This is a genomic window from Nocardia sp. NPDC049526 (genome assembly GCF_044465765.1).
GTDB lineage: Bacteria > Actinomycetota > Actinomycetes > Mycobacteriales > Mycobacteriaceae > Nocardia.
Genome location: NZ_JBITMA010000008.1, coordinates 392159 through 449829, shown reverse-complemented (window position 1 = coordinate 449829; position 57671 = coordinate 392159). Strand labels below are relative to the sequence as shown.

Sequence of the window (57671 nt, the reverse complement as noted above, 5' to 3'; positions counted from 1 at the left end):
AGGCACTTTCGAACCGAGCCCCGGCGTGGTGTCAACACCCGATGCCGCATCCGCGTCGACATCCTCGCCGAGCGAGACGGCCACCTCCGACCCATCGGTGTTGTCGATCTCGTTGTCGCTCATAGCTTCTCGTTCCTATCTGCCGGGTGCGGGCCGGGAGAGTTCATTGCCGGTGACGCCGGGCGGCGGGCCGGAACCGTTGTCCGGCACATTCGGACGTGGCGCATTCGCCGAACCACGAATCTGCAGTGCGGGATCGGTGGTGATGCAGTAGTTGTAGAGCCGCACCCGGGTATCGACGGTCTTGTCGGTCGGCACCACGGGGATCGTGTCGTAGTCACAGGTCGGACGCGGCCACGGATCGACCATTGTGTTGAAGGCGTTGTCGTGTGCCGGAATTCCGATGGCTTCCGAACCCGCGCGCAGCGCCGGGAACAGCGCTTCGATCGCCGGTTGACGCAGTTTGGCCGCCTTGGTGATGGCGACGAAGTTGGTGATCAGATTGGTCATCGGGTCCTGCGTGTCGTGCATGATGCCGCCGAGGGTGGCCAATTGGCCGGGCCCGAGTTCGAGGAATTTACGCACTTCCTGATCGGCCGCGGTCAGCTGCTGGAACAGCGCGCTCGAGCCGGTGGTCAGCGTGGTCAGATCGGGTTGGGCGTGCATGGTGGTTTCGGCGATCACCTGCAGGTTCTCGAGCAACCGCTGGGTTTGCGGGAGCAGATCGGTCAGTCCGGACATGGCCCGGCTGATTCCGGCGACCATATTCCGCAACCGATCCGGACCACCGGCCAGCGCCTTGTCGAGTTCATCGATGATCACATTGAGCCGCGCCGGATTCATCCCGCCGATCAGCCCGCTCATATTCGTGAGCACCGACTGCACGGTCACGGGTGTGCTCGTCGCCGACCGATCGACGATCGAGCCATCGGACAGATACGGTCCGCTGTCGGAGTCGGGGCGGAAGTCCAGGTACTGCTCCCCCGCCGCCGAGAGCCTGCCCACGGCGACCGTGCCGCCCACCGGAATCCTTGCGGTGTCGTTGATTTCGGCGATGGCGGCGACGCCGTCACCGGATACCCGAACGTCGGCCACCTTGCCGACCCGGCTGCCACGGAAGGTGACGTCATTGTTCGGTGCCAGACCACCGGAACTCATCAGCTCGACCCGGACCTGGTAGGTGCTCGGCAGCGGATTGATCCGCAACACGGCCGCACCGAGATAGGACATGCCGAGAATCAGCACGACTATCAGCCCGATATTTGCCACTGCGATCCGATGCCGAACCAGCCAGTGCCACAGTGGAATATTCATCGTCCACCGCCCTGCAGCCGTCCGATGACCTTCTGGATCACCTCGGCCAGACTGCCGATGAATGCTGGTACATCACCGATTTCCGGCCAGCGGCTGCCCTTCGGATCGGTGAGCGCACCGATATCGAGATAAGAAACCGTGGCGGCGACCGCAAGCACCGGCCCGTCATAGCTGGCCATGACATTGGGATAGATGGCGTGCAGCCCCTCCAGCGTCCCCGCCAGGTTATCGCCCATCTGGGTGAATCCGGACATCAGCCGCTGGATACTGTCGAACAGGCTCAGGAACTCCTGGCCCGTGGTGTCGGTGAAATCACCGAGCGCGGACATGGTGACCGAGACCTTGGCGACGAGTTCGGCGATACTCCTGTTGTTTTCGGCGACCAGTCCGATCAACGGAGGGAATGTATCCGCAGCGGCACCCAATTCTGCCTTGCGCCTGGCCAATTCGCCGGTGAGCACGTTCAGTCCGGAGAGCACGCTGTCGACGTCGGCGGTGCGTGCGTCGAGTGCCGCGAGCACATCGGTCATTTCGGTGATCAGATGTGCGAGCTGTGGTGCGCGCCCGGCGAACATCGAATTCATCTCGGTGGTTGTCCGAGCCACCTGATTGAGCCCGCCGCCGTTGAGCAGCATGGAGATCGACATCATCAACTGTTCGACCGACGCACCGGTGCCGGTGTGGTCGGGCGCGATGGTGTCGCCGGGACGCAGCAACTCGGCGCTCTCCTGCTCGGCGGGCAGGGTCATCGCGACGAACATGTCACCGAGCGGAGTGGCCTGGCGCAGTTCGGCGGTGGTGCCGCGGGGCAGCTGAATATCCTGCCGGATCTGCATTTCCACATCGGCGAGAAAGTTCGTGGTGCTGATCTTGGAGACCATGCCGATTTCGGTGCCGCCGATCTTCACGTGTGCATTCGCGGGCAGGTTCAGCGCGTCCGTGAATACGGCGTGCAACTCATAACCCGGCCCGCCGATGCCCGGCTTGGGCAGCGGCACATTGTCGACCGTCACGGCGCACCCCGCCGAGGCGACAACAACCATCGCCGCGGCAAAGGCCGAACGCGCCACGCTCATTTGGTGATCCCGAGCAGTGCGGCGGTCAACCCGAAGTCGGGGCCGAAGTCCTGGATCTTCCCGGTGCGGCAGCCGTCGAGGCGAAGCTGGATGCGCTCACAGAACAGCGAAAGCGCCGCACCGTCCAGCACCGCTTTGTCCAGCAGACCGTGTAGGCGCAGCGCCCGGCTGTCACGGCTCACGGCATTCGAGAAGTTCTCGAAGAACAGCGGCGTCACATCGGTGATTTCGGTGAGCCCGCGCGCATTGGCCCGCATCTGCGCGGTCAATGTCGTGAATCGGGTGAGCGCACCGAGCAGTTGTTCCCGATTCTGACCGACCACGGTCGCGGTATTGGTGACGAAGTCGTTGAGCTGGGTGATCACCGCCTGCAAACCCGGCGCCTGCTGCCCCATCAGTTGCACCAGTTCGGTGAGCCGACCGCTGAAATCCCTTACCGTCTGGTCGTTCTGGGCGATGATCTCGGTGATCTCATTGAGCTTGACGATGGTATTGGAGATCTGGTCACCATTGGCGAGGGTGACCTCGAATGCCGACGACAGATCGTCCAACGTTTCGCGCAGCTTGTCGCCATTGCCGTTCAATAGCGGAAACAGCACCCGGCTCGCCATCGGTCCGGTTTCGTTGTCGCCCTTCAAGGCCGCACCGAGTTGATCGAAGGTTTCGAGAATACGGTCGAGTTCGACCGGGGCACGGGTCCGGGCGAGCGGGATGTGCTCGCCGTCGGTCAGCACCGGACCATTGCCTTCGTATGCCGGGGCGAGTTCCACATGCCGGTTGGTGATCAGCTGTGGTGAAACCAGCGCCGCCATGGCGTCGGCCGGAATGCGCACGCCCTTATCGATGGACATGGTGACTTCGACGTAACTGCCCTTGGGTGTCACGGTATCCACCCGGCCGACCGGAACACCGAGCACCGCAACGTCATTGCCCGCATATAGCCCGGCGACATTCTCGAAATCGGCACTGATCTGCAGATGCTCGCCGAGATACTGATCGGGAAGTGCGGTGAGGCTGTCCGGTAGCAGCGAACAACCGGTCGCCACCGTTGCGGCGAGGCCGAGCACTGTCGATTTCAGCAAGGGACCCATCTTCATCAATTGCACCCCTGTACGGCTTGGGCGAAGCACAGCCAGTTGTCCGGAAATACCCATGGCGCCCACACATCGCCGTACGGGCCATTGCCGAGGGCATTGTTGAACTGCCGCAATGCGACCGGCATGATCTCGTAGAGCGAATCGAGGTTGTCCCGGTTCTTCTGCAGGCCCTCGGACATGGTGTTCAGATTCTGGATGAGCGGACCGAGCTGATCCTGGTTCTCCAGGCCCATGTCCTGCAGCAGCCGCGACAGGCTCGCGACATTGTCGAGCAGTTGTTCGAGCAGGTTCTGCCGCAGTGCGACGGCATTGCCGATGGCCTCGCCGCGGGTCAGTAGCAGCAGCACGCTATTGCGGTTGTCGGAGGCCAGCTCGGCCACCTGATCCATGCTCTTCAGCAGTGTGTCCACCTCGTCGCGGCGATCATTGATCACCTTGGCCAGCGCGCCGATACTGTTCAGCGCCGCAACGGTGAGCTGCGGGGAGTCACCCATCTGCTGGCTGAGCACATCCAGTGACTGCCGCAATTTCGCCGGATCCAGGCGTTCGATGCGCTCGAAGGACGATTTGTAGTTCGGATCCCGGATGACCTTGCCGAGGTTGTATGGCACCGAGGTCTGTTTCAGCGGAATTCGGTTGTCCGGCAGTCCTTTTCCATTACCGGGCACCAACTCGACGTGCAGCTTGCCGAGGATGGTCGTCATCTTGATGGCGGCCGAGGCGTCCGGCCCGAGTCGAAGATCCTTGCGCACCTTCAGATCCACGACGACCTTCGCACCGTCGAGTCGCACGGCACTCACCGAGCCGACCTCGATGCCGGAGACATCCACCGATGCCCCCGATCGCAGACCTGCCGCTTGCGCGAATTCCGCACGAATCGTCTTATCACCGAGATGCGCCTGCGATAACGCACTCGAACCCACCAGCAGCACGACGACCGAACCGGCCGCGAGCAGTCCCAGCCACAACAAGCGATTGCGTATCCGACCCAGTAATGCCGTCATCGGCAGACCTCCGAATGGGAATTGCCGCCCACCTGCGAGAACAGCCCCGGCGGCAGCAGCACGCCCCACAGCGAGACGTCCAGCGAGCAGATGTAGGCGTTGGCGTATGCGCCGTAGCTCGTGAAGCGGGCGAGACCATTGAGAACGGTCGGTAGTTCGATCGCCGCCTGATCCAAGGACGCGCCGTTGAGAATCAGCAGCGCTACACCGCTGGTCGCATCGTTCTGTGCCCGAGCCAGATTCGGCTTCACCTGACCGATCAGCGCCGCCAGCGAATCGGTGGATTTCGCCACCGTATCGACCGACGACTTCAGCGATTCACCCTGTGCGTAAAGCGATTCCACCAGCGAACGCGCCTGCGTGATAAGGGTTTCCAATTCGCCGCTGCGATTGGCCAGGCCCGCGATCACACTGCTGAGATTGCCGATGACATCGCCGAGAATCTTGTCGCGCTGACCGAAGGTGTCCGCGAGTTGGGCAGCCTGGGTAATCAGCGCACTGAGCGAGACCTTGTTGCCTTGCAGGGCCTGAATCAAGGTCTCCGACAGCGAATTGACCTGATCCGGTTGCAGCACACTGAACAGCGGTTCGAAACCCGACAGCAGCGATGACACATCGAACGACGGTTCGGTGCGCTCGACGGGAATCGCGGATCCGGCAGTCAGCACCGCGCCCTCGTCCTTGCCCGGAACCAACGCGATATAGCGTTGGCCGATCAGATTCTGGTAGCGCACCAGGGCTTTCGTCGTCGTGGTCAGCCGCTGGTTGTTCTGGATACGGAAGTCCACGCGCGCCTTGTAGTCGCCGGCGAAATCGATGGCGTCGACCCGCCCGACCCGCACCCCAGCCATCCGGATGTCATCGCCGACGCGCAGTCCGAGCACATCGGTGAAAGTGGCCGAGTACGAATCGGTATCGCCGGTTACCGACCGTTGCAGGGTCGACCAGATCGTGTACGTCAACAGCACCGCGACCACGGCGAACAGACTGAATCCGGCCAGCGCTTTCCCTGATTTCATGTACTCACCGCCCTTCGTTCGGTGCGGTGTCGTACACGGTCACCGAGCCGCCGGCCAGTACCGGAGCCAAGAGCAGGTACTGCGCGGTGGTCGGTCGCCCGCCGATGATCGCGGCGGCGGCATCGAGTCCGCGCAGATCCGAATTCGGCTGGACGGGTTGATCCGTCACAGCAGCCGGCGCGGTAATGCCCGGAATCGTCGGCAGCCCCGGAATACTCGGCAGTCCGGGAAAGCTCGGTAGCCCCTGTGCCGGAGCAATGGGCGCAGGCCCCGCGGCTGCCAACCGCTGCGGCATCAGCTGCCGCGGAAACTCCTGCTGCGGTGCGACATCCGGCACCGTACTGCCCCCACACCGCGGACCGGCCATGGTGCCGTAGTGCGGACAGTCCTTGGCCGTGTACTGCTGGAACGGCGTGAAGCTGACATCCATCTTCCACACCATCTGTCGGCTCGGTCCGAATCCGAAGGTCGTGCGCACGCGCTGCAGCGCGGCATTGAAGTTGGCGGCGGTATCCGGGATGGCCTGCGGGTCCCTGGCCAGACCGCCGAACAGGCCGTCGAGTCCGACGACCAAGTCTTTCCCGGCGTCCGGATTGCGCGCGAACAACGAATTGACCGAGTCGACCGCGCCGCTGGCATTGGTCAGCAACGCGACGAGGTTGTCGCGCCGCTCGGTGAGCGTGCGTGCGCTGGTCACCGAATCCGACAGCACACCGACCAACTCCGGCGCCGAAACGCTCAACGCCGTCACGGCCCGGCCGAGGTTGCCGAGCAGATCGCCGATGCCGGGAGTCGCGTGCACCTGGGTGAGCCAGGTATCGAGGCGTTCGATGGTGGAACCCGGCACCCGCGCGGCGGGATCGAGTGCGTCGGCGAGGGTTGCGAGCACCCGGCCGAGCTTCTCCGGCTGGATATGGTCGAGCACATCGCGCAGCACACTGAGCGTGGTCTGCAACTGCACGGTGCCTGCGCTGGTGTCCTCGGGAATTCGGGCCCCCGCGCGCAAGGTTTCGGTCGCGTGCCCGTTGTCGACGAGTTCGATGGCGGTCACGCCGAAGATATTGTTGGGGATCACCCGCGCCGTGACATTCGCCGGAATCAGGTCCGCCACCGCCGGCGCGAGCTCCAGGGCCGCATCCTGACGTGCACCCTTGGCGACGACATCGACACCGGCCACGGTGCCGACGACCATGCCGCGGAACTTCACATCGGCATGGGTCGGCAACCCGTCACCGGTACTCGTGAGTACCGCGACAACCGGGACCTTGTCCTGGAAATAGCCGGTGTAGCGCAGGCCGAGCAGGTACAGCAGCAATGCGGCCGCCGTGGTCATGGCTATTCCAGCGAGGGTGAGCTGACGCGGGGTGGGTCCGCGCCCACTTGGATCGAGCAGCATCGCCACCTACCCCGAAATCCGGAATCCGGGGTCGATACCCCAGATCGCAAGGGTCAGAAACAGATTCACGAACACCATGACGACGATCACCATCTTGATCGCGCGACCGGCCGCGTGGCCGACGCCTTCCGGACCACCGGTGGCTATGTAGCCGTAGTAGCACTGGATGAATGTCGAAATGAGCACGAACACCACGACTTTGACGACCGAGAAGAAGACATCGATGCCGTTGAGGAACTGGAAGAAGTAGTGGTCGTAGGTCCCGGCGGAGGTGCCGCCGAGGAACAGCACGGACAGCTTCGTCATCAGATACGCAACGGCGAGGCCGACGCTGTAGAGCGGGACGATGGTCAGGGTCGCGGCGATCATCCGCGTGGTCACCAGATACGGAAGTGGCCGGATGGCAATGGATTCCAGCGCATCGATCTCCTCGGAGATCCGCATTGCACCCAACTGCGCGGTGAATCGGCAGCCCGCCTGGATGGCGAAGGCCAAAGTCGCGAGGATCGGGCCGATTTCGCGCGTCGTCGCGAAACCGGAGATCGCGCCGGTCAGCGGATTCATGGTGAGCAGATTCAGCGCGGTGTAGGACTCCATGCCGACGGTGATCCCGCCGAATCCGCACAGGATGATGACCACACCGACCGTGCCGCCGCCGACAATGAGCGAACCATTGCCCCAGCCGACATCGGCGGTCAGCCGCAGCACTTCCTTGCGATAGTGCCTGAGCACGAAAGGAATTGCGGCCACCGCTTGGCAGAAGGTTATCGCCTGGTGGCCGAGCCGTCGGTTGGCCTGGACCGGCACGCCGGCGACCGCGCCGACCGCCCGAAACGGCTTCAGCACCGGCGGGGTGTATCGGGTGCCCATCTCAGATCACCTTCGCCGGGAAGAGTGTGTTGTAGATCTGGGTGATGATGATGTTCGTCGCGAACAGCATCAGCGCCGAATTGACCACCGCCGCGTTCACCGAGTTGGCGACCCCACCTGGACCGCCCTTGGTATGCAGTCCGATATCGCAGGCGATGATTGCGGTCAGCGCGCCGAAGATGGCCGCCTTGACCAGTGCGATCACCAGATCGTTCGCCACCGCGAAGGAGGCGAAGGTGCTGATGAACGAGCCGGCCGTGCCGCCCTGGGCGTACACGTTGAACATATAGCCGGTGGCGAAGCCGACGAACACCACGAATCCGCAGAGCAGGATGCTGACCAGGATCGCGGCCAGCAGTCGCGGCGCGACCAGTCGGCGCACCGGATCGACGCCCATCACCATCATCGCGTCGATCTCCTCGCGAATGGTGCGGGAGCCGAGATCGGCGCAGATGGCCGAACCGACCGCGCCCGCGATCATCAGCGAAGTGACCAGCGGCGCACCCTGCCGAATGATGCCGAGACCGCTGACCGCGCCGATAAAGGTCGTCGCACCAACCTGATTCACCAGCGCACCGACCTGGATGGACACGACAACGGCCACCGGGATCGCGACGAATACGGTCGGTGCGGCGGAAACACTCGCCATGAACGCGCACTGCTTGATGAACTCGTGGAATGGGAAGCGGCGCACGAACATCGCGCGCAGCATCTCGATGAAGGCATCGCGCATGAGCCGAACCTGGCGCCCCAAGGTCTCCAGCGACCGCTGCGGATGCCGTTGCCACAGGCCCTTCAAATCCTCGACGGCCCGCTCTAGATCCGTTGGCTCAGTCGGCCTTTCGGTGAGTCGAGTGCTCATGCCGACTCGCCGAGTTGATGCTGCAGCAGGACGAGGAGATAGCCGACCACGGCGATACCGGCGACGGCGGTGCTGAGCACGGCGAGCCAGAGCCCGAACCGCAGCACCGGGTTGACTTTCATACGCCCCCCGAGGATCTTGACGCCGATCACCAAGATGTCGATGAGCCAAACCAAGATCATCATCAGGTCATGCACACATTCGAGAAGGTGAGCACCGGCCAGCACACGATCGAGCCGAGGAAAGATATGGCCACGTCGATGCCGTGCATGCGGTGCAGATGGCTGGTGTGGGTCAGCGTCCAGATGAGGCCGACGAGCCCGTATGGAATGGCGAGAATGATGATGGTGCCGAGGAATTCGGAGACCTTCATCTCGTAGCTGAATATTCGATCCAGCTTCTCGAGCATGCGTCTGTGTCCTTTCCCCCGCCACCCGAACGGCACGGCGGGATACGCGCCGGGGCGAGGGGTCGCTGCGGCGCGAGTGCGGCCGATCACGCTGCGATCGGTCGGGTATGGGTGCGTATGTTACGCATGATTCCTTGGATTGCGGAAGAACTTGAGACCACTTAGTTCAGCGAATCTCGTTATAGAACCCAGCACAGCCAGCTAGACTCGATTCGCAGACAGGAGAATCCTCGGTAACATAATCGACCGCTGGCCTACCTCGGGCCGATTCGACGCAGGAGCGTTCGATGGCAAGTGACGCGGATTTCCGCGGCAATCCAGCCACCACGGCGAAGGCGGCGGACCGATGGCCGATCTGCACTGCCGCGTCCGCAAGTAGAAGAACCCGGATCCGAGTGCTAGCCAGAGCAGGCGTGCCACATCTGGTCGACGATCGCTTCGATGTCGGAATACTTTGGCACCCAAGATAATTGGCCGACAGCCTTGGCCGGATCAGCGACCAGCGAACTCGGTTCCGGCACCGCTGGGCGATGGATGAGCGCCACGCGTCGTCCCGATACCTTTTCCACAGCGGCAACCACCTGACGGACACTCGTGCCCCGGCCGCCACCGATGACGTACCGCTCGGTCACGCCTTGCGATGGCAGGTATTCGAGCCCAGCCACGAACGCATTCGCGGCATCGGCCACGTGCACATAGTCACGGACCGTCGTACCGTCGCCGTTGACCTCGAACGACTCATTCCGCGCCGCAGCGCTGAGCACCCTCGGAATGAGCCGAGTGGGATCCGGATCGCGCCCGCCCGCCACATTCGACAGCCGAAGAACGACGGCGGCGGCATCGTGGGCGTCGATGGCCTTTTCAGCCGCCAGTTTGCTGCTCGCGTAGGGGTGCGGCGGGTTATCGGGCAGATCCTCGGTGATCGGCCGACCGCCCACGTCGCCGTAGATCGCACCGGTCGAGGCGAATACGAGCCGGGGCACCTCGGCGGTCGCCATGGCATCGAGCAGGGCGATGGTCCCGACGGTGTTGACCCCGAAGTACCGGAGGGGGTCGGTCATCGACTCCCGCACCCGGGTCAGCCCGGCCAGATGACACACCGCATCTACGCCGTCGACCGCACGTCGAAGTGCGACAGGGTCGAGTAAGTCAGCAATTCGAATCTCGCTGGCATGCGCAATGTTCGGTCGCTGCGCATGCACCATGGCGACAGCATCGTGCCCGGCCTCCGTCAAGGCCGAAACGACAGCTGTGCCGAGGTAACCCGCCGCTCCCGTGACAAGTACGCGCATGGCGCGACTCTATGGAAGGCCCTGGTCGGCTACCGGATCGGGTGGGGATGTCCTGCGCATTGAGGTCGCGCACATCGAATGCATACCTCGCATACGTTGCAGCTTCTGCGCGGTGGTCACTGGCTGTGCGACAGCCTTGGACTTGTGTTGGAGCGTGCTCCAACTTTTAGAGTTCGGGGCATGACCAACACACAGGCCTCTACCAGCAATGATCGTTTCGAGCGCGGACTGGAACTGCTTCGGCAGGTCGGCGGGCAGGAGCGGCCCGCGGTGCTGGACAGTCTCGCGGATATCGCACCGGACCTGGGGCGGCTGACCGTCGAATTCGGGTATGGCGACATTCTCTCGCGGCCGGGGTTGACGTTGCGGCAGCGGCAGTTGGCGACGGTGTCGGCGCTGGCCGCGATGGGAAATGCCGCGCCGCAGTTGCGATTCCACATCGATGGGGCGCTGAATGTGGGATGCACGCGGGAGGAAATCGTAGAGACGCTGATCCATGTCAGCGTGTATGCGGGGTTCCCCGCCGCGTTGAACGGACTGGGTGCGGCGCGCGAAGTGTTCGACGCCCGTATCGATCTCCCCGCACCGGCCGAACCAGCACCGGCACCGACCGGTGACCGGTTCGAGCGTGGGAGCGCCAAGCTCGCCGAGATCGACGGGCACGCAGGCGAACAGGTCATCGCGTCGCTGCGCGATATCGCACCGGATCTCGGGCGCTACATCATCGAGTACGGCTTCGGCGATATCTACTCGCGGCCCGGCCTGGACCTGAAGACCCGGGAGATGGTCACCGTCGCCATGTGCACCGCGCTGGGCACGGCGGCGCCGCAACTGGGCGTGCACATCCACGGCCTGCTGAATGTCGGCGGCAGCGAGACCGAGGTCGTCGAAATCATCACGCAGATGGCGGGTTACGCCGGATTCCCGGCCGCACTCAACGGAATCACCGTGGCACGTGCGGTTTTCGCGGAGCGCGCGGGCGACTGACGCGCATCAGTCGGAAGGTTCCGGCAGCAACCCATCGACGCCGATATCGTTTGTCCCCAAGGCCTTTCGGCCCATCCCGGTGCGGCACTTCTGCGGATGAGCGCCGCACCGGGACCCCCATCAGGGCAGCGGGTTACTTCTCGGCAGTGCGCCGGAAGCAGTGCGCGGAGGCGGCCAGATATTGGCGGCAGCGGGCGCCGTGTCCAGCATGGACGGAGAGGATGAAACGGGCCCGGTCATCACTGAGACCCACCGGCTCTTGATTGCAATCGCGGCTCTGTACGAGCCACAATTCCCGGATATCCGAATGCAAAACGTCCATTGTTCACCTCCACCGAAGAGATTGAGTGCACCCGGCACCGGCAGCGCCACCGGAACCCGCCGTCGACGCTGCGGATCGGAACAGCGTCGGGACCGTGCGTCGGGTTCCGGAGAGCTGGCACCCCCGAAAGGGTTTGGGGTACAAACCCGGTGCCGGGTACCACTTCAGCGTGCACGTTGCGATTCGGTGGATAACAGAGCCGAATGCGGTAAATGCGAGTAATTTCCGATTGAATCAGCCTGGTACGAGGGAGCGGGACCTATGGTTGAGGTCGACTGGACCGGCGAAGACGTACTCGCTCTTCGCGTGGCGATGAAACGAAGTCGCTATGAGTTCGCACGCCTGGTGGGCGTCACCCCGCGCACCGTGATCTTGTGGGAGAACGGCCGGACAACCCGGATGCATGCCGCAAGCAGGCGTTTGCTCGATCGAGTGCTATCGGAGGCCGATTCGGTCGTCGTCGGGCGATTCGAGCGCGCGATCGCGAGCCCGACGACGGCCCGCGATACCGAAGAGACGAGCCCGGCGCTCGATCGGAGAAAGCTCGGTAGGGACATCGGGCTCGACAAGGAAGTCGAGGATGACGACGTGAGAAGGCGATTGCTATTGGCCTGCATCGGCGCGGGCCTGGCCGGTCAGGCGGCGGATATGGTCGCGAGCGAACCGGAGAAGATGCTCGCCACCCTGGACGCGGGCTCGATGAGCGAACGGCGACTCGGCCTGCTCGAGCAATCCGTCGAGGCGCTGGGCGCCCGCGTCGTGCAGGTGCCGCCGCACGAGTTGCTGCAGGCCACGCTCGACCAATTCCGTGCGGTCCGCGGCTGTCTCGCGGAGCGGCAGGCGACCCATCATCAAATCCGACTGGTCCGTACGGCTGGGCGCCTGGCGAATGTCGTCGGCGAAATTCTGTTCAATGAGGGACATTTTGGTCAGGCTCGATTGTGGTACACCACCGCAATTCATGCCGCCCAGGACATCGGCGATCGGTATTCCGAGGACATCGCACTGGCTGGATTGTCGTATTTACCAACCTATAGCGATAATCCGAAGGAAGTTTTGAACCTGCTCAGCCCGCGCCTCGAAGAAAATCCGGGCAACGGTCCGGCGGCGGCGTGGTTGTGGGGAATGGCGTCCCGCGCGCACGCGAGCCTCGGTAATTTCGACGGCTTCGCCCGCTGCATCTCGAGGTCGGAGCAGGCGCTGGAAAATGTTCCCGCGGAACAACTCTCGATCGGCATCTTTTCCTTCCGCCCGGAGAAGCTCGCCTTCTATCAGGCCATCGGCTACTCCCGATTGGGCCGCACCGAGCAGACCGCCCTGGCATCCGAGCGAGCTATCGGGCTCTACGACCCGAGCGAGACCATGGAACCCGCACTGGTGCGGTTCGAACACGCGACCGCGTTACTGGCCTCGGGTGAGGTGGACGAGGCCTGCGCGGTGGCGACCCGCGCGATCACCAATGGCCACACCTACGTCGGCCTCACCGTCACCAAGCGTGCGAAACAATTCGATACCGCGCTGTCGGGTTTCCGGGGTCGCGCGGTCGCCGATTGGCGCGAGCAGGCGCAGATGATCGTCAACACTCCACGCACGCGGGCATGAGGGGTAGGGCGCACCGGCCGGCAGGGGGGATGTACGGACCGGCGCGCCCTACCTATTCAGTTGGCCTCGGGCTGCATCGCGGTAATGAGTGAATTGGGACGCATATCCAGCCAGTGGGATTCGACGTACTTCAGGCAGGAGCGACGCGCGGCCGCACCGTAGGCGATGGTCCAGCCGCCGGGGACGGCGGCGAAGATCGGCCACAGGGAGTGCTGGCCCTCGGCATTGGTCAGGACGTAGAACTGGGCGTCATCGTCGTCGAACGGGTTGGTCATCTGGTCGGCCTTCCTAGTGGGAGAGTTCAAGTCCGGTCGGCGTGCGCCAAGACATTGGTCAGGACGTGGCCGATGCGGGCGAGGGCGGATTCGGAGGTCATGCGCCAGTGCGTGGCCTGGACGGCGTGGTTGTGCACGGTGCCGTCGACGGCGTCGGACCAGCCGGCCGCGCCGGTGGCCCCGGTGGGGTCGTCGAGTGCGGCGGTGAAGTAGACGAGATTGCCCTTATAGGGCCGTGGGCGGTAGCGGGTTATGAGTTCCAGTGCGTGCGTGCCCGCGTCGAGGAGCCGGCCGAGCCGGTCGATTCCGAAGGATGCGAACGGTTCCGGAAGTTCGGCGATGCGCCGGGCGAGTCGGGTGCGATCGAGTTCGGTATCGGTGTCGTCGGCCTGTTCGCCGAGTAGCCCGCCGAGCAGATCGGCCACCGGCACCGTCGCCGTCTCGTCCACTGTGATGTGCAGGGGGCTGTCCATCATGGCCAGCAGCGCGACATGTTGGCCCTGGTCCTGTAATTGGTTCGCGACGGCGTGTGCGAGTACACCGCCGAGTGACCAGCCGAGCAGATGGTAGGGACCCTCGGGCTGTACGGCCCGGATTTCGCGGACATAGTGTCCGGCCCAGTTCTCGATGGAATCCGGTGGCGGGGCCGCCGAATTCAGCGCCGGGGACTGGATGCCGTAGATGCCGCGCTCCGGATCGATATGCACGGCCAGACCCGCGAACGACCAGGCGACGCCGCCGACCGGGTGGATGCAGAACAGCGGTTCGCGAGAACCTCCGGGGCGCAATGGCAGTAGAACATCGAAGGCGGATTGCGCGTCTACGCGGCCGCGGCCGCAGCGGTGCAGTTCCAGTTGCGTGAGCAGACCCGCGGGTGTGGGTGCGGCGAACAGCCATACCACCGGGATCTGTTCGGCGAGTGCGGTGCCCAGCTGAGTTGCCAGTCGCGTGGCGAGTAGCGAATTGCCGCCGCGTTCGAAGAAGTTGTCGTCCATGCCGATTCGCTCGACCTCCAGCGACTCGGCGAAGACGGTGCAGACCAGCAGCTCCAACTCCGTTTCCGGGGCGCGGAATTCTCGGGTGCCCAATTCGGGTTCGGGGAGTGCGGTCCGGTCGACTTTGCCGTTGGCGTTGAGCGGTAGGGCATTGAGTTGGGTCAGCACGGTCGGAACCATGTAGCTCGGCAGGGTTTCGGTCAGTGCGGATCGCAGCGCGTTCGGATCGAGCGGCTCGGTGGCGGTGAAATACCCGACCAGCAGGTCACCGCGATGGGCAACGACGACGGCCTCGGCGACGGCCGGACGCGAGCGCAGCGCGTGCTCGATTTCGGCGAGTTCGATGCGGTAGCCGCGCACCTTCACCTGGAAGTCGCGGCGCTCCACATATTCGAGATTGCCGTCCGCACCCCAGCGGACCATATCGCCGGTTCGATACATCCGGGTGCCGGGTGCGCCGAATGGGTTGGCCACGAACCGTTCCGCGCTCAGGCCGGGCTTGCCGTGATAGCCGCGGGCCAGCTGTGCGCCGCCCAGATGCAGCTCACCGGTCACGCCCGTCGGCACCGGGTGCAGCCGGTCGTCGAGTACGTAGACCTGGTTTCCGGATTCCGGTGTGCCGATGGGGACGACCGTCTGGCGGGTACCGGCGCCGGTGCGGAACCGGGTCACCGAGACCGCTGCCTCGGTGGGGCCGTACAGGTTATCGATCCTGGCGGCGGTGAGTGCGCCGATCCGGTCGACGGTCGCGGCGGGCAGTGCCTCGCCGATGACGAGCAGACGCCGCAGCGATCTCGGCAGTCGCTGATCGCCGCGGACCTCGGCCAGCATGACCAGCAGCGACGGCACCAGCGTCACCGTGGTGACCGAGGCGCGCCGGATCAGATCCAGCACGCTCGCCGGATCACGTTGTGCGCCGTGCGGTGCCAGTACGACTCGGGCCCCGGTGCGCAAGGCCCACCAGAACTCCCAGACCGAGAGATCGAAGGCCGCCGAGGTCATCAGTAGCGTGGCATCGTCGGCTGCTAGCGCGTATTCCGTTTGCAGCCAATCCAATTGGTGTGTGACCGCAGCGTGCGCGACGGCGACACCCTTCGGGGTTCCGGTCGATCCCGAGGTGAAGATGACATAGGCGATGTGTGCGGGAGTCAGCGTGGACAGCCGCTCCTCAGCACGAATCGGACTGCTGTCGAGAACACCGGCGGCCACCGAGATATCCAGCACCACATCGTGATCCGCCACCGGTTCCGGCAGCATCGACCGCTCGGCCGAAATCAGCACGAGGGCCGGGTCGGCGGCGGCGAGTACGCTCGCGGTCCGGTCGAGCGGGTGGGCCGGATCGAGCGGGACATACGCGCCGCCGGCAGTCACCACCGCGTACATCGCGACCAGCAGGTCGACACTGCGCGGAATGGCCAGGGCCACCCGCGATTCCGGGCCGATGCCGCGAGCGATGAGCGCACGGGCGAGTCTGTTCACCCGCGCGGCGAACTGGCCGTAGGTGACCGTTACGCCGTCATCGACGATTGCCACCGCTTCGGGTGTCTCGGCAACCTGGGCCTCGAAGGCGGCGATGAGGTCGGCAGGGGTGAATTCGTGTTCGGTCCGATTCCAGGACACCAGCATCCGGTCGCGCTCGGCGGTGTCCAGCAGCGCCAGGTCTCCGACCGCCAGCTGCGGTTCGGCGCAGATGGCGGCCAGCAGGCGTTGCAGTCGTCCGGCGAAACCGGCGACCGTGGCTTCGTCGAACAGTGCGGTGGCATAGGTGATCGATGCGGCCATGCCTGCCGCATTTCCATCCGGGCCGTAGCGGTCGGTGACAACCAGATGCAGGTCGAATTGCGATACCTCGGAGTCGAAATCGACTGCGGTGGCGGTCGATCCGTCCAGTGCGAATTGCGCGTCGGCCTGGTTGTGGAAGGAGAAGCCGACCTGGAACAGCGGATGCCGCGCGGTCGAGCGCTCCGGATTCAGCACCTCGACCAGCCGCTCGAACGGTACCTCGGCATTGGAGAAGGCGGCGACATCCGCGGCGCGCACCCGAGCCAGGAGTTCGGTGAAGCCGGTAGCCGCGTCCACCTGGGTGCGGAGCACGAGCGTATTGACGAACATGCCGACCACATCGTCGAGTTCGGCCGCACCACGGCCCGCGACGGGAGTACCGACTGCGATATCGGCGCTGCCGGACAGGCGGGCCAGCAATACCGCGAAGGCCGCGTGCAGGACCATGAACAGTGTCGCTCCGGTGTTCCGGCCCAAATCCGCCAATCTCGCCTGCATGTCGGCATCGATGGTGAAATCGACATGTCGGCCGCGGGTGGAGACGATCGCGGGTCGGGGGCGGTCAGTGGGGAGCGTGAGCTGTGCGGGCAGTCCGGTGAGGGTTCGGGTCCAGAACCCGAGTTGCCGGGAGATCAGCGAATCCGGATCGTCCTCGCTGCCGAGCAGGTCCCGTTGCCAGCGGCTGAAATCCGCGTATTGCACCGCCAGCGGGGTCCACTCCGGCGCAATGCCGTGCTTACGTGCGGCGTAGGCGGTCATCACGTCACGTGCTAGCGGCACCAATGACGAACCGTCGGCGGCGATGTGGTGCACGACGACTACCAGCACATGCTCGCCGAAATCGGTCGGACCAGCGACCGGACGGAACAGCCTGGCGCGCAATGGAACCGAGCCGGTGACATCGAATCCGCCGCCGACGAAGTCCGCCACGGCGGAGGTCAGATCGTCGACGGGCACCGGAATCGGGGCCAGCACCGGCGCTCCCGCATCGGCCATCGGCAAAACTATCTGTATCGGGCCGCTTTCATGCTGCGGGTATACGGTGCGCAGCACTTCGTGGCGTTCGACCACGTCGGTGATGGCCGCGTTGAGTGCCGCGATATCGAGATCGCCGGTCAGCCGCACTGCCAGTGGGATGTTGTAGGCGGTGGACTGGCGGTCGAGGCGGTTGAGGAACCACATGCGCTGCTGTGCCAGCGAAAGCGGTATCGGATCGGTGTCGGTGCGCCGGGTCAGTGCCGGATGTGCCTGCGTCGCGGTGGTGTCCAGAGCGGCGGCCAGGGCCGATACAGTCGAGTTCTCGAAGACGAGTCGCACGCTGACCGAGGTGTCCGATCGAGCGCCCAGCCGTGCGGCCAATTGTGTTGCGGTCAGGGAGTTTCCACCCACGGCGAAGAAGTCGTCATCGAGACCGACCGCTGCCAGGCCGAGCACCTCGGCGAAGACCTCGGCCACGATCCGTTCGGCGGCCGTCTCCGGTGCGCGGAAGTTCGCGGTACGGAACTCGGGTGCGGGCAGTGCCTTGCGGTCCAGCTTGCCGACCGGCGTCAGCGGGATCTCGTCGAGGACCATGATGGCGGCGGGCACCATATATGCGGCCAGCGAGCGCGCGGCGAAGGCGGTCAGCTCCGCGGTGTCGATCGCGCGGTCCGCTACCACATACGCGACCAGCGAAACCGAACCCGCGGCATCGGTGTGCCCGATGGTCACCGCGAATTCGACGCTCTCGTGGGCCGAGAGCACCGCGTCGATCTCACCGAGTTCGATGCGCAGACCGCGCACCTTCACCTGATGGTCGGCACGTCCGACGTACTGGATAGCGCCGGATGCGCTCCAGCGCACCAGATCGCCGGTCCGGTACAGCCGCCCGCCCGCTGGACCATAGGGATCCGCGACAAAACGATCCGCCGTAAGTCCCGCCCGCGCGTGATATCCGCGAGCCAGACCTGGCCCGCGCAAATAGAGTTCGCCGGTCACCCCATCCGGGACGGGTTGCAATCGAGTATCGAGCACCGCCGCGGACATGCCGTTGATGGTGGTGCCCAGATCGAATTCGCCGGGCCGCAGCGGTGCGCTGATATTGGTGATGATCGTGGTCTCGGTCGGGCCGTAGGTGTTGTGGAACGCACGCCCGGTTGCCCAGCGTCGCACCACCTCCGGGCCGTAGGATTCGCCGCCGACGGTCAGGCGGGCGAGTTCGGGCAGTTCGGTCGGATCCAGTGTTTGCAGCACGGCCGGGGTGATGAAGGCGTGGGTCACCCGTTGATCCCGGATGAGCGCGGTCAATTCCACGCCGCCGTAGACACCGGCGGGTGCGATCACCAGTGCGGCGCCGGCGGGCAGGGCCAGCAAGAGCTCGAGCATGGCGGCGTCGAAACTGGGCGATGCCACGTGTAGGACGCGCGATGTCGCGGTGACCTGGTAGCGATCGCGCTGTGCACGCGCCACTCCCGCGAGTCCGCCGTGGGTGGCGAGTACGCCCTTCGGGGTGCCGGTCGACCCCGAGGTATAGATCATCCACGCGGGATTGGCCACGCGGACCGGTCGGACCAGCTCATCGGGAGCAATGGGTGCCGCGCTCGAATGCCGCATGCGGGCCGCCGTGGCCGGTGCGTCGAGTACCAGCCATTCGGTGGCGCCGGGCAGCGCCGGGCGGCATGCGGTGAGCGTAAGGCCCACGGTGGCACCGGAATCCGACAGCATGTGTGCGATTCGATCTGCCGGATACGTCGGGTCGACGGGGACGAAGGCCGCACCGGTCTTGGCCACCGCCCAGACCGCGAGCATGGATTCGGCTGAGCGCGCGATGGCCACGGCGACGAAGTCCTCGGCGCCGATGCCGTGTCCGATCAGCATTCTGGCCAGGCGGGACGAGTGCTCGTCCAGTGTGCGGTAGGTCAGCTCACGATCGTCCGAAATCAACGCGAGGGCATCGGGATTCAACGCGACTGCCGCGGTCATCAGCTCGGCGAGGGTATTCGGCGGCACCGGTTCATCGCCCCGCCTGGCCAGCAGTTCGGTGCGTTCGGCCGGAGTGAGCACATCGACGGTGCCGATCGGCGCACTTGGATCCGCGGTGAGTGCGCCGATTACCCGACCGAAACGGCGAAGCAGTCCGGTGGCGGTTGTCTCATCGAAAAGGTCTGTCGCGTAGTCGAGTTCGATTGCCAGGTGACCTTCGGCGTCGAGTTCTGCCGCGACGGTGAACTGGAGATCGAAGCGCGCCACCGGTTCATCGAATTCGACAGCCGTCAGCTCCAGGCCCGGCAGCGTGGGTTCTTCGGCGCCGGTATTCAGATAGCTCAGCGCCACGGTGAACAGCGGATGCTTGGACTGTGAGCGCTCGATGCCGAGTTCGTCGACAACGCGCTCGAACGGCACGGTCGCGTGGGCGAACGCGGCCAGATCGTTTGTTCTGGTTTCGTCGAGTAGCTCGGTGAACGAACGGGCCGGATCCGGATATGTGCGCAGCACCAGGGTGTTCACGAACATGCCGACCAGGTCGTCCAGCGCCGCCGCGCCGCGGCCCGCGACCGGTGTTCCGATGGCTATATCGGCGGAGCCCGACAACCGGGCCAGCAAGACGGCAAGTGCGGTGTGCACCACCATGAACGGTGTCGCGTTGCGACGCACGGCAAGTTCGTGGATGCGGGCGCCGACACCACCGCCGATGCGGGCGCGCACCGTGCCGCCACGCTTGGACGCGACAGATGGACGCGGCCGATCGGTGGGCAATGCCAGTTCTTCCGGCAGATCCCGCAGCGCTTCGGTCCAGTACGTGAGTTGTTCGGCCGCGACCGAATCCAGCTCGGCCGTCTGCCAGAGTGCGTAATCGGCGTACTGTGCGGCGAGCTCCGGCCAGACCGGGGTCCCGCCGACGACTCGGGACAGGTAGGCCGACAACAGGTCTCGCAGCAGTGGGCCCATCGAATAGCCGTCCGCCGCGATGTGGTGCAGCACGGCCACGAGCACATGGCTGGTCGCGTGCTCCCGCAGCAGTATCGCGCGCACCGGCACCTCGGCGGTGATATCGAAGCCGGTGCCGAGGAAATCGGCGATTCGCTCGTCCACCGAGCTGCGGGCCTCGACCACCAGGGATACCGGGGCCGGTTCGGCGGGCAGGATCACCTGGTGTCCGATGCCGTTCGCATCGGCCGGATATACCGTGCGCAGTGCCTCGTGACGGGCGATCACGTCCGTGAATGCGGCACACAGCGCAGCCTGGTCCAACTCGCCGCCGATGCGCACCGCGACCGGGATATTGTGGGCGGCCGAGTCCGGGTCCAGCCGGTTGAGGAACCACATGCCGCGCTGTACCGGCGCGAGCGGAATGCGCTCGGGGCGGCGCCCGGCGATCAGCGGTACGACCTGGTCATGTGCGTGCGCGGTCAGGCGTGCCGCGAAGGCGTGCACGGTGGGTGCCTCGAACAGCAAGCGCACGGGCACACGACCGAGCCGCTCGCCGAGCCTGGCCAGGACTCGGGTGGCGATGAGTGAGTTGCCGCCGAGGTCGAAGAAGTTGTCGTCGGCACCGATCGGCGACCGCGCGAGTACAGCCTCGAATGCCTCGGCCACCAACCGTTCGGCCGGGGTGACCGGCGCACGGTAGGCGACACTGTCGAGTACCGGCTCCGGCAGCGCCTTTCGGTCCAATTTGCCGGAGGTGTTGAGCGGGAAGGCGGCCAGTACGACGATCGCCGACGGGACCATGTACGACGGCAGCGCATCCACCGCGGCCGCCAGAACTGCCGCGCGCACATCTTGTGCATCACTCACCACATAGCCGACGAGCCGGTCACCGACCACGCCGGCTGCGGCCTGCGAAACACCGGGCACCGCCGCGAGTACGGCCTCGATCTCGCCGAGCTCGATGCGCTGGCCGCGGAACTTCACTTGGAAGTCGGTGCGGCCCAGGTACACGAGTTCTGGCAGGACGCCACTGGAGTCCCAGCGCACCAAGTCGCCGGTGCGGTACATGCGTTCGCCCGCAGGTCCGAATGGGTTCGCTACGAACCGATCCGCCGTCAGATCGGGCCTGCCGTGATAGCCGCGGGCGAGTTGGGCGCCTGCGAGATACAACTCCCCCACGACCCCGGGCAGCGTCGGTCGCAGCCGGGAATCCAGCACGTACACGCGACTGTTCCATTCCGGATTGCCGATCGGCATGACAGTGCGTTCGATTTCACCGGTGACGTCGCGGTAGGTGATGCTCACCGCGGCCTCGGTCGGGCCGTACAGGTTGTGCAGGCGCGCGGAACTCACCGCGCCGAAGGCACGCACGGTCTCGGCAGGCAGTGCTTCGCCGATGACGAATACCGTGCGCAATGTGTCGAGATCGGCAGCGGTTTCGATATGTCGCGCGAACTCACTCAACATCGATGGCACGAAATCGGTGACAGTGACGCCATATTCGGCGATTGCGCCGGCGAGGTACCGGGGATCGCGGTGGCCCTCCGGAGTGGCCAGCACCAGCGTTGCACCGATGCGCAGCGGCAGGAAGTAGCCCCACAGCGAGACATCGAAGCTGGTCGCCGTCTTTTGCAGGTATACGTCTGCAGCGGTCAGCCGGTACTCGGACTGCATCCAGGTCATCTGGTTGACGATCGCGGCGTGGGAGACGCTGACGCCCTTGGGTTTTCCGGTCGAACCGGAAGTGAAGATCACATAGGCCGGGTTCTGCGGGTGAATCGGCGCGGTTCGCTCGTTGACCGCGATCGGGTCGTCGGCATAGTGAACCAGCGCGACGGTATCGACGCACACTGTCGCACCGGCGTATCCGAAGTCCCGGCGATCACGCTCGGTTGTGAGCAGTGCGATGGGTGCGGCGATGTCGATGATGTGAGCGGTGCGCTGGGCAGGATGGTCCGGGTCGATCGGTACATAGGCGCCGCCCGCCTTGAGCACCGCGTACATGGCGACCACGAGATCGGTTGAACGCCGAATCGCCAATGCCACCAATGACTCCGGGCCGACGCCGGTCGCGATCAGATATCGGGCCAGCCGGTTGGTCCTGCGGTCCAGTTCGCCGAAGGTCATGGTGGTTCCGTCGAAGACCAAGGCGATATCGTCCGGTGTCGCGGCGGCCTGTTGCTCGAATTCGTCGAGCAGCATTTCCGCGACGAAAGCGGTGTGCGCGGAGTCGTTCCATGCGGTCACCACCCGTTCCAGCTCACCGGTCTCGAACAGATCGATATCGCCGACCACCTGTTCCGGATGCTCGATCACCGCGCCGAGCAGGCGGATCAAGCGTGCACCGAACGTCGCGATGGTCGACTCGTCGAAGAGATCGGTGGCGTAGGTGAACCGCAGGAGGTCGTCGGCGACGGTCAGTTGCAGATCGAATCGTGTTGTCTCGTAGTCGATCTCGTATTCGGCGACTGTGCCGCCCGCCAGCTCCACCGATACGGGAGCGAGATTCTGGAAGAACAGCGCGATCTGGAACAGCGGATGCCGTGCCTCGGAGCGCGGCGGATCCAAGACCTCGACCAGCCGCTCGAACGGCACATCGGCATTGGCGAAGGCATCCAGGTCACCGTCGCGGACCCGACGCAGTACGGCGGCGAAGGAGTCCGAGCCCACCACCTCGGTGCGCAGCACCAGTGTGTTGACGAACATGCCGACGAGGTCATCGAGGGCGGCGGCACCGCGGCCCGCGATCGGTGCGCCGATGGCGATGTCATCCATGCCGGACAGTCGCGCGAGCAAGGTGGCAAGCGCGGCATGGACGACCATGAACGGGCTGACGTCGTATCGCGTAGCGATGGTGGCTATGCCGTCGTGGATCGCGGCATCGAGCCCGATGGTGGTGCTCGCGGCGGCGTGACTGGCAATGGCGGGACGCGGCCGATCCGAGGGCAGATCGAGCTGAGCGGGCAACCCGCCGAGTACGCGGCTCCAGTAGCGCAATTGCTGTGCGGCCACCGATTCCGGATCGCCCTCGACTCCGAGGATCTCGCGGTGCCAGAGGGTGTAATCCGCGTACTGCACACGCAGATCTGCCCACGTCGGTGCGGTGCCGGTGGCCCGTGCCGCGTATGCGGTGGCGATATCGCGAGCCAGCGGGGCCATCGAGAAGCCGTCCGCCGCAATGTGATGCACCACGAGGGCGAGTAGGTGCTCGCGATCCGACAGGGTGGCCAGGCCGATGCGCAGCGGTATTTCAGTAGTGACGTCGAAAGGTGTGGCAACCAGGTCTACCAGTGCCGACGAACCCAGCTCGACGATTTCGGGCATGTGCGTCGTGGCCAGAATCCGCTGGAAACCGGTGCCATCGATATCCGGGTATACGGTGCGCAGGGTTTCATGCCGGGCGACGACATCGGCCAGCGCGGCGGCGAGCGCATCGGTGTCGAGATCTCCGGTGAGCCGGATCGCGACCGGAATATTGTTCACCGTCTCGCCGGGATCGAAGCGGTTGAGGAACCACATCCGTTGCTGTGCGGGCGAGAGCGGAATCAGGTCGGGGCGTTGGCGCGCGGTGAGCATCGGACGAGCGCCGGTGCCGGTGAGCAGGGCGGCGCGGGTGGCTATTCCGGCGACGGTCGGTGCCTCGAACACGATCCGCACGGGGACTTCGGCATCCAGCGCGGCACCGATCCGGCTGGCCAGCTGGGTGGCGATCAGTGAATTGCCGCTGAGTGCGAAGAAGTTGTCGTCGGCACCGATTCGCTCGATGCCGAGCAGTTCGCCCATGATCTCGGCGACGGTCTGTTCGGTCTCGGTCGAGGGAGCTCGGTAGGTCGCGGTCTCGAATACGGGAGCGGGCAGCGCGGTGCGATCGAGCTTGCCCGAGGTATTGAGCGGGAAGGCATCCAGCACGACGAAGGCCGAGGGCACCATATAACCGGGCAGTGCGGCGGCCATTTCCGCGCGCACGTCGTCGATATCGACTGCGAGGTCGGCAACCAGGTAAGCGACCAACTGATCGCCGACGCGCTCGTCGCTACGCACCACGACGACGGCCTGGTCGATGACATCCAGTGCGGTGAGCGCGGATTCGATCTCGCCGAGTTCGATGCGCAACCCGCGCAGCTTCACCTGGAAGTCGGTACGGCCCAGGTACTCCAGCTCGCCGTTCGCAGTCCACCGGACGAGGTCACCGGTGCGATACATCCGCTCCCCCACGCCGCCAAGAGGATTCGCGACGAAACGTTCAGCGGTCAGCGCCTGCCGACGTACATAGCCGAGCGCCAACTGCGCACCTGCGAGGTACAACTCACCGGGCACACCCGCCGGCACCAGCCGCATCCGTGCATCCAGCACCAGCAATCGGGTATTGAATACCGGCTTGCCGATCGGCACCGACTCCGCATCGGCAGCGGTCACCTCGTGGAAGGTGACATCGACCGCGGCCTCGGTCGGCCCGTACAGATTGTGCACGCGGGCACCGGTCAGCTCACCGGCCCGCTGCGCGGTCGGCGCGGGCAGTGACTCACCTGAGGCGAATAGCGCTCTCAGCGTGACGCATTCGCGTGCACGGGGTTCGGCTAGGAATACCGCGAGCATCGAAGGCACGAAATGCGCGACGGTGATTCCTTCATCGCAGATCAACCGCGCCAGATAGGCCGGATCCCGGTGACCGTCCGGCCGCGCGAGCACCAATCGCGCTCCGATCTGCAACGGCCAGAAGAACTCCCAGACCGAGACGTCGAAGGTCGCGGGGGTCTTCTGCAAGACCGCGTCGTCGATGTGGAGCCCATACTCGGACTGCATCCACACCAGGCGGTTGACAATCGCGGCATGTGACACCGCGACGCCCTTGGGACGGCCGGTCGAACCAGAGGTGAAGATGACATACGCGGGGTGGTCCGGCAACAGCACGCCGAGACGATCCTTTGTGGTCAGCGCCGCGGGTGAGTATCTCGTCAGCTCTAGACGATCGATCCGAACCTGGCGTGCCGCAACAGTCTCCAGATCAGTCCCCGAGGTCAGCACCCACGCCGGGCGCGCGGTCTCGAGCACGAACGCGATCCGGTCGGCCGGATGGTCGGGATCGAGCGGCAGGTACGCGCCACCGGCAACAGTGACCGCGTACATGCCGACCACCAAGTCGAGCGAGCGCCGCATGCCGAGCGCGACAACCGAATCCGGGCCTACGCCATGCCCGACCAGCCATCGCGCCAGCCGATGGACCCGGCCCGCGAACTCGGCATACGTCAGCGTCGCTCGGCGACTCGATGAGGGGTGGTGGTCGAGCGACGGGTGGGCAGGACTCGGCCCCTCGAACGTCACCGCGGTCGCGTCGGGTGTCCGCAGCACCTGTTCCTCGAACAGCGAAACCAGAGTCTGTGACCGGTTTATCGCGAACGAAGTGTCGTTCCATCGATTGAGCAGGGACAGCTCGTTGTGGTCCAGTAGCTCGATATCGCCGACGCGTATGGCGGAATCGGCGACCACCGCCTCGAGTAAGCGCACGAAGCGGGCCGCGAACGATTCGACCGTCGCCCGGTCGAACAGATCCGTCGCGTAGCGCATGACCGCACGCAGCGCGGTACCGTCGCCCTCCGCCAGTTCGAGCGCCAGGTCGAACTGGGCGACCTGATTGTCGATCGGATACGCGGCGACCTCGAGCCCAGGTAGGCGCAGCACCGTATCGTCGCGGTGCTCGAAGGTGAGCAATGTCTGGACGATCGGCGAATGCGCCTGTGAACGCACCGGATTCAGCTCGTCGACCAGTCGCTCGAACGGCAGATCGGCATGTGCGAAAGCTCGGACGTCGGTGGCACGCACCCGGGCGAGCAGTTCGGCGAAGGTCGCCTCGGCCGCCACCTCGGTGCGCAGTACCAGGGTGTTGACGAACATGCCGACCAGATCGTCCAGCGCCGCCTCGGCCCGGCCCGCGACGGGGGTCCCGATCGCGATATCGTCCGCACGGCCCAGGCGGGCCAACAGTGCCGCATAAGCGGCGTGCAGCACCATGAACGACGACGCCCCGTGCTTGCGCGCCAGATCCGCGATCGCGGCAGTCAGTTCCGAAGTGATGGCGAACTCGACCGCTGCACCGCGACCGGAGGCCACGGCGGGGCGCGGCCGATCGGCGGGCAATTCGAGCACCGGGGCGAGTCCGTCGAGTTCGGTGCGCCAGTGCGCGATCTGGCGGGCCAGGACGGAGTCGGGATCGTCGGCCGAGCCGAGCACTTCGTGCTGCCACAGTGTGAAGTCCGCGTACTGGACCGGCAGCGGCTGCCACCGCGGTGCCGCACCTTCGGTGCGGGCGCTGTATGCCGCCATCAGATCCCGCGCCAGCGGGGCCGTCGAGACACCGTCGGCGGCGATGTGGTGCACCACCACGACGAGCACATGATCGTCGGACGCGACCCGGAACAGCGTGGCACGCACCGGTATCCGGGTGCGCAGATCGAACCCGACGCCCGCGCGGCCGACAACCGCTGCGGCGAGGTCGGATTCGGTGATATCGACCTGCCGCAGCTCCAATTCGGTCGATTCGGTCACCACCTGCACGGGACCGATACTGTCCGCAGGGAACACGGTGCGCAGCGACTCGTGCCGGGCGACGACATCGCCCAGTGCGGCACGCAGCGCTGCTTCGTCCAACGCACCGGTCAGGCGGATGGTGATCGGAATGTTGTAGACGGCCGATTCGGGATCGAGCCGGTTCAGCAGCCACATCCGAGTTTGCGCCAGCGACAACGGAATACGCTCCGGACGATCTCGTGCCGCCAGCGCGGGCCGCGCGACATCGGCGCGCGTCACCCGCAGTGCCAATTCGGCCACGGTCGGGGCCTGGAAAATCTCGCGCACGGTCAGCGCGCTACCGAAGGCCGCGTTCGCTCGTGCGACAAGGCGCATGGCCAGTAGCGAATTACCGCCGCGTGCGAAGAAATCGTCATCCGCGCCGATCCGCACGCCACCGATCAGATCAGCTATCAGTGCGGCCAGCACCGATTCGGTGCCTTCCTGCGGTGCACGGAATTCCATTGCGGTACCGGCGACTTCGACGGCGGGAAGCGCCGCGCGATCGAGTTTGCCGACCGTGGTCAGCGGCATATCGTCGAGCACAACCAGCTGCGCGGGCACCATGTATGCAGGCAGATGCTCGCGCACCTGCGCGAGTACCGCATCCGAGGACAGACCCGCCCCACTGATGTAGCCGACCAGACAGTCGTAGCCGGAGGTGTCGCGCGTCGATATCACCGCGGCATTCGCCACGCCCGCCACCCCGGCCAGCGCCGACTCGATCTCCCCGAGCTCGATCCGCTGACCACGCAACTTGATCTGGAAATCATTGCGGCCCAGATAGATCAGATCGCCGCCGCGATTCCAGCGCACCAGATCTCCGGTGCGATACATCAACCGCCCGGGCACACCGAACGGATCGGCCACGAAGCGCTCGGCGGTCAGCCCGGCGCGGCCGTGATAGCCGCGGGCCAGTTGGTCGCCGGCGAGATACAGCTCGCCCGTGACACCGACCGGGACCGGCCGCAACCGTGCGTCCAGGACATAGGCGCGGGTATTCCAGCACGGACGACCGATCGCGACATCACGGCCGGAATCGGCGTCGGTGAATTCGTGATAGATCGCCGAGATCGCCGCCTCGGTCGGGCCGTAAGCGTTGTGCACCGCGCCGCCGGCATGTTCGCGAATTGCGGCGAGCAGGTCCGGGGTGAGCGCCTCACCGCCGCAGTGCAGATGGCGAAAGGAGCGCAGCGCATCACCCATGCCCTCACCGATGAGCGCCGCGAGTACCGACGGCACGTATTCGGCGATGGTGATGCCGTGTTCGCGCAGCAACCCGGCGAAATACGCCAGGTCGAGGTGGCCGCCCGGGCGCGCGATCACCAGCGGTGCACCGACCGCGATCGGCAGGAAGCATTCCCACACCGAGACATCGAAGGTGAGCGGGGCACGCTGCAGAATGCGGTCGGCTGCGGTGACGCCGTAGCGGAATTCGAGCCAGCGCAGCTGGTTCATGATGGCGCGGTGGGTGACCGCGACGCACTTCGGTCGGCCGGTCGAGCCGGACGTGAACAGCACGTACGCCGTATTGTCGCGGCGCAGTGGAGCCCTGGCGCGCGGCGCGGTGTCGAAGCCGCTGAGATCGGTGAGATCGACGACGCGGACGTCACCGAGATCGGGCAGTTCCGCGCCGCCGACGGCCAACACCAGAGCCGGGGCGGCACTGTCGATCACCTGCGCGATCCGGTCGGCCGGATGGGTCGGATCCAATGGCAGGTAAGCACCGCCCGCGCGCACGATCGCGAATACGGCCACCAGCATGTCGACAGATCGCAGCGCGGCGAGTCCGACGATCGTCTCCGGACCGACACCTGCCGAAATGAGCCGACGCGCAAGGTGATTCACCTTGGCTTCGAGTTCCGCGTAGGTCACCGACGTGTCCTCGAAGATCACCGCAACGGCATCGGGTGTCGCGGCCACGCGGGCTGTCAGCAGATCGTCGAGGGTCTCGGCAGGCAGTAGCCGCGCGGTGGCATTGCGATCCGACAGCAGCAGTCCGCGTTCGGCCACCGACATCAACTCGACATTGCCGACGAGTGTTCGCACGTCACGCACCATGGCGCGTATTACCCGCTCGAAACCCGCCAGGAATCCGTCGACGGTTGCCTCGTCGAAGAGATCCAGCGCGTAGTGCAAGTGCACATCGATGCCGTCGGCCGCGCCGTCGGTGTCGTAGCGGTCAGTCAGCGTCCAGTCCAGATCCAGTTGGATCGGTGCGGGCCCGATATCGAGCGCGGCAATATTCAAACGGTGCAGTCGGAAGTCCGGCTTGGACTGGTTCTGCAATGTCATCGCCACCTGATACAGCGGCGCATGTGCCTGCGAGCGAGCGGGATTCACCACATCGACGAGCCGTTCGAAGGGCACCGCGGCGTGCTCGAAGGCGGCCAGATCCGCAGTACGGACCGTGGCCAAGAGCTCACCGAGCGTGGCGTCGGCGCGCACTTCGGTACGCAGTACCAAGGTATTGACGAACATGCCGACGAGGTCGTCCAGGGCTTCGTCACCGCGACCGGCGACCGGCGTACCGATGACGATGTCCTCGCTCGCACTCAGGCGGCTCAGTAGTACCGCGAGCGCGGCGTGCAGCACCATGAACGGGGTGACGCGATGGGTGGCCGCCACATCCTGGATGCCCCGGTGCAATACCCGATCCAAACGGCCGGTAATGGCACCGCCTCGGTTGGCGGCTACCGCGGGCCGCGGCCGGTCCGTGGGCAGCGTCGATACCTCGGGAACGCCCGCGAGCCGACCGGTCCAGTACCGCAGCTGATGGGCCAGCAGCGAACCCGTGTCGTCGGCCCGGCCGAGCGCATCGCGCTGCCAGATCGCGAAGTCCGCGTACTGCACGGCCAGCGGACTCCACGAAGGTGCGACATCCGCACAGCGAGCCACATAGGCGGTGGCAAGATCCCTGGTCAGCGGCGCGAAAGACCAGCCGTCGGCGGCGATGTGATGCACGACGAACAGCAGTACGTACACCTGTTGACGGGACCTGCTGCCGGAGTCACCGTCGTCGATTCGGAGCAGCCGGACGCGCAACGGAACTTCGGTCGTGACATCGAATCCGGTCTGAGCCGCGGCGGCGACGAGTTCGGGCAACTCGGCCGCGGTCACCGCACGAGCGACGAGTTCCACCAACCTGGTCCCGGCGGGCAGCACCACCTGCGTCGCGGCGCCGTCGTGTTCGGGATAGATGGTGCGCAGCGTCTCGTGCTTGGCGATGACATCGGCAATCGCACGTTCCAGCGCGGGCACATTCAGCACACCGGTGAGGCGCAGTGCGAAGGGGATGTTGTATCCGCCACTCGCGGAGTCGAATCGGTTCAGGAACCACATGCGCTGCTGGGCGATCGACAGCGGAATCGGCTCATTGCGATCCTGAACCGTCAACGGTGGCAGGGCCGGAGGTGCCGCCTCCTGTTCGACCGTGATCCGGCGCGCCAGCTCGCGCACTGTCGATGCGTCGAAGACGGTGCGCACGGGTACATCCGCGCCGGTTGCCTTGGTCAGCCGGGCCGCGAGTTGCGTGGCGATGAGCGAATTGCCGCCGAGGGCGAAAAAGTCGTCATCCGCACCGACCGGGTCGACGCCGAGCAGCGCGACGAATGTTTCGGCGACAAGGGTTTCCGCGAGATCGCTGGGCGCACGGAATTCGGCAGCGGCAAAAGCTGGGGCGGGCAATGCTTTTCGATCCAGCTTGCCGGAGGTCGTGATCGGAAATTCGTCCAAGACGACATAGGCGGACGGGACCATGTAGGCGGGCAGCCGCCGCGCGAGTTCGGCGCGAATGCTGTCGGTATCGAGTTCACCGTCCGCCACCAGGTAGGCGACCAGTTGGTCGCCGTGGTCGTCACGAACCAGGACGACGGCCTGCGCGATTGCGGCAGCCGACAGCAACGCCGACTCGATCTCACCGAGTTCGATCCGCAGGCCGCGGACCTTCACCTGGAAGTCGGTGCGGCCGAGGAATTCCAGCACACCCCGCTGATCGGCCACTCGCCAGACGACCAGATCGCCGGTGCGATACATCCGGGTACCGGCCGGACCGAACGGATCGGCCACGAACCGCTCACCGGTCAGATCGGCCCGACCGAGATAGCCGCGGGCCAGCTGCGCACCGGCCAGATACAGCTCACCTGGCACACCGACAGGCACTCGACGCAACCGCGCATCGAGCACATACGCGAGGGTATTCCAGATCGGCCCGCCCATCGGCAGCTGACCGCCATCGCTGTCGGTCACCTCGTACGCGCTGACCTCGACCGCCGTCTCGGTGGGCCCGTACATGTTGTGCACCCGCGCGCCGGTAGCCGCCAGCGCCCGCTGCGCGATGATGGCGGGCAGCGCTTCGCCTGAGCAGAGCACGTGCCGCAGTGTCGGCACATCGATATCGTCCGCGACGAAGACAGCGAGCATGGACGGTACGAAATGCGCGATCGTAATCGACTCGCGCCGAATCAGATCCGCCAGATACACCGGATCCTGATGACCATCCGGACGTGCCAAAACCAGCCGGGCGCCGACCTGCAACGGCCAGAAGAACTCCGGCACCGAAACATCGAAGGTCACCGGCGTCTTCTGCAACAGCGCATCGGTGCCGTCGAGCGCGACTTGCGCCGACTGCATCCACAGCAGCCGGTTCACGATGCCGCGGTGGCTCATCGCGACACCCTTGGGCCGACCCGTGGAGCCCGAGGTGAAGATGACATAGGCGGTATTGGCGGCCCGCAGCGGCGCGCGCCGATCCGCATCGATAATCGGCGCGGCCGCGTACCCGGAAAGGTCGAGTCGATCGATACGGATCTGTGTGGCGGCGATATCCAGATCCATGCCCGAGGTCAGCACGCAGAGCGGAGCGGCGGTATCGAGGATGTGGCGGGTGCGTTCGGCCGGATGGTCCGGATCCAGTGGTACATAGCCGCCGCCCGCCACAGTGATGGCATATATGCCCACCACCAGATCGATCGAGCGCCGCATGCCGAGTGCGACAAGCGAATCCGGGCCAACGCCCTGCTCGATGAGCCGGCGCGCCAGCCGGTTCACCCGTCCGGCGAATTCGGCATAGGACAGGGTTGTCCCCTCGAAGGTGAGCGCAGGCGCCCCTGGAGTGCGCACCACTTGCGCGGCGAATAATGAAGCGAGCGTCTGGGTTTCGTCGACAACGTGCGTCGTGTCGTTCCAGCGGTCCAAGATCGATCGTTCGTCCGCAGCCAACAGCTCGATCTCGCCGATCCGGGTCTGCGGCGCACCCGCCACAGTGGCGAGCACGCGCCGAAAGCGACTGACGAACGCGGCGACGGTCGCCGCATCGAACAAATCGGTGGCATAGCGCAGGCTGCCGGTGAGCCCGTGATCACCGGCGCGTTCGTTCATCACCAGGTGCAGATCGAATTTCGCGGTGGTATCCGGTGATTCGAGCGGTTGCACCGTCAGCCACGGCACCTCGAGCGCCCGACTGCCCGCGACAATGCGCGGTGCCGTACCGAAGCTGAAAAGCACCTGGAACAGCGGGTGCGCGCCGGCGCTCCGGTCCACGGCCATGGCATCGACCAGCCGCTCGAACGGCAGATCGGCATTGGCGAAGGCAGCGAGGTCGCAATCGCGTACGCCCGCGAGGAGTTCGGTGAAGGTGGCTGCCGCATCGACCGGGGTGCGCAGTACCAGGGTGTTCACGAACATGCCGATGAGCGCGTCGAGTTGGCGTTCGCCGCGACCGCCGACGGGCGAGCCGATCACTACGTCATCGGTGCCGCTCGATCTCGCAATCGTCGCCGCGAAGGCCGCGTGCACCACCATGAACAGCGTTGCGCCGCTGCGATGTGCGAGTACGCGCAGGGCGGCGGCCAACTCGGGATCTATCTCGAAATCCACTGCGGCACCACGATTCGAGGGCAGCGCGGGGCGGGGCCGGTCGGTCGGCAGCGCGAGTTGCGTCGGCATACCGTCGAGGGCCGCGCGCCAGAATCGCAATTGCTGGTATGCCGGATCACCCGGCCGGTCCTCGGAACCGAGCAGTTCGCGATGCCAGAGGCTGTAATCCGCGTACTGCACCGGCAGCTCGCGCCAATCCGGCCTCCGGCTCGTCAATCTGGCCAGGTAGGCGTGTACCAGATCGGTGATCAGCGGTGTCATCGAAAGTGCGTCTGCCGAGATGTGGTGAACGACGAAGACCAGCACGTATTCGTCGCCAGAAATGCCGCGCCGGTCGTCCACCCGATCGACGGTCAATAGCGCGACGCGCGAAGGCAGGTCGGTGGTCACGTCGAATCCGGCGGTCGTGATCGCGGTAATGGCTGCCGTCAGATCGGCACGTTCGACAGGTGCTGGATCGAGGGTCAGGCCGATGTCTGCCGGTGTCAGAATCGACTGGTACGGACCGGATTCGCTGTCCGGGTAGATGGTGCGCAGGGATTCGTGCCTGGACAGCACATCGAGCACCGCACGCTCCAGCGCGGTGACATCGAGCCTGCCGGAGAGCCGGAGCACGACCGGGAGGTGGTAAACGCCTGCGGCGCCGTCCTGGGTTTCGATCCGGTTGAGAAACCACAGCCGCTGCTGGGCGGGCGAAAGCGGAATGCGTGCCGGACGCTCGCGCCGCACCAGCGGCCGTGCGGACGCACCCGCTCTGCTGAGCGCGTCGACGGCGGCCGCGAATCCCTCGACCGTCGAGGCGTCGAAAAGGGCGCGCACCGGGATGCGCGCGCCTATGGCCTCCCCCGCCCGTGCGGTGACCTGGGTGGCATCCAGCGAACTGCCGCCGAGCGCGAAGAAATCGTCATCGAGGCCGACTCGTTCCACCCGCAGTACCTCGGCGAATACCGCGGCGACCAGGCGTTGTGCCGCATTGGTCGGTGCTCGGAAACGCTGTTGCCGCAGCACCGGCACCGGCAGCGCCTTGCGATCCAGCTTGCCGCTGGTATTGAGCGGGAACTCGGACAGCTCGACGAGCGCGGTCGGCACCATATATCCAGGAAGACGCCCGGCCAGCCCGGCCTTGACGGCATCCAGATCCAAAACGCTGCCCGGCGTGCGAATCACGTACCCCGCAAGATAATCGCCATCGATCAGCCGTACCGCGGCCTGACTCACCTCCGGCACCGCGAGTAGTGCCGTCTCGATCTCGGCGAGCTCGATGCGCTGACCGCGGAACTTCACCTGGAAGTCCATTCGGCCGAGGTAGACCAGTTCCCCATCGGCGCTCCAGCGCACCAGATCCCCGGTGCGATACATTCGCGCACCGGCTCGGCCGAAAGGGTTGGCCACGAAGCGATCCGCGGTGAGATCGACCCGGCCGTGATAGCCGCGAGCCAGTTGGTCACCGGCCAGATACAGTTCGCCGGGTACCCCGATCGGTGCCGGATGCAGTCGCGCATCCAGTACGTAGACCTGGGAATTCCACTCCGGCTCGCCGATCGGCACCAGCTCGTCGTCGACCGTGACCTCGCGATAGGTAATGGATACGGCCGCCTCGGTCGGGCCGTACAGATTGTGCAGCGCGGCATCGCTCACCGTGTGGAAGGCCGCGACGGTCTCCGGCGGCAAGGCCTCGCCGATGACGAAAACATCGCGCAGCGAATCGAGTTCGCTCGCTTGGGCATGGGCGGCGAAAACCGCGAGCATCGATGGCACGAAATCGGTCAGTGTGACGCTGTGGCGGGCAATGGTTTCCGCGAGGTAGCGCGGATCGCGGTGGCCATCGGGCGTGGCCAGGAGCAGGGTCGCGCCCGCGCGCAGCGGCAGGAAGTATCCCCACAGCGAAACGTCGAAGGTGGTCGCGGTCTTCTGCAGATAGACATCGCCGACGCGCGGCCGATATTCGGCGTGCATCCAGGCGAGCTGGTTGGCAATGGCGCGGTGCTCGACCGATACGCCCTTCGGTCGGCCCGTCGAGCCGGAGGTGAAGATTACGTAAGCGGGGTGCTCGGGCCGCAGCAACGCACGGCGCTCACGATCGGCGATCTTCGCCGCCGAGTACTCCGACAGGTCCAGTTCGTCGATGTGGTGCAGGTGCACGCTCGGCGGCACGGTCGCGGGGAGGGCGAAGCCGGTACCGCGCGTGGTGAGTACCGAATGCGGCCGGGCGGTATCGAGGATGTGCCAGATCCGTTCGGCCGGATGTCCGGGATCCACCGGCACATACGCGCCGCCGGCGCGCAGTACGGCGTACATCGCGACCACCAGCTCGACCGAGCGCGGCATTGCGAGCACGACCAGCGCCTCCGGGCCGACGCCGGTGCTGATCAGCAGTCGCGCGAGGCGATTGGCCCGCTCGGACAGTTCGGTGTAGGTGAGTTCGGCGGTATCGGAGGCCAGGGCAACGGCCTTCGGCGTGCGACGAACCTGGCTGTCGAAACCTTCGTGCAGAAAACGATCGGCGACCCTGTGCCCGCTGGCATTCCAGCTCGCGGTGACGTAATCGAGTTCACCCGCGTCGAGAAGTTCGATATCGCCGGTCGCGATATCCGGATCGGCGACCGCCGCGCGCAGCAGCCGGAGAAATTTGATGCCGAACTCGCGCACGGTCGCGGTATCGAACAGGTCGGTGGCATAGGTGAATTCGGCGCGGTAGCCGGACTCGGTATCGGAGAGTGTCAGCTGCAGATCGAATTTGGCGAAGCCGGGATCGAAGTCGACCAGGTCAGCATCCAAGCCGGGCATCGTCAACGCGATCGGCCCGATGTTCTGCATGAACAGGGCGACCTGGAACAGCGGATGCCTGCCCTGGGAACGCGCCGGATTCACCACCTCGACCAGTCGCTCGAACGGAATATCACTGTGCGCGAACGCATTCAGATCGCGCTCGCGCACATGAGCGACAAGGTCGGCGAAGCTCAGCTCGCCCCGGACCTCGGTACGCAGCACGAGGGTATTGACGAACATGCCGACGAGGTCGTCCAGGGCGCGATCGCCGCGTCCCGCGACCGGTGTGCCGATGGCGATATCGACGCTGCCGGACAGGCGCGCGAGCAGGACCGCGAGTGCCGCATGGACCACCATGAAGGGCGTGGCTCGGCTCCGGGCGGCAATCCCATCGATCGCATGGCGTAGCTCCGCGTCGATCGCGAACTCATGGGTCGCCCCGCGGTAGGACGCGACGGCGGGGCGGGGCCGATCGGTGGGCAGATCCAGCTGTGCGGGCAGGTCGGCCAATTCGGCGACCCAGAATCCGAGCTGGCGTGCGGCCACCGATTCCGGATCGTCCTCGCTCCCGAGCACCTGCCGCTGCCACAGCGCGTAGTCCGCGTACTGCACGGGCAGCGGCGCCCAGTCGGGTCGGCGTCCGGCGCGACGGGCCGCATAGGCGGTGACGAGATCGCGCATCAGCGGTCCCATCGATACACCGTCGATGGCGATGTGATGCACCACCAGGACCAATGTGTGGTCCTCGGGTCCGCTGCGCAGCAACCGCACCCGCACCGGGATCTCCTCGGTGACATCGAATCCCTGTACCGCGCCGGCCAATACGGCGGCGGAGAGTTCGGCCTCGGGAATGTCGCTCGGTGACAGGTCGAATACGGCATGCACCGGCCGCACCACCTGAGCCGGGCCATCGGCGGTCTGCGGGTAGACGGTGCGCAGGATCTCGTGCCTGGCAACGAGATCGGTGATCGCGGCGGACAGGGCGGTGACCTCGAGTGGGCCGCGTAGCCGCAGTGCGACCGGAATATTGTCCACCGCTGCGGTATCGAAGACGTAGGCGGATTCGGTGTGCGTACCGAACCGGTTGAGAAACCACATGCGCCGCTGCGCCGGAGACAGCGGAATATGCTGCGGCCGTGTGGCTACCGTGAGCGCCGGTCGCGCGGCTCCGGTCCGTGCCAGCCCGGACAGCGCCGCTACCGTCGGGCGGTCGAAAAAATCGCGGACATCGACGGTAATGCCGAGCGCGGCTCCGATTCGGGCAATGGCGCGGGTGGCGATGAGCGAGTTGCCACCCAGCGCGAAGAAGTCGTCGTCCGCGCCGACCCGATCCGTCTCCAGCAGCTGGCCGAAGATCTCGGCGACGGCCAGCTCTGCCTCGGTCGAGGGTTCCCGGTATGCGGCGGCCGATCCGAATACCGGCTCCGGCAGTGCGCGCCGATCCAGCTTGCCATTGGCATTGACCGGCATTTCGTCGAGGACAACCACGAGCGAGGGCACCACGTAGTCCGGTAGGTCCCGGCGCGTCGATTCCAGTACCGCGGCCGGATCGACGGTGACGTCACCGTCGGCCACCACGTATCCGACCAGGTGATCGCCGCCCGCATGCCGATGCAGCAGCACCGCGGCCTGCGCGACCTGCTCATTGCGCAGCAGCGCCGCCTCGACCTCGCCGAGTTCGATGCGCAGCCCGCGCAGTTTGACCTGGAAGTCGATGCGGCCCAGATATTCCAGTTCGTCCGGGCCGCCGCCGCCATCGGTGCGCCAGCGGACCAGGTCGCCGGTGCGGTACATCCGGTCACCGGGCGCACCTTCCGGATTGGCCACGAACCGGTCGGCCGTCAGCCCAGGGCGGGCCACATAGCCGCGGGCCAGCTGCACACCGGCGAGATACAGCTCACCGACGATGCCACTGGCCACCGGTCGCAGATTGTCGTCCAGCACCAGCAATTCGGTGTCATCGGCGGGCGCGCCGATGGGCACGGTCGTGCTGTCGGCGGCGGTGACCTCGTGCGCGGTGACATCGACGGCGGCCTCGGTGGGGCCGTACAGGTTGTGCAGTGTCGCACCGCTGATATCGCGGAAGGCGGCCGCGGTGGCGGCCGGTAGCGCTTCGCCGGAGGCGAATACCAGGCGCAGGGTCCGTGCCGCACTTGCGATCTGCGGTTCGGCCACGAATACCGCGAGCATGGAAGGCACGAAATGCGCGACGGTGACGCCGCGTTCGGCGATCGTGCGCGCCAGATATGCCGGATCGCGATGACCATCCGGTGCCGCGATCACCAGTCGCGCACCGACCTGCAACGGCCAGAAGAATTCCCATACCGAGACGTCGAAGGTGAACGGCGTCTTCTGTAGCACCACATCGTCGCCGCGTAGCCGATACAGCCGCTGTCGCCACCGCAGGTTGGCCAGAATCGAACGGTGCGATACCGCAACGCCTTTCGGGCGGCCGGTCGATCCGGAGGTGAAGATGACGTAGGCCGTATTGTCCGCCGACGGACGCGGGCGGTCATCGATCGACGCCCCTGCCTCGACGGTGTCGAATTCGTCGATCCGCAGTACCGGGATCCCCTGTCCGAGTTCGGGCTGGTCGTGGGTCGTGGTGAGTACCAAGACCGGTGCGGCGACCTCGAGCACGTAACCGATGCGTTCGGCCGGATGCTCCGGATCGATCGGCACATACGCACCGCCCGCCTTCAGGATCGCGTACATGCCGACCAGCAGGTCGAACGAGCGTCGAACGGCAAGCCCCACCAGGCTGTCCGGGCCGACACCCAGGTCGATCAACCGCAGCGCGAGGGCGTTCACCCGGAGGTCGAACTCCGCATACGTCAGCGTTGCAGCCGCGTCCTCCAGGGCTACCGCGTCCGGTGTCCGGCGCACCTGTGCCTCGAATTCGCTGACCAGAGTCTCGATCGGCGCGAATATCGACGGCAGCACGTGGGCTGCCGCTGTCAGGGCGTCGTCGAGCAGTCGCTCCAGCACGGTGCCGAGTGCGCCGTCCCCGGACTCCAGCAGGGCGGGCAGTTGGCTGGAGACCACGACCGAGACCAGTGCGTCGGCACCGAGACCGCCACCCATCGCCTCGTCCAGCACCATGATCTCGGTGGCCAGCACACCGTAGGTGATGGTGGTCCCGGAGTGCCGCACGGCGACCCGCTCCGGATCCAATTCGGCGACCTTATCGATCAGGATGGGGAGATCGTCGAGTCCGTACGCCCGGCGCAGTGCCGAATGATCATATGCGGCAATACGATTGCCGAGTTTGCTGGATGCGACCGATTCTGCCTGGGACATCAATTAATTCCTTCCGAATCGACTTCCGAATCCGAGTTGGAGAGCACGGCCCGCGCCTCGGTGCGCAGGGACCGCAGGACGGCGGCGAGACCACTGCCGCCGAGAGCGGCCAGGAGGCCGGGCACCAGTCCGGCGAGGGCGACATTGGTGAGCGCTTCCGGTTTCGCGGTCGCGCCCATGGCTTTGGCGACCGTCGCGAGTTTGGCGGCCAGCTCGCCGAAGGTCACCGTGTGCGCGTCGTGGGTGAAAGCGACAGCACCGGGATCGATTTCGGCGGCAGCGGCGATCAGCGCGGGCAGGTCCGCCGGACTGTCCGACCGGTCGCCACGGGACTGTTCGCCGCGAATATCGATGGCGCGAATCGCGATAGCCGGATCATCCGCGACTACCTCGAATATCCGAAGTAGCCGCTCGGCGAACAGCCGGACGGTGGCGGCGTCGAAAATGTCGGTCGCGTAACCGAATCGCATATCCAGTCCGACCAGATCCCCTGCCACGTCGAACAACTCGACGCCGGTGAGCTGCAGGTCGTATTTGGCCTCCGCCAGCGCGAGATCGAGCACCTCGACCGCGAGCCCCGGCAGCGCGACGCGGCCGGACGGCATGTTCTGGAAGGTGAACATCACCTGGAACAGCGGCGCATAGGCACTGGACCCGGCCCGGCCGACGGCATCGACCACCCGCTCGAACGGCACGTCGGCATGGGACAGCGCCGCGATATCGCGGTCCCTGGTCTGCCGAAGCAGCTCCGCGAAGCCGGTGCGCGCGTCGACCTCGGTGCGCAGCACCACGGTATTGACGAACATGCCGATCAGATCGTCGAGTTCAGGTTCGCCACGCCCCGCGACCGGTGCGCCGATAGCGATGTCCGGGGTGGCGGACAGCTTCGCGAGCAGGACCGCGAATGCACTGTGGATCAATGTGAACAGTGTGGTGTCGTGCGCGCGGGCAACCGCCGCCAACCGCGCGGTGAGTACAGCGTCGACCTCGAAACCGACTGCGTCACCACGCATATCCCGGCGCGCCGGACGCGGTCTATCGGTCGGCAATGGAAGTACTTCGGGCAGGCCCGCCAATTCCGTTGTCCAATAGCCGAGTTGCCGGGACAGCAGGCTGTCCGGATTGCGGTCGGAGCCGAGCACCGCGCGTTGCCACACGCTGTAATCGGCGTACTGGATCGGCAATGGCTCCCAGTCGGGCGCGTCGCCCGCGATTCGGCTGAGGTAGGCACGCATGAGATCCCGCGTCATCGGGGTGACCGAATAGCCGTCGGCGCCGATGTGGTGCAGCACCACCACGAGCACGTGCTCGTCGACGTCGGTGCGGAACAACGCCGCGCGGACCGGTGGTGCCGAAGTGATATCGAAACCGGCGGCGACGAATTCGGCGATGCGCGCGTCGATATCCCCCTGTGCCGACAGGATCGGTTCCAGATCGACCTCGGCAACGTCCAGCACTTGCTGCACCGGTTCTGGCTCGGCATCCGGATATCGGGTGCGCAGGGTTTCGTGGCGTTCGATCACATCCAGGATCGCCGCGCCGAGGGCAGCGATATCCAGTGCGCCGGTCAGACGCAACGCCGCGGGGATGTTATAGGCCGAGGAGTCCGGGGCCAGCCGGTTGAGCACCCACATCCGCTGCTGTGCCGGCGAAAGCGGGGCAGGTGCGGTGCCGCGACGCCGAGTGAGCACGGGCCTGGCATCGGCGTCCCCGAGTTCGGACAGTCGCGCGGCGAGCAGCCCGACGGTCGGTGCGTCGAATACCGCGGCCACCGGGACCCGCACTCCGAGTGTCGAGCCCAGCTGCGCCGCCAGCCGGGTCGCCAGCAGCGAATTGCCGCCGAGCGCGAAGAAGTCGGTATCCAGCCCGACGGCTTCCTCGGCTGCGATCACCTCGACGAAGGTGGCCGCGACCAAGCGCTCCAGCTCACTGGTCGGTGCGCGGAAGGTAGCCGTGGTGAATACCGGCTCGGGCAGTGCGGCCCGATCGACCTTGCCATTGGCATTGAGCGGCAACGACTCCAGCACAACGATCGCGGCGGGCACCATGTAGGTGGGCAGCTCTGTAGCCAACGCCGCACGCAACGCACCGGCCAATTCGGCAGGAGCCGTCGAATCCGGCACCGCAACGTATCCGATAAGCCGAGTTCCGGCGTGCGCCACCGCGACGGCGGCGCGCACCTCGGGCAGCCGCAGCAGTGCGGCCGCCACCTCGCCGAGCTCGATCCGGAAACCGCCGATCTTGACCTGGAAGTCGGCGCGTTCCAGGTATTCCAGCGTGCCCTCCGGACGCCGGCGGACGATATCGCCGGTCCGGTACATCGTCGTGCCGACGGCGCTCGCGAAGGGATCCGCGATGAAACGGTCCGCCGTCAGCGCGGGCCTGCGTTGATAGCCGCGTGCCAATTGCGCGCCGGCCAAATACAACTCGCCGGGCACACCCACCGGGACCGGCTGCAGCCGCGCATCGAGCACGTAGACCCGACTGTTCCAGGCGGGCGCGCCGATCGGCACGGTATGGGTCGGGTCCGCATCGACTTCGAAAGCGGTGATCGACACGGCTGCCTCGGTCGGGCCGTACAGGTTGAACAGACGCGCGCCGGATTGTCCGGCCCGACGACGGAATTCGGTCGCGGTGGCGGGCGGCAGCGCCTCACCGATGGCGAGCACCTGCCGCAGTGATTTCGGCAGCGGCGCATCCGATACCGCGAGCAGCATGCCGACCAACGACGGTACGGCGTGCAACACCGTCACCGCATGCCGTTCGATCAGGGCCCGCAACCGGTCCGGATCGCGCTCGGTGCCGGGCTCGGTCACCACCAAGCGACCACCCGTCGTCAATACCGACCAGAACTCCCACACCGACAGGTCGAAGGTCGCCGGGGTCTTCAGCAGCGCACTCCCGTGTGGCCCCAGTGCGAATCGGTCACGCAGCCAGGCCAATTGGTTGACGATCGCCGCATGCGAAATGGTGACGCCCTTGGGCAGTCCGGTCGAACCGGATGTGAAGATCACATATGCCGGGTGCTCGGGCCGCAAAGATCGCACCCGTTCGTCATCCGAAATCGGAGTCGCCGCGTAATCAACCAACTCGAGTCGATCCACTTCCATTGCGGGAAGGGATATTTCGATGGGCACACCATCGCGTGACGTGGTGAGCACACACACGGGCGCGGCCGTCTCGATGACGTACGCGATACGGTCGGCCGGATGATCCGGATCGATGGGCACATACGCACCACCGGCTCGCACCACCGCGTACATGGCGACAACCAACTCGACCGAGCGCCGCATGGCGAGCACCACGGTCGCCTCCGGTCCGACTCCATCGGCAATCAATCTGCGCGCCAACCGGTTGACCGCAGCGTCGAATTCGGCATAGGTGAGCGCTGATTCGGAGCTCGCATCGATCAACGCAACACTCTCGGGCGTCAGCGCCACCTGAGCATGGATGAGATCGGCCAACGTCGCCGATGCCACCGGATGCGCGGTTCTGTTCCACTCCTCCAGCAACCGCGCACGCTCTGCCGTACCGAGCAGATCCAACTCACCGACAGCCGTATCCGAGTGGACAACAACCGATTCGAACACTCGCAGCAGCTGCTCACTGAACCGCTGCGCACTAGCGGGCTCGAACAAGTCCGTCGCGAACCCGAGCGCAAGATCGATGCCCGCGGGCGTGCCGTTCGCACCATAGTGATCGACAGCGAACAGGTGCAGATCGAATTGTGCGACCCCACTGTCGAATTCGAGCTCTCTCACTTCGAGCGCAGGCAGCCGTAGTTCACCGCGCTCGTGATTCTGGAACGAAATCCCGACCTGGAACAGTGGATGCCGAGCCGTCGATCGTTGCGGATTCAACACCTCCACCAAGCGCTCGAACGGCACATCCGCATGCGAGAAGGCGGCGATATCGGCTGCTCTGGCCCGCTCGAGCAGCGCAGCGAAGCTTTCACCCCCATCGACCCGAGTACGCAGCACCAGCGTGTTCACGAACATGCCGATGACATCGTCGAGTTCCGCATCGCCCCGGCCCGCGATCGGCGTACCGACCGCGATATCCGAACTGCCCGACAGCCGAGCCAGCAGTGCGGAGAAGGCCGCGTGTACAACCATGAACAGCGTTGCGCCACTGCGTCGCCCGAGCACGACGAGCGCGCTGTGCAACCGCGCGTCGATCGCGAACTCCACCTTCGCACCGCGCAAACTCTGCCGCGCGGGCCGCGGGTGGTCGGTCGGCAGCGCCAGCTGATCCGGCAGTCCGTCCAGCGTCCGGGTCCAGTACGCGATCTGTTGTGCCGAAAGCGATTCGGGCTCGTCCTCGCTGCCGAGCAGTTTCCGCTGCCACAGTGCGTAATCCGCGTACTGCATGGCGGGCGGCGTCCATCCGGGCGCGCTGTCGTCCAGGCGTGCGCTGTAAGCAAGCATCAGATCACGGACGAATGGCGCGAGCGAGGATCCGTCCGCCGCGATGTGGTGCAGCACCGCCGCCAATACGAACTCCGCGCGCCCCGCTATCCGGAACAGCCGCATCCGCACCGGGATATCGACGGTCACGTCGAAGGTGGTGGCGGCCAGCTCCCGAATCCGCTCCGGCAGTTCGGCTTCGGAAATATCGACCGGATACAGCGACGGGATCGCCTGCACGACCGGCACGATCAGCTGGGTCGCCGCACCGTCCACTTCCGGATATCGCGTCCGCAGCGACTCATGTCTGCCGATCAGATCCGCGACCGCGGCTTGTAGCGCCGCGATATCCAATGCGCCGGTGAGACGCAGCGCCACCGGAATGTTGTACGCAACGGAGTGCTGGTCGAACCGGTTGAGCAACCACATCCGCTGCTGTGCCGGGGAGAGCGGAATCCGGTCCGGACGGGCGCCGGCCACCAGCGCGGGCCTGGTCGCAGCCGTATCACGCGCGCTGACCGCTGCGGCGAGATCGGCGACCCGCGGCGATTCGAACACTGCGCGGACTCCGACGGTGCGCCCGAGCGCGGCCCCGATGCGAGCCGCGGCTTTCGCGGCCAGCAGGGAGGAACCGCCGAGGGCGAAGAAGTCGTCATCCGCGCCGACCAGACCGTCCCTTCCGAGCACATCCGCGAAGACCCCGGCGACGATGCCCTCGACGAGGGTCCCAGGCTTGCGATAGGTCGTCGCCTCGAACTGCGGCGCGGGCAACGCCGCCCGATCCAGCTTCCCGTTGACGGTCAATGGAATTCGATCCACCACCACGATCGCGGCGGGCACCATGTGCTCGGGCAACCGGCGCGCGAGCTGTTGTCGCAGCTGCGGCGTATCGACCGCATCCAGGCCGACCACATACGCGACAATCCGCGGCTCATCCACCAGATCGCTGCGCACGACAACCGCCACCTCGCGCACCGCTGCGCTCGCATCCAGTAGCGCCGCCTCGATCTCCCCCAACTCGATGCGGAACCCACGCAGGTTCACCTGCTGGTCGGCCCGGCGCAGATACTCCAACTCGCCGTCGGCCGTCCACCGTGCGAGGTCACCGGACCGATAGGCCGGCGCACCGTCCCCCGCGTACGGATCGGCCACGAACCGGCTCGCGGTGAGCGCGGGCCGTCCGAGATAGCCACGCGCCAACTGACCACCGCAGACGTAGATCTCGCCGGGTACCCCGACCGGCACCGGCCGCAGCCGCGCATCGAGCACCCGCACGACCAATCCGGGTATGGCCGCGCCGATCACACTCGCCGAGCCGGTACCCGCCTGGATCGGCCGGTAGGACACATGCACGGTGGTCTCGGTGATGCCGTACATATTCACCAGTCGAGGCGACCGCGGATGCCGGGCGAACCAGCCGACCAGCCGCTGCGGTTCCAATGCCTCGCCGCCGAAAATCACATAGCGCAGGGCGAGTTCGGCAGGCTCCGCGGCGATCAGTTGATAGAAGGCCGACGGCGTCTGGTTCAGCACCGTCACCTGTTCCGCGGCCAGCAATTCCAAGAACTGCTCTGGTGATCGCGAGGTGTAGTAGTCGACCACCACAAGCGTGCCGCCGTGCAGCAGCGCACCCCAGAGCTCCCAGACCGAGAAGTCGAAGGCGTAGGAGTGGAACAGGGTCCAGACATCGGAGGGCCCGAACTCGAAGTGGCACTGGGTGTTATCGAGCAGACGCAACACATTGCGGTGCGGGATGACCACGCCCTTCGGGTTCCCGGTGGATCCGGAGGTGTAGATGACGTAGGCCGTATGGGCCGGATTCAGCGGCCTGCGTCGCTCCGCCTGGGTGATGGCGGTCGAACACTGATTCGCGGCCGTAATATCGATCACCGGCCCGCCGAACCAGCCGGGCGCCAATTCGGATGCGGCGCTGGTTATCGCGCAGATCGGACGAGCGTCATCGAGTACGTATTCGATCCGATCCGCCGGATAATTCGGATCGATCGGCAGATAGCCACCGCCCGCCTTGATCACCGCGACCAATGCGACGACCAGTTCCACCGACCGCGGCAGCGCCACCGCCACCAGCGCTTCCGGTCCGACCCCGGCGGCGATCAGCCGCCGGGCCAGCCGGTTCGACCAGGCGTCGAGTTCGGCATAGGTCAGCGATCGCGTCCCCGCGCGCACGGCGACGGCTGTCGGATCGATCGCGGCGGCCAGCGTGAACCGGTCGGCCAGCGTGACCGTTTCGGTGACATAAGTCCTTGTCGGAGTCGACCATTCGTACAGTGCGCGATGCTGTTCCTCGGCACTGAGCAATTGAATATCGCCGACCACGATCGTGGCATCGGCGGCGATGGCAGCCAGCACCTGAGCGAACCGACGACCCAGAACCGCGATGGTGCCCGCATCGAAAAGATCTGTCGCATAGGTGATCTCGATTTCCATGCCATCCGCACGGCCATCGGGGTCATCGGATTCGACCACCGTGAACTGCAAGTCGAATTTGGCTGCCGCCGCGTTGAATTCGACCGGACACACCACGAGATCGGTGAGTTCGAGCGTCGGCAACGCGAAGTTCTGAAAAGCCAACGCCACCTGGAACAGCGGGTTCCGATTCTGTGCCCGCGTCGGTGCGATGACCTCGACGAGCCGCTCGAAGGGCACATCCGCATGCGACAACGCCTCGATATCCTGTGCGCGCACGGTATCCAGTACGGTCTCGAACCGCGCCCTGGTGTCGATACGGGTGCGCAGTACCAGGGTGTTGACGAACATCCCGACCAGCCCATCCAGCGCGGCATCACCGCGACCGGCGACCGGCGTGCCGATCGCGATGTCCGCACTCACCGACAAGCGGGACAACAAGACGGCCAGCGCCGCATGCATCGTGCTGAACAGCGTTGTTTCCCGCTTGCGGGCCAGTTCGCGCAGTTCACTGTGCAGATCGGAGTCGATGCGGAGCCGGTGGGTGTCACCGCGATACGACGAGACGGCCGGTCGCGGCCGGTCGGTGGGGAGCTCCAATTGTTCGGGCAGACCCGCCAGCGTGCGCCGCCAGAAGGCGAGCTGCCGGTGCGCCTGCGACTCCGGATCCGCATCGTCACCCAGTGTTTCGGCCTGCCAGAGCGTGTAGTCGGCGTATTGCACGGGCAATGCCGCCCATGCGGGCGCGATGCCGCCTCGACGAGCGGTATAGGCGGTCATGAGATCGCGCGCGAGCGGTCCGAGTGAGAAGCCGTCGGCCGAAATATGGTGCAGCACAAGTGCTAGCACGTATTCGTGGCCATCGGTGAGTAGTCGGGCCCGCAGCGGCACCTCGGTGGTCAGATCGAAGGTGGTCGCCGCGAATGCGGAAAGGTGCGTCCCGAGTTCGGCTTCGGCGATCAGCTCCGCTTCCAATGACGGAACAGCCGCAGCAATGATCACCTGCTCCGCGCCATCAGGCCCGTCGGGATAGATCGTCCGCAGCGTCTCGTGCCGAGCGACCACATCCGCCAGCGCGGCGGTCAATGCCGCCACATCCAGATCGCCGGTGAGCCGCAGCGCCACCGGAATGTTGTCCACGGCATCGCCCGGACCGGCGGAATCGTCGGCAAGGAACCGGTTGAGGAACCACATGCGCTGCTGAGCCGGTGAGAGCGGAATCCGCGCCGGACGCGGGCGCGCGCTCAACCCGACATACCCGGGCCACTGATGTGCCTCCGCCGCGGCCGCCAACTTCCCGACCGTGGCAGCCTCGAACAGCATCCGCACCGGTAACCGCATATCCAGTGCCGCACCCAACCGAGCCACGACCTGGGTGGCGTTCAGTGAATTGCCGCCGAGAGCGAAGAAGTCATCGTCGAGACCGACCAGCTCGACATTCAGCACCTCGGCAAAGGTCCGCGCAACGATTTCCTGGGTCGCCGTGACGGGGGCCCGGAAAACAGCAGCCTCGAATACGGGCGCCGGCAGAGCTTTCCGATCCAGCTTGCCGGAAGCATTGAGCGGAAATTCATCGAGCACGACGAACGCGGACGGCACCATATACGCGGGCAGTTGCCTGCTCAGGGCGGATTTCAGGGCATCGGTATCGATCCCGGTCTCCGCGATGACATAAGCGACCAGTTGCTGCCCGTCCAGCAGCACAACCACCGCCTGCGCAATCGAATCCACGCCGGTGATCGCGGTTTCGATATCACCGAGCTCGATCCGCAGACCACGCAGCTTGACCTGGAAGTCGGTGCGCCCCGAATACTCGAGCGCCCCATCCGCACGCCAGGTCACGAGATCCCCGGTGCGATACATCCGCGCACCATCGCCGAACGGATTCGCGACAAACCGATCACTCGTCAGATCCGGCCGCCCGATATACCCGCGCGCCAATTGCGCACCGGCCAAATACAACTCGCCCGCAACCCCTACCGGCACCGGTCGCAACCGCGCATCGAGCACATAGACCTGGGTGTTGAATACCGGCCCACCGATCGGCGCGGTTTCCACATCGGCATCGGTGACCTCGTGGCTGGTGACATCCACCGCCGCCTCGGTCGGTCCGTACAGATTGTGCACTGCCGCGCCGGTCAGCTCACGCAGCCGATGAGCAGGCTTGGGCGCCAATGCCTCCCCCGACGCGAATACCATCCGCAGCGAATTACAGTCGGCCGCTGCCGGTTCCGCGACGAACACCACCAACATCGACGGCACGAAATGCGCGACACTGACTCGTTCGCGGCGGATAACCCGCGCCAAATACGCCGGATCACGATGCCCATCCGGCCGCGCCACCACCAAACGCGCCCCGACCTGCAACGGCCAGAAGAACTCCCACACCGACACATCGAAGGTGGCGGGCGTCTTCTGCAACACCACATCATCGCTGGTCAGCGCGTAAGTGTCGTGCATCCACACCAGACGATTGACGATCGCCGCATGCGAAACCGCGACACCCTTCGGCCGCCCTGTCGAGCCGGAGGTAAAGATCACGTACGCGGCATTGCCCGGCACCAAGGAGCCGAGCCGATCGTCATCGGTGACCGGAGCGTCCGAATAGTCGGAGGTGTCGAACAGGTCCACATCGAGCACCGCCCACGCGCACGAGCGCTCCTCGGTGTCGAGATCCAGCCCATCCTCCGAGCGGGTCAGCACGCACACCGGGCGCGCCGGCCGCAGCGCGTGGGTGATCCGCTCGACCGGATGCTCCGGATCCACGGGAACGTACGCACCGCCCGCCGTGAGCACGGCGTAGATGGCCACGACCAGATCCACCGATCGCCGCATGCCGATGGCGACCGTGGTATCCGGACGAACCCCGATCGACACCAGCAGCCGCGCGAGCCTGTTCACCCGACCCGCGAATTCCGCATATGTTAGGGACTCGCCCTCGCAGGTGACCGCAATGGCATCCGGAGTCCACGCGAGCTGCGCCTCGAACAGCGATACCAGCGTCGCGTCGGCATCCACCGGATGCGCTGTCGCATTCCAGCTGTCGAGGATCAGCTCCCGCTCGTCGTCGGCGAGCAGATCGATATCGCCGATTCGCACGTGCGGATCCGCGACCGCATCGAGCACGCGCTGCAGCCGAGTCGCGAACGAAGCGACCGTCCGCGCGTCGAACAGGTCGGTGGCGTACTCGAAGGTCGCTGCCATCCCGGCTGCCCCGACAGACTCGGTCAGCGTCAATTGCAGATCGAATTTCGCCGTCCGAGTGTCGATATCGAGCATCGAGGCCTCGAGCCCGGCCAACTCCAGGCTGGTCTGCGCGGTGTTCTGGAAGTCGAGCATGACCTGGAACAGCGGATGCCGGGCCGCGGAACGCTCCGGATCCAATACCTCGACCAGCCGCTCGAACGGCACATCGGCATGTGCAAGAGCACGCAGATCACCGTCGCGGGCCGCCGCGATCAATTCGGCAAAAGTCAGTTCGGGCCGCACATCGGTCCGCAGCACCAGGGTATTGACGAACATTCCGACGAGCCCGTCCAGCTCGGCGGCACCGCGACCGGCGACAGGGGTCCCGATCGCAATATCGTGCTGCCCAGCAAGTTTCGCCAGCAGCGTGGCGAATGCCGCGTGCAGCACCATGAACGGGGACGCGTTCGCGCCTTCCGCCACATCACACAGCCGACGGTGGGTAGCGGCATCGATGGTGAAGGCATAGCGCGCACCACGACCCGACGCGACCGCCGGACGCGGCCGATCCCCCGGCAGCGCCAGCACATCCGGCAGATCGGCCAATTCGGTCGACCAATACCGAATTTGCCGGGCAATCAGCGATTCTGGATCGTCCTCCGCACCGAGTGTTTCCCGCTGCCACAGCGTGTAGTCGGCGTATTGCACCGGCAGCGGCGCCCAGTTCGGCTCCGAGCCCACGCAACGTGCGGCGTAGGCGGTCATCAGATCGCGGGTCAGCGGCGCGATGGACCAACCGTCCGCACTGATGTGATGGATGGAAACAACAAGCACATGCTCGATCCCCGTGCACAGCAGTGTGAGTCGAACCGGTGCCTCCCGGTCCACCGCGAAAGGCATTGCCGCCAGCGCTCGAACCCGACCGGCCAACTCCGAAGCATCGACCGGCTCCGGCACCAGCAACACCGCATCCACCGGCAATACTTCCTGCTGCGGTACACCGTCGACCGCTGGATATCTGGTGCGCAGTGCCTCATGCCTGGCGATGACATCGGCGACCGCATCCGTCAGCGCGCCGAGATCGAGCGCGCCGACCAGTCGCACCGCGGCCGTCAGGTTATTCGCGACGGAGGCGGCATCGAACTGATTGAGGAACCACATCCGCTGCTGCGCATAGGAAAGCGGCACCACATCGGGTCGAGCTTGCGCGACCAACGCCCGGCGCGCAGTCCCCGAACCGGGCAGATGCGCGGCCAACGCGGTCACCGTCGAATGCTCGAACAACAGCCGCACCGGAATATCGGCATCAACGACCGCGCCGATTCGCGCAGTAATCTGCGTGGCCACCAGGGAGTTTCCGCCGAGTGCGAAGAAGTCGTCGTCCAGCCCGACTCGATCGAGACCGAGCACCGCCGCGAACACCTCGGCAACCGCATGCTCGGCAGAGGTGACAGGTGCACGAAACGCCTCGGGGGTCAGCACCGGATCGGGCAATGCCTTGCGATCCAACTTGCCCGAGCTGGTCAGCGGCATTTCCGCCAATCCGGCATAGGCCGTCGGCACCATGTACGAAGGCAGTACGGCGCGCAGCCGCTGCCCCAGCACCTCGGCCAGTTCCGCCTCCGGCAGGTCGGCGACCACATAGGCGACCAGCAGCTCACCCGCGGCATGCGCGAACACCCGAACAGCGGCGGCACGCACATCGTCGGCAGCGATGAGCGCCGCCTCGATCTCACCGAGCTCGATCCGCTGGCCGCGCAGCTTTACCTGAAAATCACTGCGCCCCACGTACTCCAGATCACCGGCCCGATTGCGCCGCACCAGATCACCGGTCCGATACATCCGGGCTCCGGCCGGTCCGTACGGATTGGCCACGAACCGCTCGGCGGTCAATTCCGCGCGCCCGTGGTAGCCGCGCGCCACCTGAACACCGGATAGGTACAGCTCGCCGACAACCAGGTCCGGCACCGGCCGCAACCGCGCGTCGAGCACCAGCACCTGACTCGAACGCACCGGCCGGCCGATCGGCGCCGACCCCGGCGCCGCCGCATCGACCGGCGCAAAGGTGGCGTGCACCGTGAATTCCGTTGGGCCGTATAGATTGTGCAGCTCGGCTCGGCACACGGCAGCGAAGCGGGCCGCGGCTTCACCGGTCATCGCCTCACCCGCCACGAAAACCGTACGCAACGAGGCGATCTCGGCAATACCCGTGGCATCGGCGAACACCGTCAGCATCGACGGCACGAACGAGGTCATCGTCACCCGGTGCGCCGCAATGGTCGCGGCCAGATAAGCACTGTCCCGATGCCCGTCATGCTCGGCGACCACCATGCGCGCACCGCGCGTCAATGGCGCGAACAGCTCCCACACCGACACATCGAAGGTCGCCGGAGTCTTGAACAGCACCACATCGTCGGCTTCGATGCCGTATTCGTCGGCAATCCAGTCGATCTGATTCACCATCGAGGCATGCTGTACCGCAACACCTTTCGGTAAACCCGTAGAGCCGGAGGTGAAGATGACATACGCCGTATCGGTCGCCCGCAACGGATGCGGCCGATCCGAATCCCGCACCGGTGCATCCGAATAGCCGGAGAAGTCCAGTGCATCGACCACCAGGACCGAGGGGCCTGCCGACCACCCGTCACCCGCCCGAGTCAGCACACACACCGGCCGAGCCGAGGCAACGACCTGCGCACGCCGCGCGGCCGGTTGATCGGGGTCCACCGGCACATACCCGCCACCAGCGGTCAACACGGCATAGGCCGCGACAACGAACTCCACCGACCGCCGCATACCCAGTACAACCAGCGTCTCGGGCCCGACCCCAGCAGCGATCAGCCGACGAGCAAGCCGATTGACCCGCCCCGAGAACTCCGCATACGTCAGCGCACAATTCCCATCGACCAGTGCGACAGCATCGGGCGTCCGCCGCACCTGCGTCTCGAACGCGGCCGGCAGTGTCGCGAAACGGCTCGACGACTCCGCGATTCCGCGCTCGATCGCACGCTGCCGACCCGCCACATCCAGCAGCGGCAGATCCCCCACTGCCAGCTCGGCGTCGACCACGATCGCCCGCAGCAACCGAACCAACCACTGCGCATAGTCCGCGATGGTGGCTTCGTCGAATAGATCTGTGGCGTAGGTGAATTCCGCCCGGACCCCCGCCGGTGCCGGACCTTCCCCGAGTCCGGCACCGGCGAAGCCTTCGGTGACCGTGAGCTGGAGATCGAATTTGGTCACTCCGGTGTCCAGGGTACTGGTGCAGACCGACAAATCGGGGAGTTCGAATGCGATGTCGGCAGCATTGTCGAAAGCGAGCAGCACCTGGAACAGCGGATGCCGTGCCTGCGAGCGCGGCGGGTTGATGGCATCGACCAGCTGCTCGAATGGCAATTCGGCATGGCCGAAGGCGGCGAGATCGGTCTCACGCACCCGTGCCAGCAGCGACGAGAAGGGTGCGGCGGCATCGACCACGGTCCGCAGCACCAGGGTGTTGACGAACATGCCGACGAGATCGTCCAGCGCCCGTTCACCACGGCCGGCCACCGGCGTGCCGATCACGATATCGTCGCTTCCGGACAGCCGCGACAGCAGCGCGGCGAGTGCGGCATGCAGCACCATGAAGTTCGAAACACCCTGGGCACGGGCAAGTTTCACGATCTCGGCGTGCACTTCGCCCGGAATTTCGAAACCGAACACCGCACCACGACCGGATGCGACCGCGGGCCGGGTCCGATCGGCGGGCAACTCGATCAGATCGGGTGCACCGGCAAGCGCGGCCGTCCAGAACTCCAGCTGCCGGGCCGACGCGGCATCGGGTTCCTCGGCTGAGCCGAGCAATTCATGCTGCCAAAGGGTGTAATCCGCGTACTGCACCGAAAGCGGCAGCCATTCCGGCACATCGCCCGCATGCCGAGATCCATACGCGGACATCACATCTCGTGCCATCACCCGCAGCGACACGCCATCCGCCGCGATGTGGTGCAGCACCAGCGCCAGCGCGCAGCTCTCGTCATCGACCAGGAAAATCCGCGCCCGAACGGGTATTTCACGCGTCAGGTCGAATCCGAGCGCCGCGAACCGAGCCAACGCGTCGTCCAGTTCATCCGCACCGATCGACTCCGGCTCGCCCACGACGACAACCTCGTCCGCGGACAACACGACCTGCTGGGCCGCCGCCCCGTCCGATACCGCGGGAAAGATCGTGCGCAGCACCTCATGCCGATCGACCAGATCGGCCAAGGCCAGCCGCAGCGCGGAAATATCGACCGCACCGCGCAATCGCACCACGAACGGCATGTTGTACCCGGCGCTGGAAGTCTCGAACCGGTTGAGGAACCAGATCCGCTGCTGCGCCGGAGATAGCGGAACCAGCGGCGGCCGGTGTCGCGCCCGCAGCTGCGCGAGCACCGGCACGCCACTGGATCCACCCGCCCGCTCGATGAGTTCGGCGAGTGCGGACACCGTGGTAGCGGTGAACAATTCGCGAACCCCGAGCCGACAGCCCAGTTCGGCGCCCAACCGCGCCGCGACCTGGGTGGCCACCAAACTATTGCCGCCGAGCGCGAAGAAATCGTCGTCGCGCCCGACCCGATCGTGTCCGAGCACCGCACCGAACACCCGCGCGACCGTGGCCTCCACCGGCGTCGCGACCTCGGCGTAGTCGGTCGAGATCCGCTCGGGCACGGGCAGTGCGGCACGATCCAATTTGCCGGAGGCATTGACCGGCAGCGCATCCATCACCACGAACGCGGCGGGCACCATATACGCGGGCAGCGCGCGCAGGGCAGCGCTGCGCAGTTCGGCGGGAGACACCGCGCCGGGCTCGGCTTCGACCGCATAGGCGACCAACTGCTCGCCCACTCCGGCATCGCGCACCACGACCACCGCGCGCACCACCGAATCGACGGCCCCTAGCACGGCTTCGATCTCACCGAGCTCGATCCGCAACCCGCGCAACTTCACCTGAAAATCGGTGCGGCCCAGGTACTCCAGCTCACCGCGGGTGGTCCAGCGCACCAGGTCGCCGGTGCGATACATCCGGCCGGCCGACCCGAACGGATCCGCGACGAACCGATCGGCGGTAAGCCCACGGCGGCCGATATAACCACGGGCGAGCTGTACCCCCGACAGATACAGCTCGCCCGCAGCCCCGACCGGTACCGGCCGCAGCCGCGAATCGAGCACGTAGAGCCGGGTGTTGAAGACCGGCGCGCCGATCGGCACCGAGAGGGTATCGGTATCGGTCACTTCATGGAAGGTGACGTCCACCGCCGCCTCCGTGGGACCGTACAGGTTGTGCAGCCGCACACCGGTCAGCACCCGCAGCCGCTGGGCCAGCGCCGCGGGCAGCGCCTCGCCGGACGCGAAGACCATACGCAGCGGAGTGCGACCGGTGAAATCTGACTGTGCCAGAAAGACTTCCAGCATCGATGGCACGAAATGAGCTGCGGTCACGCCATATTCGTCGATCACTGCCCGGAGGTAGGCCGGATCACGATGACCGTCGGGCTCGGCGAGCACCAGCCGCGCGCCGATCTGCAACGGCCAGAAGAACTCCCACACCGACACGTCGAAGGTGGCGGGCGTCTTCTGCAACACGACATCGGCTGCCGACAGCCGATACTGGTGCTGCATCCACACCAGCCGATTCACGATCGCCTCGTGGGGGACGGCCACCCCCTTCGGGAGTCCGGTCGACCCCGAAGTGAAGATCACGTACGCGGGCTGCCCCGGCCGCAGCGTGGCGGTGCGTTCCCGATCCCAGACCGGACCATCCGCGTAATCCGCGAGATCCAGCCCATCCAGACGGATGACCGGTACTCCCGCGAGCTCGGTGGCTTCAGTCGTCAGCACGCATGCCGGTCGCGCGGTCGCCAGAATATGCGCCGTGCGCTCGGCCGGATGATCCGGATCCAGCGGCACATAGGCCGCTCCGGCGGCCAGCACGGCATACATCGCGACAACGAGCTCTGGCGACCGACGGATGTTCAGCGCGATCAGCGTCTCCGGCCCGACGCCGAGTCCGATCAAATGCCGCGCCAGCCGATTGCTGCGCGCCGCGAGCTCCCGATAGGTCAGGTCCGGCATACCCGCGAACAGCACCGCGACCGCATCCGGCGTCCGGGCGACCTGAGCCTCGAACAGCGAAACCAGCGTCGGCGCACCGGCGACCGCCGCGGGCACATCGAATCCGGTCGCATTCCAGATCCGGGTACTGACCTCGAGTTCCAGTTCGGTCGCTACCGCCACCGCTGCCATCGGCGTATCGACCTCGGTGGCCACCAACCGCTCCAGATACCGCACGAATCGCGTCTGATGGCGCGCAATGTCGTCGGCGGCATAGAGATTCGGATTCGCCTCGAAATCGACGTGCACGCTGTCGCGCTCGCCGTAGTAGACATTGAGGCTCAGATCCTCCACCGGCCCGGTGGACAACACGTGGTACCGGCCGACCGCAGCGCCCAGCGTCAGCTCGCTGCCGAACAGCATGATGTTGGCCAGCGGTCCGAACAGCGCGCGGCGTGCGGGTCGCCCGTCGTGCTCGGCATCGCGGCGGATGTCCTCGTGCCGATACCGCTGGTGCCGCAGCGCACCCGCCACCTCGACGCGCGCCGCCCGCAGCAGGTCCCCCCAGGTGCCGTCGACCGCGAGCCGCAACGGGACGATATTCGACAGCATTCCGGCCGAGCGCCGTGTCAGCGCGGTGGTGCGTGCCGTCACCGGCAGACTCAGCACCGCCTCGTCCCGATCGGTGAGCCGCCCGAGATATCCGGCGAAGGCCGCGAGCAGTACCACCGCGAGTGTCGAATCCTGGTTCGCCGCAAGCGTATTCATCCGATCGACGAGCGCATCCGGCAATACCCGCCGCACCACCAGATTGGTCGCCGAGCGCGGTGCGGTGCGCCCGTCCAGACTGGTCGCGCCGTCGAGCCCCGCAATTCGCTCGGCCCAGTGCGTCCGGTCGGTCTCGAAACGCGGACTGTCCCGGTAGGCGAGCTCACCGTCGACCAATTCGGTCAGCGCACCCGGCTGGACCGCCTGCGGCTCGGTGCCGAGCACCCTGGCGGTATACAACTGCGCCACCCGCTGCGTGTTGGTCAGCGCGGCGAACCCGTCGAGCACGATGTGATGGGCCCGCATGTACCAGAAGCACCGCTGGTCCGCGACGCGCAGCACGGCGCCGGCGAACAGCCGATCGGTCAGCATGTCGACCGGCGCGCCCGCATCCGCCCGCATCCATTCGTGCGCCGCGGCCACCGGATCGGCATATTCGCGCAGGTCGATTGCCTGGATATCGACGGAATTCGCCGGATCTACGCACTGATTCGGCACACCGCCGGATTCGCCGAGGCGCACCAGCACCGATTCGTATTCCCGCGCCGCAATGACCGAAACCGCTTGCAGGATCGCGGGATCCAGCACGCCGGGCACGTCGACGTATTGGGCCACATTGATCGGCACGTCGGGATCGAGCAGCTGCGCGTACCAGACCCCCAACTGCGCCGGTGCGAGTGGAAACGGCCCGTTGTCCGGAGCATCCGGTAAGCAGTCACTCGCCAGGCGCGCGGCCCCGTCCGGTCGCGCCCCACCCAACTCCGTACCGTGCACCAGAGCCTCCTTGTTCGGCGTAAAAAAGCAGGCCGAACGCATTCGGGCAGCACGAATAAGCCGCTGCGGCAACGCCGTTCAGCGTTGACACATGGCTTCGACGCCACCACAAGAAGATTCGGCGAATGCGCGGGGCATGACGACACCCGCGCGGGATCGAAACAGATTGCGCCCCGCGTGCGCCTAGCTCTCGAGCACTCCTCCAACGTCGCTGCCGCGGTGCGGGCGCCGCGGCGGTGTCAGCTACATCACACGGATGTGATCCGCATTGCGAACACTAGGCGCTTCGTTAATAAAAAGGAACTTTTTGCACTAAAAAAAGTTGGTCGGCCGTCCAGCGCGCTCAGCTGGGCCGACACAGCTGGGCAAAGCTGTGTTCGCGACCACAATTCGATCGCGGATGTGAGCCACAGCACTTTCGAATGTGCAGACTATGAGCGGGAACGTTGCATCCGCGTTGCATCAGCGCCGAGCCGCCGATCGAGTACCCGAATTTTGGCCTCGATCTGCGCATACAGCGGCGAATCGCGATCTACGGTCGCCCGATACGCGACCCAGGCCGCGGCATCGTCGCGCCCTTCCGCACATGCGGTCCACCGACGCAGCACCGCGGCTTCACCGGAACCGAGCACCGCGGCGCGCAGCCGGACCCGAAGTTCATCACGGATATCGATAATTCCCGGCGCGGTCGAGCGTGGCAGCACCGGACCCGCGTACAGGCGTAATGCGGTATCGACATCGCCGGAATCGAGCGCGGCCCGCAGCGCCTCGATATCGGTTGCGATATGCACCCGCAACCGATAAGGGCGCGAACCGAATACGGTCGGGCCGACCACCGCACGCAATCGCGACATGGCGGCGCGGATGGTGCCGTTATCCAGGTCCGTGTCGTCGAGCAGCAGTGCGAGATGATCCGCGCCCAGCCCCTCCGGATGTTCGGCGAGCAGCAGCAGAATCTCGGCGTGGCGCTGCGACAACGGAACTCGATCACCCGCGACGGTCAGCAGCGGCTGTCCGAGCCCGAGCACATCCAGGCCCAACCGCGCCGCCGCGATGTCACCGGTCGAACTCACCGCCCCGTGCTGACCCGCACGCATCGCGGTCAGCAGCAGATCCATTTCGGCCGCGGTCGAGGTCGCTTTCACCAATGCCAGAATCTCCGGCTTCGCCACCCGCACGCCCCCGGCGATCATCAGCACCCCGACCAGCCTGCCGTCGGGATCGTGCACCGGCGCCGCGGCACCGGTGATCTGATGCATCCGGTGCAGAAAGTGTTCGGGCCCATGGATCCACGCGGCCCGCCCGGTGCGCACCACC

Annotated in this window: 18 protein-coding genes (2 of these 18 running past the window's edge); 2 read left to right on the top strand and 16 right to left on the bottom strand. The window is 65.8% G+C overall.

The annotated features are described in order from the left end of the window. The 12 genes from ACIBW7_RS26535 to ACIBW7_RS26480 form a co-directional block, all read right to left on the bottom strand. Positions 1-123, bottom strand: the start of a protein-coding gene (locus ACIBW7_RS26535; RefSeq protein ID WP_397050712.1) for a hypothetical protein. It extends 540 nt beyond the left edge of the window; only the first 123 of its 663 coding nucleotides appear in the window; it begins with the start codon at positions 121-123; its stop codon lies off the left edge, out of view. A gap of 12 nt (positions 124-135) precedes the next feature. After that, entirely contained in the window at positions 136-1314 is a 1179-nt protein-coding gene (locus ACIBW7_RS26530) for an MCE family protein (protein ID WP_397050710.1), read from the bottom strand. Then, entirely contained in the window at positions 1311-2390 is a 1080-nt protein-coding gene (locus ACIBW7_RS26525; protein WP_397050708.1) for an MCE family protein, read from the bottom strand. Before ACIBW7_RS26525 ends, ACIBW7_RS26530 begins: the two co-directional genes overlap by 4 nt. Next, positions 2387-3481, bottom strand: a complete 1095-nt coding sequence (locus ACIBW7_RS26520; RefSeq protein WP_397050833.1) for an MCE family protein — start codon at positions 3479-3481, stop codon at positions 2387-2389. The genes ACIBW7_RS26525 and ACIBW7_RS26520 overlap by 4 nt, the downstream gene beginning before the upstream one ends. 5 nt (positions 3482-3486) lie before the next feature. After that, positions 3487-4491, bottom strand: coding sequence for an MCE family protein (locus ACIBW7_RS26515; protein ID WP_397050706.1), 1005 nt, complete (start codon positions 4489-4491; stop codon positions 3487-3489). After that, positions 4488-5510: an MCE family protein gene (locus ACIBW7_RS26510; RefSeq protein ID WP_397050704.1), complete on the bottom strand. Its 1023-nt coding sequence runs from the start codon at positions 5508-5510 to the stop codon at positions 4488-4490. The genes ACIBW7_RS26515 and ACIBW7_RS26510 overlap by 4 nt, the downstream gene beginning before the upstream one ends. A 4-nt stretch (positions 5511-5514) precedes the next feature. Beyond that, complete coding sequence (locus tag ACIBW7_RS26505; protein ID WP_397050702.1) at positions 5515-6906, bottom strand: MlaD family protein; 1392 nt, start codon at positions 6904-6906, stop codon at positions 5515-5517. Between the two features lie 6 nt (positions 6907-6912). Continuing rightward, positions 6913-7776: an ABC transporter permease gene (locus tag ACIBW7_RS26500; RefSeq protein WP_397050700.1), complete on the bottom strand. Its 864-nt coding sequence runs from the start codon at positions 7774-7776 to the stop codon at positions 6913-6915. Between the two features lies 1 nt (position 7777). After that, positions 7778-8638 (bottom strand): MlaE family ABC transporter permease, encoded by an 861-nt coding sequence (locus tag ACIBW7_RS26495; protein WP_387294446.1) that lies wholly within the window; start codon positions 8636-8638, stop codon positions 7778-7780. Next, positions 8635-8823: a hypothetical protein gene (locus ACIBW7_RS26490; RefSeq protein ID WP_397050698.1), complete on the bottom strand. Its 189-nt coding sequence runs from the start codon at positions 8821-8823 to the stop codon at positions 8635-8637. Before ACIBW7_RS26490 ends, ACIBW7_RS26495 begins: the two co-directional genes overlap by 4 nt. Further along, positions 8823-9047, bottom strand: coding sequence for a hypothetical protein (locus ACIBW7_RS26485; protein ID WP_397050696.1), 225 nt, complete (start codon positions 9045-9047; stop codon positions 8823-8825). Before ACIBW7_RS26485 ends, ACIBW7_RS26490 begins: the two co-directional genes overlap by 1 nt. Before the next feature lie 398 nt (positions 9048-9445). Continuing rightward, positions 9446-10339 carry an NAD-dependent epimerase/dehydratase family protein gene (locus tag ACIBW7_RS26480; protein WP_397050694.1) on the bottom strand — a complete coding sequence of 298 codons (894 nt, stop codon included), beginning with the start codon at positions 10337-10339 and terminating at the stop codon, positions 9446-9448. A gap of 180 nt (positions 10340-10519) precedes the next feature. Between ACIBW7_RS26480 and ACIBW7_RS26475 the strand changes: the two genes are divergently transcribed. Together ACIBW7_RS26475 and ACIBW7_RS26470 are read left to right on the top strand one after the other, a co-directional pair. Then, the gene (locus ACIBW7_RS26475; protein ID WP_397050692.1) at positions 10520-11326 is read left to right on the top strand and encodes a carboxymuconolactone decarboxylase family protein; all 807 of its coding nucleotides are present in this window, start codon (positions 10520-10522) and stop codon (positions 11324-11326) included. Positions 11327-11909: 583 nt separating this feature from the next. Next, complete coding sequence (locus ACIBW7_RS26470; protein WP_397050690.1) at positions 11910-13250, top strand: helix-turn-helix domain-containing protein; 1341 nt, start codon at positions 11910-11912, stop codon at positions 13248-13250. A gap of 56 nt (positions 13251-13306) precedes the next feature. Here the strand turns inward: ACIBW7_RS26470 and ACIBW7_RS26465 are convergent, their stop codons facing one another. The 4 genes from ACIBW7_RS26465 to ACIBW7_RS26450 all read right to left on the bottom strand — a co-directional run. Further along, positions 13307-13525, bottom strand: coding sequence for an MbtH family protein (locus ACIBW7_RS26465; protein ID WP_040695737.1), 219 nt, complete (start codon positions 13523-13525; stop codon positions 13307-13309). A gap of 26 nt (positions 13526-13551) precedes the next feature. Next, complete coding sequence (locus ACIBW7_RS26460) at positions 13552-38721, bottom strand: non-ribosomal peptide synthase/polyketide synthase (protein ID WP_397050687.1); 25170 nt, start codon at positions 38719-38721, stop codon at positions 13552-13554. Next, complete coding sequence (locus tag ACIBW7_RS26455; protein WP_397050685.1) at positions 38721-56354, bottom strand: non-ribosomal peptide synthase/polyketide synthase; 17634 nt, start codon at positions 56352-56354, stop codon at positions 38721-38723. The genes ACIBW7_RS26460 and ACIBW7_RS26455 overlap by 1 nt, the downstream gene beginning before the upstream one ends. Positions 56355-56785: 431 nt before the next feature. Beyond that, positions 56786-57671, bottom strand: the 3' portion of a protein-coding gene (locus ACIBW7_RS26450) for a GAF domain-containing protein (RefSeq protein WP_397050682.1). It continues 470 nt past the right edge of the window; only the last 886 of its 1356 coding nucleotides appear in the window; its start codon lies beyond the right edge, outside the window — the gene reads right to left on this strand; it ends in the stop codon at positions 56786-56788.

Excerpts from the sequence above, each read along its gene's own strand:
- ACIBW7_RS26460 (WP_397050687.1), bottom strand. The coding sequence starts at position 38,721 with ATGTCCCAGGCAGAATCGGTCGCATCCAGCAAACTCGGCAATCGTATT.
- ACIBW7_RS26530 (WP_397050710.1), bottom strand. The coding sequence starts at position 1,314 with ATGAATATTCCACTGTGGCACTGGCTGGTTCGGCATCGGATCGCAGTG.
- ACIBW7_RS26480 (WP_397050694.1), bottom strand. The coding sequence starts at position 10,339 with ATGCGCGTACTTGTCACGGGAGCGGCGGGTTACCTCGGCACAGCTGTC.
- ACIBW7_RS26490 (WP_397050698.1), bottom strand. The coding sequence starts at position 8,823 with ATGATGATCTTGGTTTGGCTCATCGACATCTTGGTGATCGGCGTCAAG.
- ACIBW7_RS26475 (WP_397050692.1), top strand. The coding sequence starts at position 10,520 with ATGACCAACACACAGGCCTCTACCAGCAATGATCGTTTCGAGCGCGGA.
- ACIBW7_RS26470 (WP_397050690.1), top strand. The coding sequence starts at position 11,910 with ATGGTTGAGGTCGACTGGACCGGCGAAGACGTACTCGCTCTTCGCGTG.
- ACIBW7_RS26505 (WP_397050702.1), bottom strand. The coding sequence starts at position 6,906 with ATGCTGCTCGATCCAAGTGGGCGCGGACCCACCCCGCGTCAGCTCACC.
- ACIBW7_RS26465 (WP_040695737.1), bottom strand. The coding sequence starts at position 13,525 with ATGACCAACCCGTTCGACGACGATGACGCCCAGTTCTACGTCCTGACC.
- ACIBW7_RS26500 (WP_397050700.1), bottom strand. The coding sequence starts at position 7,776 with ATGGGCACCCGATACACCCCGCCGGTGCTGAAGCCGTTTCGGGCGGTC.
- ACIBW7_RS26485 (WP_397050696.1), bottom strand. The coding sequence starts at position 9,047 with ATGCTCGAGAAGCTGGATCGAATATTCAGCTACGAGATGAAGGTCTCC.
- ACIBW7_RS26510 (WP_397050704.1), bottom strand. The coding sequence starts at position 5,510 with ATGAAATCAGGGAAAGCGCTGGCCGGATTCAGTCTGTTCGCCGTGGTC.
- ACIBW7_RS26525 (WP_397050708.1), bottom strand. The coding sequence starts at position 2,390 with ATGAGCGTGGCGCGTTCGGCCTTTGCCGCGGCGATGGTTGTTGTCGCC.
- ACIBW7_RS26515 (WP_397050706.1), bottom strand. The coding sequence starts at position 4,491 with ATGACGGCATTACTGGGTCGGATACGCAATCGCTTGTTGTGGCTGGGA.
- ACIBW7_RS26495 (WP_387294446.1), bottom strand. The coding sequence starts at position 8,638 with ATGAGCACTCGACTCACCGAAAGGCCGACTGAGCCAACGGATCTAGAG.
- ACIBW7_RS26520 (WP_397050833.1), bottom strand. The coding sequence starts at position 3,481 with ATGGGTCCCTTGCTGAAATCGACAGTGCTCGGCCTCGCCGCAACGGTG.